The 56,909-nt window shown below is 73.2% G+C and carries 50 protein-coding genes and 1 pseudogene (2 of these 51 running past the window's edge); 27 read left to right on the plus strand and 24 right to left on the minus strand.

Features of this window, described 5'->3' with window-relative positions; genetic code table 11:
- Positions 1–361, plus strand: partial view of a 2'-5' RNA ligase family protein gene (locus EXE59_RS15985; RefSeq protein WP_135839788.1) — the 3' portion only. The gene continues 194 nt to the left of window position 1, outside the view; the window shows 361 of its 555 coding nt (coding positions 195–555); its start codon lies beyond the left edge, outside the window; the stop codon is at positions 359–361.
- Here the strand turns inward: EXE59_RS15985 and EXE59_RS15990 are convergent.
- On the minus strand, positions 337–1,281 hold the full coding sequence (locus EXE59_RS15990) for a glutaminase (RefSeq protein ID WP_210429035.1): 945 nt from the start codon (positions 1,279–1,281) through the stop codon (positions 337–339). The two genes, EXE59_RS15985 and EXE59_RS15990, sit on opposite strands and share 25 nt — an antisense overlap.
- Positions 1,282–1,325: 44 nt before the next feature.
- Between EXE59_RS15990 and EXE59_RS15995 the strand changes: the two genes are divergently transcribed.
- The 6 genes and pseudogenes from EXE59_RS15995 (at position 1,326) to EXE59_RS16020 (ending at position 4,995) form a co-directional block, all read left to right on the plus strand.
- Positions 1,326–1,529: a hypothetical protein gene (locus EXE59_RS15995; protein WP_129456469.1), complete on the plus strand. Its 204-nt coding sequence runs from the start codon at positions 1,326–1,328 to the stop codon at positions 1,527–1,529.
- Positions 1,530–1,542: 13 nt separating this feature from the next.
- Positions 1,543–1,938: pseudogene (locus EXE59_RS16000) on the plus strand (beta-eliminating lyase-related protein); the annotation flags it as partial.
- Entirely contained in the window at positions 1,935–2,966 is a 1,032-nt protein-coding gene (gene ctlX / locus EXE59_RS16005) for a citrulline utilization hydrolase CtlX (protein WP_135839790.1), read from the plus strand. The pseudogene EXE59_RS16000 and the gene ctlX, both read left to right, overlap by 4 nt.
- A gap of 85 nt (positions 2,967–3,051) precedes the next feature.
- Positions 3,052–3,627 carry an RNA polymerase sigma factor gene (locus EXE59_RS16010; RefSeq protein ID WP_246056827.1) on the plus strand — a complete coding sequence of 192 codons (576 nt, stop codon included), beginning with the start codon at positions 3,052–3,054 and terminating at the stop codon, positions 3,625–3,627.
- Positions 3,620–4,312, plus strand: coding sequence for a hypothetical protein (locus tag EXE59_RS16015; protein ID WP_135839791.1), 693 nt, complete (start codon positions 3,620–3,622; stop codon positions 4,310–4,312). Before EXE59_RS16010 ends, EXE59_RS16015 begins: the two co-directional genes overlap by 8 nt.
- A gap of 68 nt (positions 4,313–4,380) precedes the next feature.
- A complete protein-coding gene (locus EXE59_RS16020; RefSeq protein WP_135839792.1) occupies positions 4,381–4,995 on the plus strand; it encodes a hypothetical protein in 615 nt (204 codons plus the stop codon).
- Between the two features lie 102 nt (positions 4,996–5,097).
- On the opposite strand, the gene EXE59_RS16025 is transcribed toward EXE59_RS16020, so the two are convergent.
- Together EXE59_RS16025 and EXE59_RS16030 are read right to left on the minus strand one after the other, a co-directional pair.
- Positions 5,098–7,113: a PhoX family protein gene (locus EXE59_RS16025; protein WP_135839793.1), complete on the minus strand. Its 2,016-nt coding sequence runs from the start codon at positions 7,111–7,113 to the stop codon at positions 5,098–5,100.
- A gap of 127 nt (positions 7,114–7,240) precedes the next feature.
- Positions 7,241–8,530: an endonuclease/exonuclease/phosphatase family protein gene (locus tag EXE59_RS16030; protein ID WP_210429036.1), complete on the minus strand. Its 1,290-nt coding sequence runs from the start codon at positions 8,528–8,530 to the stop codon at positions 7,241–7,243.
- A gap of 197 nt (positions 8,531–8,727) precedes the next feature.
- Here EXE59_RS16030 and EXE59_RS16035 point away from each other — a divergent pair, with 197 nt between their 5' ends.
- Both EXE59_RS16035 and EXE59_RS16040 read left to right on the plus strand, forming a co-directional pair.
- Positions 8,728–9,135, plus strand: coding sequence for a hypothetical protein (locus tag EXE59_RS16035; protein ID WP_135839794.1), 408 nt, complete (start codon positions 8,728–8,730; stop codon positions 9,133–9,135).
- A gap of 106 nt (positions 9,136–9,241) precedes the next feature.
- Positions 9,242–9,856, plus strand: a complete 615-nt coding sequence (locus tag EXE59_RS16040) for a DUF6198 family protein (protein ID WP_135839795.1) — start codon at positions 9,242–9,244, stop codon at positions 9,854–9,856.
- Positions 9,857–9,921: 65 nt separating this feature from the next.
- On the opposite strand, the gene EXE59_RS16045 is transcribed toward EXE59_RS16040, so the two are convergent.
- Entirely contained in the window at positions 9,922–10,359 is a 438-nt protein-coding gene (locus EXE59_RS16045; RefSeq protein WP_135839796.1) for an Hsp20/alpha crystallin family protein, read from the minus strand.
- Positions 10,360–10,494: 135 nt separating this feature from the next.
- Between EXE59_RS16045 and EXE59_RS16050 the strand changes: the two genes are divergently transcribed.
- On the plus strand, positions 10,495–10,785 hold the full coding sequence (locus EXE59_RS16050) for a MerR family transcriptional regulator (protein WP_135839797.1): 291 nt from the start codon (positions 10,495–10,497) through the stop codon (positions 10,783–10,785).
- Here EXE59_RS16050 and EXE59_RS16055 read toward each other — a convergent pair.
- Positions 10,777–11,772, minus strand: coding sequence for a 5'-3' exonuclease (locus tag EXE59_RS16055; protein ID WP_135839798.1), 996 nt, complete (start codon positions 11,770–11,772; stop codon positions 10,777–10,779). The two genes, EXE59_RS16050 and EXE59_RS16055, sit on opposite strands and share 9 nt — an antisense overlap.
- Positions 11,773–11,847: 75 nt before the next feature.
- Here EXE59_RS16055 and EXE59_RS16060 point away from each other — a divergent pair, with 75 nt between their 5' ends.
- Positions 11,848–12,171 (plus strand): putative quinol monooxygenase, encoded by a 324-nt coding sequence (locus EXE59_RS16060; protein WP_135839799.1) that lies wholly within the window; start codon positions 11,848–11,850, stop codon positions 12,169–12,171.
- A 9-nt stretch (positions 12,172–12,180) separates the two neighbouring features.
- Here the strand turns inward: EXE59_RS16060 and EXE59_RS16065 are convergent, their stop codons facing one another.
- From EXE59_RS16065 to EXE59_RS16075, 3 genes are read right to left on the minus strand one after another with little or no spacing between them, the layout of a single operon-like run.
- Positions 12,181–12,945 (minus strand): MerR family transcriptional regulator, encoded by a 765-nt coding sequence (locus EXE59_RS16065; protein WP_135839800.1) that lies wholly within the window; start codon positions 12,943–12,945, stop codon positions 12,181–12,183.
- A 3-nt stretch (positions 12,946–12,948) separates the two neighbouring features.
- Positions 12,949–13,740 (minus strand): ABC transporter permease, encoded by a 792-nt coding sequence (locus EXE59_RS16070; protein ID WP_135839801.1) that lies wholly within the window; start codon positions 13,738–13,740, stop codon positions 12,949–12,951.
- Complete coding sequence (locus EXE59_RS16075; protein ID WP_135839802.1) at positions 13,737–14,510, minus strand: ABC transporter ATP-binding protein; 774 nt, start codon at positions 14,508–14,510, stop codon at positions 13,737–13,739. The genes EXE59_RS16070 and EXE59_RS16075 overlap by 4 nt, the downstream gene beginning before the upstream one ends.
- 182 nt (positions 14,511–14,692) lie before the next feature.
- Here EXE59_RS16075 and EXE59_RS23835 point away from each other — a divergent pair, with 182 nt between their 5' ends.
- On the plus strand, positions 14,693–16,204 hold the full coding sequence (locus EXE59_RS23835; protein WP_168218552.1) for an HNH endonuclease signature motif containing protein: 1,512 nt from the start codon (positions 14,693–14,695) through the stop codon (positions 16,202–16,204).
- Between the two features lie 313 nt (positions 16,205–16,517).
- On the opposite strand, the gene EXE59_RS16085 is transcribed toward EXE59_RS23835, so the two are convergent.
- The 5 genes from EXE59_RS16085 to EXE59_RS16105 form a co-directional block, all read right to left on the minus strand.
- Positions 16,518–17,186 (minus strand): AMIN-like domain-containing (lipo)protein, encoded by a 669-nt coding sequence (locus tag EXE59_RS16085; RefSeq protein ID WP_135839803.1) that lies wholly within the window; start codon positions 17,184–17,186, stop codon positions 16,518–16,520.
- Positions 17,187–17,257: 71 nt separating this feature from the next.
- The gene (locus EXE59_RS16090; protein ID WP_135839804.1) at positions 17,258–18,235 is read right to left on the minus strand and encodes a zinc-binding dehydrogenase; all 978 of its coding nucleotides are present in this window, start codon (positions 18,233–18,235) and stop codon (positions 17,258–17,260) included.
- Between the two features lie 297 nt (positions 18,236–18,532).
- Positions 18,533–19,993 carry a protein adenylyltransferase SelO gene (locus EXE59_RS16095; RefSeq protein ID WP_135839805.1) on the minus strand — a complete coding sequence of 487 codons (1,461 nt, stop codon included), beginning with the start codon at positions 19,991–19,993 and terminating at the stop codon, positions 18,533–18,535.
- A gap of 49 nt (positions 19,994–20,042) precedes the next feature.
- Complete coding sequence (locus EXE59_RS16100) at positions 20,043–21,608, minus strand: peptide chain release factor 3 (protein ID WP_135839806.1); 1,566 nt, start codon at positions 21,606–21,608, stop codon at positions 20,043–20,045.
- 9 nt (positions 21,609–21,617) lie between these two features.
- Positions 21,618–22,844 carry an ROK family transcriptional regulator gene (locus EXE59_RS16105; protein ID WP_135839807.1) on the minus strand — a complete coding sequence of 409 codons (1,227 nt, stop codon included), beginning with the start codon at positions 22,842–22,844 and terminating at the stop codon, positions 21,618–21,620.
- A gap of 89 nt (positions 22,845–22,933) precedes the next feature.
- Between EXE59_RS16105 and zwf the strand changes: the two genes are divergently transcribed.
- Genes zwf through EXE59_RS16125 form a run of 4 tightly spaced genes read left to right on the plus strand, consistent with a single transcriptional unit; the run spans position 22,934 to position 28,251 of the window.
- Positions 22,934–24,412 carry a glucose-6-phosphate dehydrogenase gene (gene zwf, locus EXE59_RS16110; protein ID WP_135839808.1) on the plus strand — a complete coding sequence of 493 codons (1,479 nt, stop codon included), beginning with the start codon at positions 22,934–22,936 and terminating at the stop codon, positions 24,410–24,412.
- Positions 24,409–26,304, plus strand: coding sequence for a phosphogluconate dehydratase (gene edd / locus EXE59_RS16115; RefSeq protein WP_135839809.1), 1,896 nt, complete (start codon positions 24,409–24,411; stop codon positions 26,302–26,304). Before zwf ends, edd begins: the two co-directional genes overlap by 4 nt.
- Positions 26,288–26,941, plus strand: coding sequence for a bifunctional 4-hydroxy-2-oxoglutarate aldolase/2-dehydro-3-deoxy-phosphogluconate aldolase (eda, locus tag EXE59_RS16120; protein ID WP_246056828.1), 654 nt, complete (start codon positions 26,288–26,290; stop codon positions 26,939–26,941). The genes edd and eda overlap by 17 nt, the downstream gene beginning before the upstream one ends.
- A 38-nt stretch (positions 26,942–26,979) precedes the next feature.
- A complete protein-coding gene (locus EXE59_RS16125) occupies positions 26,980–28,251 on the plus strand; it encodes a glycoside hydrolase family 16 protein (RefSeq protein WP_135839810.1) in 1,272 nt (423 codons plus the stop codon).
- Between the two features lie 52 nt (positions 28,252–28,303).
- Here EXE59_RS16125 and EXE59_RS16130 read toward each other — a convergent pair whose 3' ends face one another.
- Together EXE59_RS16130 and EXE59_RS16135 are read right to left on the minus strand one after the other, a co-directional pair.
- The gene (locus tag EXE59_RS16130; protein WP_135839811.1) at positions 28,304–28,567 is read right to left on the minus strand and encodes a hypothetical protein; all 264 of its coding nucleotides are present in this window, start codon (positions 28,565–28,567) and stop codon (positions 28,304–28,306) included.
- Between the two features lie 57 nt (positions 28,568–28,624).
- Positions 28,625–29,884 (minus strand): MFS transporter, encoded by a 1,260-nt coding sequence (locus EXE59_RS16135; RefSeq protein WP_135839812.1) that lies wholly within the window; start codon positions 29,882–29,884, stop codon positions 28,625–28,627.
- 146 nt (positions 29,885–30,030) lie between these two features.
- Here EXE59_RS16135 and EXE59_RS16140 point away from each other — a divergent pair, with 146 nt between their 5' ends.
- The 5 genes from EXE59_RS16140 to EXE59_RS16160 all read left to right on the plus strand — a co-directional run bounded on the left by EXE59_RS16140 (position 30,031) and on the right by EXE59_RS16160 (position 34,534).
- Positions 30,031–30,471 (plus strand): fluoride efflux transporter FluC, encoded by a 441-nt coding sequence (locus EXE59_RS16140; protein ID WP_135839813.1) that lies wholly within the window; start codon positions 30,031–30,033, stop codon positions 30,469–30,471.
- Entirely contained in the window at positions 30,468–30,839 is a 372-nt protein-coding gene (crcB, locus tag EXE59_RS16145) for a fluoride efflux transporter CrcB (RefSeq protein ID WP_135839814.1), read from the plus strand. The genes EXE59_RS16140 and crcB overlap by 4 nt, the downstream gene beginning before the upstream one ends.
- A 47-nt stretch (positions 30,840–30,886) precedes the next feature.
- Positions 30,887–32,452, plus strand: coding sequence for a hypothetical protein (locus EXE59_RS16150; protein WP_135839815.1), 1,566 nt, complete (start codon positions 30,887–30,889; stop codon positions 32,450–32,452).
- Positions 32,449–33,687 (plus strand): polysaccharide biosynthesis protein, encoded by a 1,239-nt coding sequence (locus tag EXE59_RS16155; RefSeq protein ID WP_135839816.1) that lies wholly within the window; start codon positions 32,449–32,451, stop codon positions 33,685–33,687. Before EXE59_RS16150 ends, EXE59_RS16155 begins: the two co-directional genes overlap by 4 nt.
- A gap of 148 nt (positions 33,688–33,835) precedes the next feature.
- The gene (locus tag EXE59_RS16160; RefSeq protein ID WP_135839817.1) at positions 33,836–34,534 is read left to right on the plus strand and encodes a hypothetical protein; all 699 of its coding nucleotides are present in this window, start codon (positions 33,836–33,838) and stop codon (positions 34,532–34,534) included.
- Here EXE59_RS16160 and EXE59_RS16165 read toward each other — a convergent pair.
- Genes EXE59_RS16165 through EXE59_RS16195 form a run of 7 tightly spaced genes read right to left on the minus strand, consistent with a single transcriptional unit; the run spans position 34,500 to position 43,913 of the window.
- A complete protein-coding gene (locus EXE59_RS16165) occupies positions 34,500–35,252 on the minus strand; it encodes a class I SAM-dependent methyltransferase (RefSeq protein WP_246056830.1) in 753 nt (250 codons plus the stop codon). The two genes, EXE59_RS16160 and EXE59_RS16165, sit on opposite strands and share 35 nt — an antisense overlap.
- Positions 35,225–36,415, minus strand: coding sequence for a dTDP-4-amino-4,6-dideoxygalactose transaminase (rffA, locus tag EXE59_RS16170; RefSeq protein ID WP_135839818.1), 1,191 nt, complete (start codon positions 36,413–36,415; stop codon positions 35,225–35,227). The genes EXE59_RS16165 and rffA overlap by 28 nt, the downstream gene beginning before the upstream one ends.
- Before the next feature lie 36 nt (positions 36,416–36,451).
- Entirely contained in the window at positions 36,452–37,198 is a 747-nt protein-coding gene (locus tag EXE59_RS16175; RefSeq protein ID WP_135839819.1) for a sulfotransferase family protein, read from the minus strand.
- On the minus strand, positions 37,195–38,145 hold the full coding sequence (locus tag EXE59_RS16180) for a glycosyltransferase family 2 protein (RefSeq protein WP_135839820.1): 951 nt from the start codon (positions 38,143–38,145) through the stop codon (positions 37,195–37,197). Before EXE59_RS16180 ends, EXE59_RS16175 begins: the two co-directional genes overlap by 4 nt.
- Before the next feature lie 58 nt (positions 38,146–38,203).
- Entirely contained in the window at positions 38,204–41,614 is a 3,411-nt protein-coding gene (locus EXE59_RS16185; protein WP_135839821.1) for an error-prone DNA polymerase, read from the minus strand.
- 15 nt (positions 41,615–41,629) lie between these two features.
- On the minus strand, positions 41,630–43,222 hold the full coding sequence (locus tag EXE59_RS16190; protein WP_135839822.1) for a DNA polymerase Y family protein: 1,593 nt from the start codon (positions 43,220–43,222) through the stop codon (positions 41,630–41,632).
- A 7-nt stretch (positions 43,223–43,229) separates the two neighbouring features.
- Positions 43,230–43,913: a hypothetical protein gene (locus EXE59_RS16195; protein ID WP_135839823.1), complete on the minus strand. Its 684-nt coding sequence runs from the start codon at positions 43,911–43,913 to the stop codon at positions 43,230–43,232.
- 134 nt (positions 43,914–44,047) lie between these two features.
- Between EXE59_RS16195 and EXE59_RS16200 the strand changes: the two genes are divergently transcribed.
- Positions 44,048–45,505 (plus strand): phospholipase D-like domain-containing protein, encoded by a 1,458-nt coding sequence (locus EXE59_RS16200; protein WP_168218553.1) that lies wholly within the window; start codon positions 44,048–44,050, stop codon positions 45,503–45,505.
- On the opposite strand, the gene EXE59_RS16205 is transcribed toward EXE59_RS16200, so the two are convergent.
- Together EXE59_RS16205 and EXE59_RS16210 are read right to left on the minus strand one after the other, a co-directional pair.
- Positions 45,487–46,689 carry an endonuclease/exonuclease/phosphatase family protein gene (locus EXE59_RS16205; RefSeq protein ID WP_135839825.1) on the minus strand — a complete coding sequence of 401 codons (1,203 nt, stop codon included), beginning with the start codon at positions 46,687–46,689 and terminating at the stop codon, positions 45,487–45,489. The genes EXE59_RS16200 and EXE59_RS16205 overlap by 19 nt on opposite strands.
- 83 nt (positions 46,690–46,772) lie before the next feature.
- Entirely contained in the window at positions 46,773–47,570 is a 798-nt protein-coding gene (locus EXE59_RS16210) for a SigB/SigF/SigG family RNA polymerase sigma factor (RefSeq protein WP_246056833.1), read from the minus strand.
- A 244-nt stretch (positions 47,571–47,814) separates the two neighbouring features.
- Between EXE59_RS16210 and EXE59_RS16215 the strand changes: the two genes are divergently transcribed.
- The 5 genes from EXE59_RS16215 to EXE59_RS16235 form a co-directional block, all read left to right on the plus strand.
- The gene (locus tag EXE59_RS16215) at positions 47,815–48,015 is read left to right on the plus strand and encodes a hypothetical protein (RefSeq protein ID WP_135839826.1); all 201 of its coding nucleotides are present in this window, start codon (positions 47,815–47,817) and stop codon (positions 48,013–48,015) included.
- A 91-nt stretch (positions 48,016–48,106) separates the two neighbouring features.
- Entirely contained in the window at positions 48,107–49,606 is a 1,500-nt protein-coding gene (locus EXE59_RS16220) for a DUF3375 domain-containing protein (protein WP_135839827.1), read from the plus strand.
- Positions 49,603–50,406: a DUF4194 domain-containing protein gene (locus tag EXE59_RS16225; protein ID WP_135839828.1), complete on the plus strand. Its 804-nt coding sequence runs from the start codon at positions 49,603–49,605 to the stop codon at positions 50,404–50,406. Before EXE59_RS16220 ends, EXE59_RS16225 begins: the two co-directional genes overlap by 4 nt.
- 2 nt (positions 50,407–50,408) lie before the next feature.
- Positions 50,409–53,897: an ATP-binding protein gene (locus EXE59_RS16230; RefSeq protein ID WP_135839829.1), complete on the plus strand. Its 3,489-nt coding sequence runs from the start codon at positions 50,409–50,411 to the stop codon at positions 53,895–53,897.
- Positions 53,898–53,923: 26 nt separating this feature from the next.
- Positions 53,924–56,909: the 5' portion of an ATP-binding protein gene (locus tag EXE59_RS16235; protein ID WP_281280324.1), read on the plus strand. It continues 2,591 nt past the right edge of the window; 2,986 of the gene's 5,577 nt are visible here — the first part of the coding sequence; the start codon lies at positions 53,924–53,926; its stop codon lies off the right edge, out of view.

Genomic DNA, 56,909 nt, shown 5'->3' on the forward strand with positions numbered 1-56,909 from the left:
GACGGAACCTGTCGCCGTACGCCTCGAGCGGCTCGCCCAGTTCCCCGACGGGATCATCCACCTCGTCCCGGAGCCCGACGACGCCCTGCGCGAGGTCACCGCCAGGCTGGTGGCCGCCTTCCCCGAGTGGCCGCCGTACGACGGCCAGTTCGAGGACGTGCGCCCGCACCTCACCGTCGACGCCGCCTCGGACGTCGTCGACCTCGCCTCGACAGCGCGGCTGCTGAGCGACGTGGTGCCTGCCGATGTGGTCCTCGACCGGCTCCAGCTGGCGTGGTGGGAGTCGGGGAGCTGCCACGTGATGGCGGAGTGGGCGCTGGGGCGTCGACCGGCAGGTCAGAACACCGTCCAGTCGGAGTAGGTCGTGAACGCGTCGAGCGCCGCGAGACCGGCGGCGGAGCTGCCCGAGGGGCCGAGCGCGGGACTCCAGACGCACGCGACCCCGCGGTCGGGGATGACGGCGAGGATGCCGCCGCCGACCCCGCTCTTGGCGGGGAGCCCGACACGGTAGGCGAACTCGCCCGCCGAGTCGTACGTCCCGCAGGTGAGCATCACTGCGTTCACCCGCTTCGTCTCGCGGGGGCTGAGCAGCGGGGTGCCGTCGGAGAGGACCCCGTCGCGGGCGAGGAACAGGCCGGCAAGGGCCAGCTCGCGGCAGCTCATCGACAGGGCGCACTGGGCGACGTACTGGTCGATCACCTCGTCGACCGGGAGCTCGAGGTTGCCGTAGCTCGCCAGCAGGTGGGCGACCGCCAGGGTGCGGTGACCCGCCTCGAGCTCCGAGCGCGCCACGTCGGCGTCGCTGTCCACGTCCGACCGGCCGCTCTCACGACGCATCAGGTCGCGGAGGGCGCCGCTCGCGTCGCCGGTCAGCGACTGCAGCCGGTCGGTCACGACCAGGGCGCCTGCGTTGATGAACGGGTTGCGCGGACGCCCTGCCTCCTGGTCGAGCTGGAGGAGCGAGTTGAACGGGTTGCCCGACGGCTCGCGCGAGACGCGCCGCCAGATCTGCTCGCCCTCGGCCGCGATGACCAGCGCGAGCGTGAAGACCTTGCTGATGCTCTGCACCGAGAACCGGACATCGGCGTCGCCGGTGACGTGGACGGTGCCGTCGCACGAGGCGACCGCCATGCCGAACTGGTGCGGATCCACGGACGCCAGGCCGGGGATGTACTCCGCCGGCCGGCCGCGGCCAACCTCCGGCGCGGCGGCCTCGTGCGCGCGCTGCAGCGCGTCCTCGATCCTCATCCGTGCCCCGTCCGCCTCGTCGACCTCGCTCATCACCGGTCCAGTCTCCCGGTTGACCGCCGTGGCAGGATCGGCGCATGGCTTCATGGGCGCACCTCGAGATCACCGTCGACGACCAGGGCAACGTGGAGGTCGGCGGCTACAACGCCGACCCGGAGGCGCTGGTCGAGGGCACCGAGTCGTGGGAGGACCTGCTGTCCACCCTCGGCGTCAACGGCTGGGAGCTCGTGCAGGTCATCCCCGGCCCCGAGACCACCTACTGGTTCAAGCGCCACGCCTGACGCTCGCGGAAGCGGCGTGCCGCTGCACGCCGACGGGGCCCGGATCTGGGAGTCGGTGCCGCACTGGGGCCGGTCCCTGGCCGAGGCGGCCGACCTGTTCGACTCGATGTACGTCTCCCTCTACAAGGGCCTCGGCGCGTCCAGCGGTGCGCTCGTGGTGTGCCCCGAGGACCTGGCCGGTGAGCTGCGCTCGTGGCGCCAGCGGATGGGCCTGCGCGAGGTCAACGAGCGGGTCGTCGCCCTCGTCGAGGAGCGCGGCGTCATCCCCTGCGGGCTCTGGAGCGAGGCCGACGTGCCGGGCTGGGTGCAGACCGAGCTGACCTGCTACGAGGCGGCGATCACACGCGATCCGGGAGAGGTCGCAGCGTTGGTGGCCGAGGCCGTCGGGGCCGCTACATTCCTCCCGTGAGTGCCCAGGCCCCTTCCGCAGTCATCCTCATCCGCGCGACCAGCTTCGTCCCCAACCCGGCGACCGCGGCCGACAACGCCTTCCAGGCCGACGTCCCCGCCGGGCAGTCGCAGGAGTCGACGGCGGCCCACGCGCTGGCCGAGATGGACGCGCTGGCCGAGGCGCTGCGCGCGGTCGGCGTACGGGTCCACGTCTTCGACGACGACGACCACACCCGCCCCGACAGCGTGTTCCCCAACAACTGGGTCTCCACCCACGCGGGCGGCACCGTCGCCGTCTACCCGATGTACGCCTCCAACCGTCGCCACGAGCGTCGTGCCGACGTCCTGGAGATGCTCAAGTCGGAGTACCGCGTGCAGGCGATCGTCGACTACTCGGGCCTCGAGCCGGACGGCATCTTCCTCGAGGGCACCGGCGCGATGGTGCTCGACCACGTGTCGCGGGTGGCCTACACCGCCCGCAGCCACCGCGCGGACATCGCCGTGCTCGAGCGCTTCTGCACCGACTTCAACTACGAGCCGATGGCCTTCGACGCGGTCGACTCCGACGGCGTGCCGGTCTACCACACCAACGTCATCGCCTGCATCGGCACCGACGTCGCGATGATCGCGCTCGAGATGATCCCCGACGAGCACCGGCGCCAGCAGGTCCGCGAGCGGCTCGCGGTCACCGGCCGCACGATCATCGAGCTCACCGAGGAGCAGATCCGCGAGTTCGCGGGCAACGCGGTCGAGCTGTGCGGACGCACGTCCGACGGTCGGCGCCGTTACGTCATGGCGATGTCCGCCCGCGCGAAGCGCTCCCTGCGGCCCGAGCAGCTGGCCGTCATCGAGGAGTCGTGCGAGGTCGTCGCGGTGGACATCCCGACGATCGAGCTGGCGGGCGGCTCGGTGCGCTGCATGATCGCGGGCGTCCACCTCGACCACCGCCGTCCGCTCGCCGAGGCCGAGCTCTCCGAGGCCGTCGCCGCCATCAACGAGGACAACCCCGTCACGCCCGACGGCCGCTTCGTCGACGGCAACGCCTGACCGTCCCGGCCGGCCCTCGTTCCCGTCGGTGGGAACCTCCCGGGTCGCGGCGGTGTAGACACTCTGCTGGGACCCTCTGGACGGAGTGACGATCAGCACCGACGACGCCAGTGACGACGCCGACCTGGTCGGCCGGGTGCGCGCCGGGGACACCGACGCGTACGCCGTCCTCGTGCGCCGTCACGCCCGGGCGGCGATGCGCACGGCCACCCTCCTGGGTGCGGGGAGCGACGCCGAGGACGTGGTGCAGGAGGCGCTGGTGAAGGCGTACCGATCGCTGGGGTCGTTCCGTGCCGACCGGCCGTTCCGGCCGTGGCTGCTGCGGATCGTCGCCAACGAGGCCCGCAACGCCCACCGCTCGGCCGTACGCCGGACCGGCCGCGAGGAGCGCCAGGCCCGGGACCTGTGGGCCGAGCTGCTCGACCCGGCGGCCGCGGTGGTCGACCGGGAGGACAAGGCCCGGCTGCTGGCCGCCGTCGCAGGGCTGCCCGACAAGCTCCGCCTCGTGGTGGCCTGCCGCTACCTGCTGGAGCTCGACGAGGCGGACACGGCCGTCGTCCTCGGCGTGCCACGCGGGACCGTCAAGTCGCGGCTGAGCCGTGGCCTGGCGCGGCTGCGCGAGGACCTCGCCGCGACGATCGAGGAGGTCGACCATGCCTGACGCGCTGGAGGAGCGGCTGGCCGCGCTCGCCGCCGACCTGTGGGTGCCGGTGCCGGACGGGCTCGAGGGTGCCGTCATGCGTCGGGTCGCGACGGCTCGCCCGCGCCGACGATGGCGCCGCTGGCTCGCCGGACTGGTCGCCGGTCTGCTCGGGGCCGGGGTCGTGGCGTCCCCCGTGGGTGCCGAGATCCGCGAGTGGCTCGGCCTCCCGGGGGTCTCGGTGACGACCGGGGACGACCCCGTCACGGAGACGCCCACCGTGCCGCCCGCCACGGGCAGCACCGACCTCGGGCGAGCCGCAGACCTCGCCGGCTTCACCCCGGTCGTCCCCGACGCGCTGGGTGCGCCGGAGCACGTCGACGTGTCCCGCGACGCCCTCGTGGTGTCGCTCAGCTGGACGACGGAGGAGGGGACGGTGCGGCTCGACCAGTTCCGCGGCGACGTCGACCCGCTGTTCTGGAAGACGACCGTCGAGGCCGACCGGGTCGCCGTCGGGCTGCACGAGGCCCTGTGGCTGCCGACCGCCCATCGGGTCGAGGTGGTCGCCGCGGACGGGACGGAGCGCACGCTGCCGTCGCGGCTCGCCGCACCGACCCTGCTCTGGGTCGACGACGACCTGACGCTGCGCCTCGAGGGCGACCTCGACCTCGACGAGGCGACGCGGATCGCGGAGTCCGTCGGCTAGCGCGTCCAGCGAGGGAACCCCCGTGGGCGTGACGGTGTATCCACTGCATCCGAACCGAGGAGGACCTCATGCGCAGGATCCTGGCCGTCGTCGTGCTCGCTCTCGCCTCCGCCGTCGGCCTGCCGGCCGCGGCGACGGCGGGTGGACCCACGAGCGTGCTCGTCACGCAGCCCGGGCAGTCGGCCGGCGCGCTGTACTACGACGACGCGGCGTACGACGCCCTGCTGGAGCTGCTGCCGGCGGGGGAGACGCGCGGGAGGGAGCTGCCGCCGGGCGGGGGCGTCTCCTACCACCTGACCTGGATGGTCCATGACGTGATGCCGTGGCGCTTCGACCGCGTCAGCGTCCACGGCGACGGCACCGCCTGGGTCGCGACGACGTTCGCCACGGACGCGACCGCCGGGTGGCAGCCGGTCGGTGAGGGGACGGAGCTGTTCGACCTCCTGACGGCGGTCCTGGCGGACGGCGAGGCCCCCGGCCTGGTCAGCGAGACGATGGCTGCGTCCGCGCTGGCAACGCCGCCCGCGGAAACCCGGACGGTGACCGAGACCGAGTGGTTCTCGCTGTCCGGGTGGCGCTGGGTCGTGCCGGGTGCGCTGCTCGGGCTGCTCGCCGGCGTCGGCGCGGCCCGCGCCCGGCGTACGCGCGCAGACGAGCCGCGTCGGATGCTGGTGGATGCCTAGCGGCTCTAGCGCTCGGAGGTGTGGAGGCGGTCGAGCCAGTACGCCTGAGATCGTGGAGGTCCTGAGCCACTGCGTGGCCCGGGACCTCCACGATCATGTGCCTCAGGCGCGCGTCACCTGCACGACGGACGGACGCGGGCCGGCGAGCTCACCGGTGCCGGCGACCCCGCCGGACGGCACGAAGTCGGGGAAGCGTGACTGCGGCGCGGCCCAGGATCCGTCCTCACCCGGGTGCTGGACGGCGACGAACACCGAGTCCTCGCGGTCGCGGATGACCGGGCCGCACGTCTCGGCGCCGGCGGGCACGGCCAGGAACTGCTGGACGTGGCCGCGCTCGGGACCCTCGACGGGCACCTTGAACAGCGCGTCGTCGAGCGCGATGGCCCCGGGCTGGCCGTCGGTGGAGACCCACAGGTTGCCGACGCTGTCGAAGGCGACGTTGTCGGGGCAGGAGATGGGCGAGACCGGACCGTCCCAGCCGCCGAAGTAGCGTCCGGCCGACGCCGCGTCGCCGCAGATCAGGAACAGGTTCCAGCCGAACGTGGCGGCGGTGTGGTCCCCGCCGGCCGGGATCATCTCGACGACGTGTCCGTCCTTGTTGGCCGGACGCGGGTTGGGCTCGTCGACCTGGGCCGCGGTACGGGCGGTGTTGTTGGTGCACGCGACGTAGATGCGGCCGTTGCGCAGGTTGGGCTCGACGTCCTCGGGGCGGTCCATCTTGGTCGGCTGGACGGCGTCGGCGGCCAGGCGGGTGTGGACGAGCACCTCCTCGACGGTGAATCCGGGAACCATCGAACGGCCGCCGCGCGTCAGCGGGAGCCACTCACCGCTGCCGTCGCTGACGCCGTCGCCGAGGCCGTCCCCGGTGAAGCGCGCCACCGACAGGTCGCCCTCGCTCAGCAGCCCCAGGTTGTGGCGGCGCGCCTTCGCGCTGCTGCCGGGACGCATCGTGTCGCGGGAGACGAAGCGGTAGACGTAGTCGAAGCGCTCGTCGTCGCCCATGTAGGCCACGACGTGGCCGTCGCGGTTGACCACGACGTTGGCCCCCTCGTGCTTGAAGCGTCCCATCGCCGTGTGCTTGACCGGGGTCGAGGTCGGGTCGCTGGGGTCGAGCTCCACGATCCAGCCGAACCTGTTCGGCTCGTTGCGGTAGTCGTCGGTGGTGGCGTCGAAGCGCGGGTCCAGGGAACGCCAGTTGCGCGCGTCCTGGGTGGCGGAGAGGCCGTACCGCTTCTCCTTCGGGTCCGTCCCCGTCGCCCGGAAGTACTGGTTGAAGTTCTCCTCGCCCGACAGCACCGTGCCCCACGGCGTGGTGCCGCCGGCGCAGTTGTTGAGGGTGCCGAGGACCGTACGGCCGGTGGGGTCGGCCGCGGTCTTCAGCAGGTCGGAGCCGGCTGCGGGGCCGTCGACGGCGAACGGGGTGTCGAGGGTGATGCGCCGGTTGAGGCGCGCGCCCGGGACGTACGTCCACACGTCCCCGCGCCTGCGGCGGGTCAGCTCGACCACGGACATGCCGTGCGCGGCCCACGCCGTACGGATGACGGTCTCGGGGTCGGTCCCCGGCGGGAACATGATGCCCTCGTTGGTGTACTCGTGGTTGCACACGAGCAGTGCGGTGGTGCCGGCACGATTGGTCTCGATGATGTCGAGGTAGTCGTTGTTGTAGCCGAACTGGCCGGCCTGCGCCTCGGGCGTCTGGGCAGAGGCGTCGAACGTCGGCGCACCCGCAAGGATCGGGTCGCCCCAGCGCAGGATCGTGTCCCAGCGGTAGCCGGCCGGCACGGTCACGTCGTCGACCGTGCTCCCGACGGGTGCGATGGGGCTGAACCGCAGCCCGCCCTGGCGGCCTCGCCGGCCGCCCGTGCGGCCCGGCGCGGCGGCCGCGCCGGTCGCGGGGAGCGCCGTCAACGCGGCGACGGTCAGGCCGGTGCCGACGACCGAGCGACGGCTCAGCACCGAGGAGGCGACGTCGCGGAAGTAGGAGGTCTCGGTGGTGTTGGGCACGGCCTGGAAGCACGCGTCGCCACAGCGGAGGTGGCAGGTCACGGGGCTGCGGCGGCCGTGCGTCCGGCCCGCCATCGGCAGCAGGGTGCGGGTGGGGCTCGGGCTGTGGGGCATGGGGGGCTCCGGAGATGGTGGGGTCGGACTGACGGTCCGACTCTTCTCACCCGGGTGGCCCCCCGAGGGACCGGCGGGTGGACGTCAGGTGAACGTCCGCCGGCCCCTCGGCGAAGCTGCAACCCGGTCAGCGGCCGTGCGCCCGCCCGGTGCGTACGTCGACCCACACGAGGCGGTGGTCGCTCGCCGGGAAGGGGAACGTGCCCACCAGCCGGGTGAACAGCGGGTCGGCCGACGTCAGCCAGTAGACGCCGGAGTTCCGCACCGTCAGGCGCTTGCTCGGCAGGACGTAGTCGGCGCGGAGGTTGCCCGGTGCGCCGTCGGCGAAGTCCGCGGTGTCCTCGGCGGCCGGGCCGGTGTGGGTGAGGTTGGCGCCCCCGTCGCGGGTGGCTGCCTCCACCGCGCCGGCCGACGTCGGGTGCGGGTCCCGGACCCGTGGGTGGTCGAGCAGCTGGAGGATCGCGTCGTCGTAGGAGTCGCCGTCGAACGGGTCGGCGTTCTGGTCGCCGGCGATGACGAAGTCCTGCCCGCGCCCCAGGCCACCTCTGCCGCCCTCGTCGTCGTAGATGTACGCGGCCGTGCGCCCGCCGGCGACGTAGTCGGCCCAGAAGCGGATCTCGTCGTGGTTGCGCGTGCCGTTGCGGTCCTCCGCGCCGTCGAAGGTGGGCGGCGTCGGGTGGGAGACGAGGAAGTGGACCGGCTTGCGGCCGGGCACCTCGATGGGCACGTCCCAGTGCGACTTCGACGACAGCCGGAAGACGCCGAGCTCCTCAGGTGAGTACCAGTCCGCCGGCTCGGGCGTGGCCGGGTCGTCGGGCAGCACCGCACCGGGCATGTCCTTCCAGAGGAAGTGCTGGAAGGTGCGGACGTCGTCGGTGGCGATGGGGTACTTCGAGTAGACGACCATGCCGAACTGGCCCGGGAAGAGGCCGAAGCCGAAGGCGTCGTCACCGCCGCCGACGACGCCGTTGTTGTTGAGGTCGAACTCGCTGGGGACGCCGGTGTTGCTGGGCGCGACGAAGTAGTAGGGGTAGTCGACGGGCGCGGCGCCGTTGTGGCCCACCTCGAGGTAGTTCTCCCGGAACAGCTCGGCTGCCAGCCCGCCCTCGACGTGGTCGAACTCGTTGACCAGCACGACGTCGGGGTTCGTACGCTGGATGGTCTCCGCGACAGCGGCGGCCTGCGCGTTGCCCGGGGTGGAGAGGTCGGTGACGAGCTGCCCCGGTGCGTTGCGGTTGAGGGAGGCGTTGAAGGTCGCGAACCGGGTCGCTGTGGGCTTGCCGGGCGTGTCGGCCTTGGCCGCGGGTGCGGTGGCGGCCGGGGTCGCGGCGCCGGTGACGGCGAATGCCGCGACGGCGAGTGCCGCGACGGCGGCAAGGGCGAGGCGGGCGGGCCGGATTCGCATGTGGGTACGCATGGGGGTGCCTTCCGGGAGGGGGTCTCGCCAACCTACGACGGACCTCGCCGGCCGTGGAAGGCAGGACGTGACGGTTTCGGCCGGGGGTCGCCGCGTGTTCGCCGGAGTGTCACGTGCGTAACAGTTGGGCCCGGTCTGGCGCTGTACTCGTGAAGAGGCGTGGCGAGTCAGGCCACGCCGCTACCAGGAGGAACTTCATGTCTGTCTCCACCCGCATCAGCGGAATCGCGGCCACCGCCGCGATCGCCTTCGCCGGCTTCGCGGTCGCTCCGTCGGCCACCGCCGACGAGACCCCCGAGACGGTGCCCTGCGCCTCGCAGCAGGCCAAGGTCGACAAGGCCGAGGAGGCCCTCGAGCGCGTCACCGCGGTCTTCGCGCGCCAGCAGGCCAAGGTCAAGAAGGCCAAGAAGGTCGTCGAGAAGGCCGAGGCCGGCCGCGAGAAGGCGGCCGCGCGCAAGGCGCTCGCGGAGGCCAGGGAGAAGAAGAACGACACCAAGGTGACCAAGCGTGCCCAGCAGCAGCGCCTGGCCAAGGCCGAGGAGCGCCTGGCCACGTGCGAGGCCGAGCAGGTGACCCCGACGGAGACGCCGACCACCACGGCCTGACGCGTCTGACGCACACGGACCTCCCACGGCTCGCCCGTGGGGGGTCCTGCCGTTCCCGGCCGCCGCGGACGCGGACGTGACGGGCGCGCCTGAGATGCTTGCGCCCGTGATCCCCAGCCCGCGGCGTACGGCCATGCTCCTCGTCGGATGCCTCGTGCTCGGCACGGGAGTCGCGCTGCTGCTCGCGGCGGACCTCGGTTCCGACGGCTACTCCACGTTCGTCAACGGACTGACCATCACGACGGGCGTCGACTTCTGGGTCGTGAACCTCGTGGTCGGCGTCGTGCTGGTGGCGCTGGCGGCCCTGCGGAGGGTCCGCCCGGGCGTCGGCACGGTGGTGCAGGTGGTGCTGGTCGGTGTGACGGTGTCCGTCGTGCTCGACCTGCTGGCCACCCCGGACTCCCTGGCGTGGCGGGTGGCACTGCTCGCGGCGGCGTTCCCGGTGCTGGCCGTCGGCATCGCGGTCTACCTCGGGAGCCACACCGGGGCGGGGCCCGCGGAAGCGGCAGCACTCGCGTGGGACCCACCGGTGCCGTTCAGGTGGAGCTACAGCCTGGTGCAGGGAGGGGGAGCGTTCGGTGGCTGGCTACTCGGTGCGACCGTCGGGGTCGGCACGGTCGCGGTGATCCTGCTCCTCGGGCCCGCTGTGGACCTGGCCGCCCGGATGCTGCGGGTGGACGTCCACCAGGTGACGGATCCCGTCTCCGAGGATGCTGCCTGACGTGCGGTCGCGCGACCGCGGCACACTGCGCAAGGGCTGCGGCCGCGCGACCCAGGGGTGAGGGATCAGGTGGTCAGCTCGGCGTGCTCACCGGCACGACCGGACGCGGACTGCGAGATCTCGATCTTGCGGGGCTTGGCCTTCTCGGCGACCGGCACGACCAGGCGCAGCACGCCGTCGGAGTAGGCCGCCTCGATCCGGTCGAGATCGAGGTTGTCGCCGAGCACAAGCTGGCGGCTGAAGGCACCGCGGGGCCGCTCGGCCGCCAGCGGCTCCCAGTCGCCGTTGCGGGCGACCCGCTCGGCGCGCACGGTCAGCACGTTGCGCTCGACGTCGAGGTCGATGCTCTCCGTGCTGACGCCCGGCAGGTCGAACTCGATGACGAAGCGGTCGCCCTCGCGCCACGCGTCCATCGGCATGGCGGCCGGGCGGTTGGTGGTGCCCATCAGCTGCTGGGTGAGCCGGTCGAGGTCACGGAACGGGTCGGTGTTTCGCAGCAGCATCGTGTCCTCCTGGATCTGACGGTGGACCTCGCGGTCCACGACCTGTACTTGTGGTTACAGGTTTTTTATAGTCATCCGATGAGGCAGGATCAAGGCCTGCACCCGAGAAATTTCCTGAGAACCCGAGGAGGGCGCATGGCAGCCAGCGACCACGGCGTCTACGCCATCTCCGTGGCGGCCGCGATGGTGTCCATGGAGATCCAGAACCTCCGCGTCTACGAGCGGCGCGGCCTGCTGACCCCGGACCGCACGGCCGGGGGGACGCGGCTCTACAGCGCCGACGACGTGGAGCGCCTCGAGCGGATCCGCGACCTGCTGGCGGACGGGTTGAACCTCGCCGGGATCGCCCGCGTGCTCGAGCTCGAGGACGAGGTGGTGCGCCTCCGCGCGCTGCTCGGCGAGGCTGCGGGGGAGCGGTCAGCCTGACGCCGGCCGGCTGGTCAGCACCCGCACCGCGAAGTCGGTGGTGAAGTCGTTGTCGAGGAAGCCGACGACCTGGGTGACCCGGTCGAGGTCGAGCGGCAGCAGCCCGCGCGAGCCCGGCACGTCGGGGGTCAGGCCGAGGTCGAGGTCGTCGCGGCCGGACATCAGCTGCACGTTGAACTCGTAGCGCTCCCGCGCGTCCGGCGCGGACAGCCGGCGTACGACCGTCGCGCCGACGCGGCGGCCGCCGGTCTCGGCCGACCAGTCGTCGAGGGCGGCGAGGAGGTTGCGGCCCTCCTCGTGGTCGATGTCGGCCCATACGGCGTCCATCGATCCCGCGACGTCGAGCAGGATCGCCGCGGTCTTCTCGCCGATGCCCTGCACGCCGGGGAGGTTGTCCGAGGAGTCGCCGCGCAGCGCCGCGAAGGCGAGGTAGTTGGCCGGGCGCACGCCGTACATGTTGAACAGGCGGGCCGGGTTGAGCATCGGCGAGCCGTGGATGCCGCCGTCGATGAGGCGCAGCACCTGGGTGTGGTGGCTGATGTGGGCGAAGGCGTCGCGGTCGGAGGTGATGATCACGCAGTCCCAGTCGTGGGCCGCCGCCCAGGTCGCTCCCGAGGCGTTGACGTCGTCGGCCTCGAGCCCGGGCGGAGTGAGGGTGGCGAGGCCGAGCGCGTCGAGCAGCGCACCCGCGCGGTCGAGCTGGTCGACGAGCTCGGGGTCCTTCTCGGCCCGCCCGGCCTTGTAGTCGGGGTAGCGGTCGCGCCGTACGGACCCGGAGCGGTCGTCGAGGCCGAACAGCACCGCGTCGGGGGCGAAGGAGTCGATGGACTCGAGGATCTGGCGCAGCATCCCGTGCAGTGCCCAGATCGGCCGGCCCTGCCGGTCGCGCAGGCCGGTGTGGGAGCGGGCGTGGTGGTTGCGGTGCAGCAGTGACGGGGCGTCGACGACGAGCAGCAGTCGGCGGGTGCGGGAGGGATTCTGGGGCATGGCGATCGGCGCCAGCCTAGGTGGTGTTCGTAGGGTCGGACCCGTCCGGCCGCCCGCCAACCAAGGAGAGAGACGTTGATCTTCATCACCGCCAAGTTCGAGATCAAGCCCGAGCACGCGGACGACTGGCCCCAGATCTCGCGGGCCTTCACCGAGGCCACCCGCGCGGAGGAGGGGTGCCTGTGGTTCGAGTGGTCGCGCAGCCTCGACGACCCTCACGTGTACGTCCTGGTCGAGGCCTTCCGCGACGGTGACGCCGGTGGCGCGCACGTGGGGTCGGAGCACTTCAGGGCCGCGCAGGCCGAGCTGCCGCCCTACCTCGCCCGGACGCCCGACATCGTCAGCACCGAGGTCGACCAGGACGGGTGGAACGAGCTGGGGGAGATGCGGGTCGGCTGAGCGGGTCCGTCAGGTGGGCGTCGTGATCCGCCGCGTGTTGGTCCATCCGGTCCAGCCGTTGTGCTCGAGGCGGCGAAGGATGCGGCGCGCGCCCGGCACCTTGTCGAGGAACACCGCGTCGAGCAGCTCGGCGAGCTCGTCGGGGAGCTGGTCGCCGTCCCAGGCCTCGTCCGGCGCCGACTCGAGCTCGGCGGTGACCCGGTCGGCCATCGCGTCGAGTCGGGGGTCCTCGGCGTCCCACGTCACCACCTCGGCGATGTCGCGGTACATCTGGAGCACGCCCGGGTCGTCGAGCTGGGTGTTCTTCGCCTCCATGTAGAGCGGCATCTGCTCCGGGAGCTGGGCTGCCACCAGGATCCACGCATCGCGCTCGGCCGCGACCATCTCCTCCGGCACGCCGACGTCGCGGAGCCGTTGGACGTAGGCGACGACCTCCGGGGGCAGCGCGAGGCTGTCGCCCGCGGCCAGCAGCGCGATCCGCTCCCGGTGCCGCTGGCGCTCGCGGATCTCGGCCCGCAGTCGGCGGTCGATGTCCTCGACCGCGGCCGCGAAGGCGTCCTCGTCGGCGTCGAGCAGCTCCTGCACCCGGGAGAGCGGCACGCCGGCCTCGGCGAGCGTACGGATCCGGATCAGCGCCACGACAGCGTCGGCGTCGTAGCGTCGGTAGCCGGAGTGGTCGCGCTCGGGCTCGGGGAGCAGGCCCTTCGCGTGGTAGTGCCGCACCGCGCGGACGGTCACCCCGGCGTACGCCGCGAGCTGGCTGATGGTGAGCACCGCTCACCCGCTCGTACGGCGACGGTAGGAGCGCATGGCCAGAGCGTAGGCCAGCACGAGCAGGCCGACGCACCACGCGAGCGCGGTCCGGACGTCGTCGCCGAGGGGCTGCTCGGCGTACAGGCGACGGATGGTGTCGACGATCGAGGTGACCGGCTGGTGCTCGGCGAACCAGCGCACCGGGCCGGGCATGCCGTCGGTGGGCACGAAGGCAGAGCTCAGGAACGGCAGGAACAGCAACGGGTAGGCGAAGCCGCCGGCGCCGTCGGGAGACTTCGCGGCGAGGCCGGCGACCACGGCCAGCCAGGTCAGCGCCAGCGTGAACAGGACCATGATCCCCAGCACGGCCAGCCACGCGGCAGGCCCGGCGCCGGACCGGAAGCCCATCGCGACGGCGACCAGCACGACCAGCGCGAGCGACACGAGGTTGGCGACCAGCGAGGTCAGGACGTGTGCCCACAGGACCGCGGAGCGGGCGATCGGCATCGAGCGGAGCCGGTCGAGGAAGCCGTTCTGCAGGTCGAGGAAGAGGCGGTAGGACGTGTACGCGACCCCGGACGCGACCGTGATGAGCAGGATGCCGGGCAGCAGGTACTCGACGTACGACACCTCGGGCCCGGTGCCGGTGTCGATGGCGCTGCCGAAGACGTAGACGAAGAGCAGCAGCATGGCGATCGGGGTGATCGCCGTCGTGATGATGGTGTCGGGGCTCCGCAGGACGTGGCGCAGGGAGCGGCGGGTCAGCACGACGGTGTCGGTCAGCAGGGTGGCGCTCCCCAGTGCGGCGGTGCTCATGACGCCCTCCCGACCACGGAGAGGAAGATCTCCTCGAGCGAGGGCTGCTTCTCGACGTACTCGACGGTCGCCGGGGGGAGCAGCGCCTTCAGCTCGGCGAGGGTGCCCTCCACGATGATGCGACCGCCGTGCAGGATCGAGATCCGGTCGGCGAGCTGCTCGGCCTCCTCGAGGTGCTGGGTGGTGAGGAGGATCGTGGTGCCCTGCGCGGCGAGCTCGCGCACGGTCCGCCAGACCTCGAGGCGGGCCTCGGGGTCGAGGCCGGTCGTGGGCTCGTCGAGGAAGAGCACCGACGGGTCGCCGACCAGGCTCATCGCGATGTCGAGCCGGCGCCGCATGCCGCCGCTGTAGGCCGCCGCCCGCCGGTCCCCGGCCTCGGTGAGGCCGAACCGCGCCAGCATGGAGTCGGCGGTGGCGCGCGGGTCAGCGACGTGGCGCAACTGCCCGACCAGCACGAGGTTCTCGTGCCCGGTGAGGACGTCGTCCACGGCGGTGAACTGCCCCGTCAGGCTGATCGCCTCCCGTACGCGTGCCGCCTCGGCCCCGACGTCGTGCCCGTCGACCGCAGCGCGACCTCCGTCGGCCCGCAGGAGGGTGGACAGGATCCGGATCGCCGTCGTCTTCCCGGCGCCGTTGGAGCCGAGGAGGGCGTGGACGGTGCCCGACGCGACGGTCAGGTCCAGGCCGCGCAGCACGGGGTGGTCGCCGAACGACTTGACGAGGCCGACGACCTCGATCGCCGGTGGCGGGAGTGCAGGTGGGGTGGTCATGGATCGAGCCTGCAGCCCTGACGCTGCGTCAAGGTCAAGCGCTGATCGCCGTTTCTCGTTGGTCGAGTAGCCCGCGAGGGACGAGCGGGCGTATCGAGACCCACCACGAACCCGTCCACAGCCGTCGCTAGAGCCGATGGGCGTTGTCGGCGTTGTCGGTGGGCTCCCCTAGGATCGAACACATGATCGACGGACTGGCAGCCGAGGCACGAGGGGTCGCAGACGACCTCTCACCCGCCGACCTGCTCGCCACGATCCGGTCTGCTCGTGAGGACGAGAACCGTGCCGCCGCCCAGCAACTCGCTCTCGCCGCCCGGTGGGCTGACCTGCACCCGCCCGAGTCGATCCACTCCGCGGCGTCGTTCACGGTTCCGGGGTCGCAGCACGAGGAGCCCATCGCGGGTGAGGGTGCTCCGCTGGTGGCGGAGTTCTGTTGCGCCGAGCTCGGCACCGTCCTCGGGATCACGTCGACGGCGGCGAAGAAGCTCATCGGTCACGCCCTCGAGCTGCGCCACCGCCTGCCGCGGTTGTGGGCACAGGTCCACGCCGGTGCGGTGCCGGCGTGGCGGGCCCGGGCGATCGCGGACACCACCATCCACTCCACCCCTCCCCTCACGGTCGAGGCGGCCGGGTTCGTCGACGCGCAGGTCGCCGCCGTCGCCGGACGTGTCGGGTCCGCGCAGCTCGACCGGCTCGTCGCCGAGACCATCAGGCGCTACGACCTCGCGACCGCCGACCCGGCCGCGGACCCGGAGGACGGCTACCTGCACGTCGACCCGCGTCACGTCACCGTGGACACCGACGACGTGCACTACGCCGGCACCCTGCGGATCGAGGCCGAGGTCGACATCGCCGACGCCCTCGACCTCGACCGCGCCCTCGCCCACCACGCCGCCACCCAGCAGGCCCTCGGATCCCTGCTGCCACTCGACGCCCGACGAGCCAAGGCCCTCGGGGACCTCGCCCGGACCCAGACCGCGCTCGAGCTCCTGACCGGGGGGCCGGGAACGGACCGCGCCAGCGGGCCGGACCCGGACACCCGGAGACAGGACCGGGTGAACCCCGACACCGACACCGACACCGACGCCGATGCCGATGTCGACGAGACGCACCTGCCCGCTGCCCGCGAGGTCGTGATCCACGCCCACTTCGACGCCTCCGTCTCCGGCGACACCACGGTCTTCGGTCCCACCGGGCGCATGGAGAACGGCCAACGCCTCGTCCTGCTCGACCAGATCCAGTCCTGGTGCGCCGACACCCGCACCGAGGTCACCATCAAGCCCGTCATCGACCTCAACACCACGCTCACCGCGCAGACGCGGAAGGTCCCGGCAACGATCCGCGAACACGTGATCCTGAGAGATCGCACCTGCGTGTTCCCGCGATGCACCCGCCCCGCACGGCGCTGCGACGTCGACCACGTCATCCCGTGGGACGACGACGCCGACGCCGAGGGCCGCCCGCAACCCGGCCCGACGACCACGAGCAACCTGGCCTGCCTGTGCCGGTTCCACCACCGCCTCAAGACCCACTCCCCCTGGCGCTACGAGATGACCGCACCCGGGATCTTCGAGTGGACCTCACCCCACGGCCACCGCTACCGCCGCGACCACACCGGCACCACCGACCTCGACCCACCGCATCCACCGCATCCGACGGCTCCGCCCGGCATCCCACGACCACGCCGACGATGACCCCGCCCCACACCCCGCCGACCTGACGTTCGCGGGGCTTCGGTGGCGCCCGCACGTCCGGATCCAGCGCGTGCTGGGGCCATGCACTCGGACGACCTCGTTGCTGCTGACCGGCTTGGCTGCGGCCGGCAAGACGACTCTCGGGCCGTGTCGACTCCGGCTGGGAGCCCACGTACCCGGCCCTCTTATCCGCGTCCTACGCGCCTCGCGCCGGTGGCTCCGTCGGCATGGAGGGGTCCGTCACGTGCAGCATCTTCCTGTGCCAGGCCCATGGTGGCGGAAGTGACTGCGCTGGCTGAGCAGGTGCGTCTCCTCAGTCGCGGACGTCGACCACCAGGCGAGGCGGTTCGGCGAGCGCGAACACCCTGAAGGGTCGCTCCTCGCCCGTGAAGCCGGCGAAGACCTGGGTGTAGCCCTCGAACCAGCCGGTGACCTGGACCTCGGCGACGTCGCCGGTCGGTCCGAGCCGCTGGGGCACCTCGAAGGACCCGGGCTCGGGCATGGCCGTGCCGGACGCGCTGATCGTGAGGACGCGGTCGCCGTCGAGCGGAACGACCTCGCCGCTGCCGTCGGCCACGGCCTCCTCGGTCCACTCCACGCCCCACCCCGGGCCGGCGGTGCCGCTGAACTCCAGCACCACGCGGTCGAAGCCGTCGTGCTCGCCCACCCGCACGTCCTGCAGCTGGAGGTCCCAGTCGCCGCTGGGCTCCGCGGTCTGCGGGTCGGTCGAGGCCGAGAACTCCGGTCCGCCGGGTGCGGGGGACGACGAGGGGGACCCCGGCGAGTCGGACGGCTCCGGCTCAGCCGGACGCTCGGAGTCCTTCGAGCGGGACGCGGCGCCCCCGCTGCCCCCGCCGCCGCCGACGTCGTCGGCCGAGGTACGGGAGACGTCGCTCCCGGTCCCGCACGCGCTCAGCAGCAGGCTCGCCGCGGCAACCGCCGCAGCAGTGGCCGCAGCTCGTCCGGTGGTCGTACGTCGCATGGTCCCCCTTCGGGTCGAAGGTCCCAACCTACGCGGCGGGACCTCCGAACCTGGGGAGGACAGGGCCCCGGTCAGGGACGCAGCAACACCTTGCCGCGGCGCCCGGGCTCGAAGCTGGCGCGGGCCGCGTCGGCGATCTCGTCGAGGCCGTAGACCTTCTCGACAGGGAGGGTGAGCGTCCCAGAGGCGATGCCCGTGACGAGCTCGCCCATGAGCGCCGCTCGCTTCTCGCGCGACATCGCGGCGAAGACCTTGCTGCCCCAGAAGCCCTTGATCGAGACCTGCTTGAAGATGACGTCGCCCGACGAGATCTCCAGCGTGGGCGAGGCCATCGCGCCGAACACGACCAGCACGCCGTCGCCGGCGAGCAGCGACACCACGTCACCCGCGGCGCGGCCGCCGACGGAGTCGACGCCCGCGACGACAGGGGCGTCGCCCACGATCTCGCGCACGCGGTCGCGCCAGCCGTCGTCGTCGGTCGCGACGACCCGCTCGATGCCCTGCTCGCGCAGCTCCTCGACGCCGTCCGCCCGGCGGACGAGGCCCAGGACGTGGACGCCACGGGCCGCGGCGAGCTGGGCCACGAGGCGGCCGACCGCGCCGTTGGCCGCGTTCTGCACGATCCAGTCGCCCTCGGACACGTCGAGGAAGTCGAGCAGGGCGATCGCGCTGAACGGCATCGACACCAGCTGCGAGGCGGCCTCGTCGCCGACCTGGTCGGGCACGGGCACGAGTCCCGCGGCCGGGGCCACGATGAGCTCGGCCCACGCGCCGAAGCTGCCACCGGTCGCGACCCGCTGGCCGACCGCCAGCCCGTCGACGCCCTCGCCGAGGGCCTCGACGACGCCGACGGCCTCGGTGCCTGCGCGCGCCGGCATCTCGGGCTTGAAGCCGTAGCTGCCGCGCACGGTCCAGAGGTCGTGGTTGTGGATGGGGGAGAGCAGCACCCGGACGAGCACCTCGCCCGGACCGGGCTGCGGGTCCGGGACCTCCTGGACCGAGAGGACCTCGGCCGGGTCGCCGAACCGGGGCTGGACGAGTGCGCGCATGACTGGACCTTCCGTCGGGGGACTGGCGTACGTCCGCCCCAACGAGGTGGAGCAGCCCGCTATGCCCGCCCGCCGCGAGATGAGGGCGAGGTCACGCCGGGCACACTGGGCGACCCCTCGACGGCGACGGGCCCCGATCCGCATCCGACGACGTTGAGCCTGCGGGGCAGATCAGTACTGCCCGAGGCCGGGCCGCTCCTCCTCGCTGCGCTCGCATCCCGCGCTGCCGTGCTCGGCGAGCTGCGCGGGGGAGCAGTCGGCGGGAAGTGCCAGCGGGCGCAACGACGACACACCCGCCTAGGTCCCGCAGAAGGTCTGGTAGCCGGCGAACGACTCGGGGGCGGGCTCGGCGTAGCGCTCCAGGCCGGGACGTACGTCGTAGGGCGCCGCCACGACCGCGAGCAGGCGCTCGAAGGGCTCCAGGTCGCCGGCGGTCGCGGCGTCGAGCGCCTCCTCCACCAGGTGGTTGCGGGGGACGTACGCCGGGTTGACGCGGTCCATCGCATCGGCGTCCGGGCCCACGGCGAGCCAGCGCTCGGCCCACGCGTCGAAGCCGGCGAGGTCGAGGAACATCCCGCGGGCGGGCTCGGTGTCGCCGCGCGCAGCCCGGCCGAGGCTGCGGAAGAACGAGGTGTGGTCGACGTGGTCGGCCTGCACCAGGGCCAGCAGGTCCGCGACGAGCGCGGACGCCACCGCGCCGTCGAGGCCGTCGGGGAGGCCGAGCTTGGCCCGCATCCCGGCCGACCACGCGGCGGAGTAGCGCTCGCGGAAGCCACCCAGCGACTCGACCGCCAGGGCCACGGCCGCGTCCTGCTCCTCGGCGAGCAGCGGGAGCAGCGCCTCGGCGAAGCGCGCCAGGTTCCACTCCGCGACCACCGGCTGGTTGCCGTACGCGTAGCGCCCGCCGGTGTCGATGGAGCTGTAGACGGTGGCGGGGTCGAAGGCGTCCATGAAGGCGCACGGGCCGTAGTCGATGGTCTCGCCGGAGATCGTCATGTTGTCGGTGTTCATCACGCCGTGGACGAAGCCGACGAGCATCCACTGCGCGACCAGGTCGGCCTGGGCGGCGACGACGGCCTCGAAGAGGGCGAGGGCGGAGTTGTCCGCGTCGGCCGCGTGCGGGTGGTGGCGCGCGATGGCATGGTCGGTGAGGCGGCGCAGCAGGTCGAGGTCGTCGGTCGCGCGGGCGTACTGGAAGCTGCCGACGCGCAGGTGGCTGCTCGCGACGCGCGCCAGCACGGCGCCCGGCAGGACGGTCTCGCGCTGCACGGCGCGACCGGTGGCGACGACGGCGAGGCTGCGGGTGGTCCGGACGCCGAGGGCGTGCATGGCCTCGCTGACGAGGTGCTCGCGCAGCATCGGGCCGACCACGGCGAGCCCGTCGCCGCCGCGCGAGAAGGGGGTGCGGCCGGAGCCCTTGAGGTGCAGGTCGCGCACTCGGCCGGAGGAGTCCACGAGCTCGCCGAGCAGCAGCGCGCGCCCGTCGCCGAGGCGCGGGGAGTAGCCGCCGAACTGGTGCCCGGCGTACGCCTGGGCGACCGGAGTCGCACCCGCCGGCGGCCGGGTGCCGGTCAGCAGCCCGAGGCCCTCGCCACGCAGCCAGGCGGGGTCGAGACCGAGCTCCTCGGCCAGCGGCTCGTTGAGGACGAGCAGCCGGGGCTTCGGGGTGTCCACGGCCCGCCACGGCAGGGCCAGCTCGGGGAGCTCGCGCGCGAAGCGGCTGTCCAGCGCGAGGGTCGGGGTGGGGGCTGACGTCACCCTCTCGACGATACGCGGCGGGCGGAGGTCAGGACGGAGGCCCGGGGTCTCAGCTCCCGCCGGCGGGCAGCGCCTCGAGCATGATGTCGGGGTTGTCACGAGCCGTGACCTGCGCGCGCCACTGGTCGACGAAGAGCGCCAGCCGGGTGCCGTCGCTGCGCTCGAGCACCTCGACGCCGCGCTTGCCGGCCAGGGCGGCGGCGCCGGCGGCGTCGGTGCGCCGGGCGACCTGGTAGTCGAGGCGCGAGAACCGGATCGGTGAGTTGAACTCGTTGGTCATCCGGTCCTCGACGACCTCGAACTGCATCGGCCCGACGGCCGCGAGGACGGGGTTCTGGTCGCCGCGCAGGTCGGAGCGCAGCACCTGCACCACGCCCTCCTGGTCGAGCTGCTCGATGCCGCGCCGGAACTGCTTGTAGCGGCCGATGTCGCCGGCACTGGCGGTGACGAAGTGCTCGGGCGCGAAGCTCGGGACGGGCGGGTACTCGATAGGGTCGCCGACGTAGACCGTGTCGCCGACCCGCAGGGACTGGGCGTTGACGAAGCCGATGATGTCGCCGGGCTCGGCGCTCTCGACGGCTGCGGTGTCGCGGCCGAACACCGACTGGGCGAACTTCGTCGCGAACGGTCGGCCGCTGCCGGCGTGGGTGACGACCATCCCGCGCTCGAAGGTCCCGGACACGACGCGGGCGTAGGCGAGCCGGTCGCGGTGCGCGTTGTTCATGCCCGACTGCACCTTGAAGACGAACGCGCTGAACTCGTCGCCGACCTTCCGCACGGAGCCGTCGACACCCTCGGTCGGGCTGGGGTCGGGCGCGATGTCCAGCAGCAGGTCGAGCAGCTGGGCGACGCCGAAGTTCTGCAGCGCCGAGGCGAACATGACCGGGGTGGTCTCGCCGGCGAGGAACCGCGCCTGGTCGTGGTCGGCCTCGTCGAGCTCGAGCAGCTCGTGCTCCTCGACGGCGGTGGCCCAGGGAAGCGCGTCGGCCTCCTCGACCTCCTCGGCAGCCATCCGACGCTCGGGTGCCCGGGTGGCGCCGCCGGCCGTGCGGGTGTACTTCACGAACTCGCCGGTGCGGCGGTCGATCACCCCGCGGAAGTCGCCGGCCTCGCCGACCGGCCAGGTCAGAGGAGTGGGCCGCAGCTTGATCTTCTCCTGGATGAGGTCCATCAGCTCGAGGGCCGACAGGCCGGGGCGGTCCCACTTGTTGATGACCGTCATGACCGGGATGCCGCGCAGCGCGCAGACCTTGAACAGCTTGAGGGTCTGCGGCTCCAGCCCCTTGCCGGCGTCGACCAGCATCACCGCGGAGTCCACCGCGGACAGTACGCGGTAGGTGTCCTCGGAGAAGTCGCTGTGGCCGGGGGTGTCGACGAGGTTGATCACGTGGTCGCGGTAGACGAACTGCAGTGCGGCCGACGTGATCGAGATGCCGCGGGCCTTCTCCATCGCCATCCAGTCCGAGACCGTGGCGCGGCGGTCGCCCTTGCCGTGGACGGCGCCGGCCTCGGTGATCACCCTGGCGTGGAGCGCGAGTGCCTCGGTGAGGGTCGACTTGCCCGCGTCGGGGTGGCTGATGACGGCGAACGTACGGCGGGGGCGGGTGTCGGGCACCGCGTGAACCTACCCGGCCTGGCGCGCCAGTGCGGAGTCGACGGCACGCGGTGAGAGCACGGAGTCGAGGGCCAGGCGCACGCAGCCGACCAGCCCGGCGCGGTCGCCGTACGCTGCGGGGACGATCTGGAGGTCCCGGCCGGCGAGTGCGGTGGTGGCGCTGAAGACGCCCTCGCGCAGTCCGGCCGAGAACGTGTCGAACGCGCCCGCCATGTCGCCGCCGACGACGACGGTGCGGGGGTTGAGGACGGTGACCGTCGCGGCGAGCGCCTCACCGATGTGGCGACCGGACTCGCGTACGACCGAGCGCGCGCGACCGCTGCCGCGGCCGGCGGCGGCGACCAGGTCGCGGACGTGGTGGACGTCCTCGCCCTCCGCCTGCAGTCGCTCCACCAGCGCCCAGCCGCTCGCCACGGTCTCCAAGCACCCGATCTCGCCGCACCGGCAGCGGAGCCTGGCGGCGGCAGGCACCTTCACGTGGCCGAGCTGTCCGGCGGCGTCGCGGTGCCCGCGGACCAGCTGGCCGTCGGCCACGATCGCGAGGCCGACGCCGGTCGAGGCCTTGAGGACGAGCGCCTCGTCGTGCGCGTGCACGGTGGGCTCGACGTCCGCGCCCGCGAGGGGCATCTGCGACAGCGCCATGACCCGCATGTCGTTGTCGAGCGTCAGCGGCGCGTCGGTGACCTGCCGGAGCCACGGGGCGAGCGGCACGCCGTCCCAGCCGGTCAGCGCCGGTGAGTCGACGCTCATCGCCCGGGCGGGGTCCACGGCGCCGGCCAGTGACATCCCGACCCCGCGGACGTCCCGGCCGCCGCGACCGAGGTCGCCGAGCAGCTGCTCGAGCCGGGCGACGACCAGGGGCATCAGGACGTCCGGCCCCTGGCCGGTCTCCTGGTCGAGGCTGGCCGAGGCGAGCTCGGTGCCGTCGAGCGCGCACACCGACAGCTGCGAACGGCTGCGGCCCACCGCGACGGCCAGGACGAGACCGGCGTCGCGGTTGAGGACGAGCGTGGTGGCGGGCCGTCCTCCCGTCGCGGACTCCTCCTCGCCCTCGAGCACGAGGCCGGCGTCGGCCAGGGCCGCGAGCCGCGCGTTGACGGCCGTTCGGGACAGGCCGGTGGCCCGCCCCAGCGCGCCCCGGGTCGCGGCCCGGCCGGAGCGGATGAGGGCGAGGACCTCGCCGGCGGTGGCGGCTGGACTGAGGGGGGCGGCAGCCGGCGCGGAAGTGGTCGTCATGGTGCCGCGATTGTGGCACTCCCAAATATGTCTTGAAAAGACGTAAGTTCCGTTGCATCGGGACGGAAGCATCCGTACGGTGGTGCGCCATGGACGTGCTCACCCCGGTCGACCCCTGCGACTTCACCGTCTTCGGCGGCACCGGCGACCTCGCACTGCGCAAGCTGCTGCCCGCGCTCTACCTGCGCGACCGCGACGGCCAGCTGCCCGACGGCTTCCGGGTGGTCGGCGTCTCGCGCGCCGAGGTGGACGACGCCGGCTACCGCGCCCTCGTGGCCGACGCGCTGCGCGTCCACGTCGCCGCAGCCGACCTGGACGCGCCCGTCGTGGAGCGGCTGCTCGCCCGGCTGCACCACGTCACGCTCGACATCGAGGACGTGGCCGCCTGGCACCAGCTCCACGACCGGCTCAAGGACGGTGCCGCCTCCGACGACGTCATCCGGGTCTTCTACCTCGCCGTCGCGCCCGGCCTCTTCGGCACCATCTGCGAGCACCTCGACGAGGCAGGGCTCGTCACCGCGCGCTCCCGCGTGGTGCTGGAGAAGCCGATGGGCAGCGACCTGGCGACCGCGCAGCAGGTCAACGCCGCGGTCGGTCGCGTCTTCGACGAGTCGAGCATCTTCCGCATCGATCACTACCTCGGCAAGGAGAGCGTGCAGAACCTGCTGGTCACCCGGTTCGCCAACACCTTCCTCGAGCCGCTGTGGAACAGCCGGTGGGTCGACCACGTGCAGATCACCGTCTCGGAGTCGCTCGGCGTCGGCGAGCGTGGCTCCTACTACGACCGCTCCGGCGCGCTGCGCGACATGGTGCAGAACCACCTCCTCCAGCTGCTGTGCCTGGTGGCGATGGAGCCCCCGACGTACGTCGACCGCGAGACGGTGCGCGACGAGAAGCTCAAGGTGCTCCAGGCGCTGCGGCCCATGACGCCGGAGCTCGTCGACCGCGACACCGTCGCCGGCCAGTACGCCGCCGGGCTCTGCGAGGGCCGCCCCGCGGCGTCGTACGCCGACGAGGTCGGGCACGCCAGCAGCACCGAGACGTTCGTGGCGATCAGGACCGAGGTGCAGAACTGGCGCTGGGCGGGCGTTCCGTTCTACCTGCGGACCGGCAAGCGGATGCCCGAGCGGGTCTCGGAGATCGTGGTGGTCTTCAAGGAGCCGCCGCACGCGATGTTCCCGCACAGCGAGGGCCCGACCGAGGCCAACCGCCTGCACATCCGCGTGCAGCCCGACGAGGGCATGCGCCTGCACATGACGGCCAAGGAGCCCGGCCCCGGCGGCATCCGGCTGCGGCCGGTGTCGCTCGACCTCAGCTATGCCGCCGCCTTCGGCACCCGCTCGCCCGACGCGTACGAGCGCCTGCTCATGGACGTCGTGCGCGGCAACACCACCCTGTTCATGCGCCGCGACGAGGTCGAGGCCGCGTGGACGTGGGTCGCCCCCATCCTCGAGCGCTGGTCCCAGCCCTCGCACCGCCCCCGGAAGTACCCGGCCGGCACGCACGGTCCCGTTGCCGCCGTCACGCTCCTCGAGCGCGACGGCCGATCCTGGCAGGAGACAGAATGAGCACCCCCAGCAAGCCCGGCATCCACCCGGTGGTCGCCGAGGTCACCGATCGCATCACGCGGCGCAGCGCCGCCACCCGCACGGCCTACCTCGCCCGCACCGACGCGGCGATCGACAAGGGCACCGCGCGCGGCAGGCTCGCCTGCGCCAACCTCGCCCACGGCTTCGCCGCCGCCGAGGAGCCGGTGAAGTCCGGCCTGCGGTCGGGTCGCAAGCCCAACGTGGCGATCGTCTCGGCGTACAACGACATGCTCTCCGCGCACCAGCCCTTCCGCGACGTGCCCGAGGTGCTGAAGAAGTCGATCATCCGCGCAGGCGGCCTCGCGCAGTTCGCCGGTGGCGTTCCGGCGATGTGCGATGGCATCACGCAAGGTCGCGCGGGCATGGAGCTCTCGCTCTTCAGTCGCGACCTCATCGCCATGTCGACCGCCGTCGCGCTCTCGCACGACATGTTCGACGCCGCGATGATGCTCGGCGTCTGCGACAAGATCGTCCCCGGCCTGCTGATCGGGGCCCTGTCCTTCGGCCACCTGCCGACCGTCTTCGTGCCGGCCGGCCCGATGCCCTCGGGCCTGCCCAACGCCGAGAAGGCGCGCGTCCGCCAGCTCTACGCCGAGGGCAAGGTCGGTCGCGAGGAGCTGCTCGAGGCCGAGTCGCAGTCCTACCACTCGGCCGGCACGTGCACGTTCTACGGCACGGCCAACAGCAACCAGATGCTGATGGAGGTCATGGGCCTGCACCTGCCCGACGCGACCTTCGCCAACCCGGGTACGCCGCTTCGCGCGGCGCTGACCCGCGCGGCGGGGGAGCGTACGGTCGCCATCACCGCCGCGGGCGGCGAGCCGACCCCGGTCGGCCACCTCGTCGACGAGAAGGCGATCGTCAACGCCTGCGTCGCGCTGCTCGCCACCGGTGGGTCGACCAACCACACGATGCACCTGGTCGCGATCGCCGCCGCGGCCGGCATCACGCTCACCTGGGACGACCTGTCCGACCTGTCGGCGGCCGTCCCGCTGCTGACCCGGATCTATCCCAACGGCTCGGCCGACATCAACCACTTCGTCGCCGCGGGCGGCACGCCGTTCCTGGTGCACACGCTGCTCAAGCACGGCTACCTCCACGACGACGTGCTCACGGTCTCCGGGCGTGGCCTCTGGCGGCACACCCGCGAGGCGCGCCTCGACGGCGCGGGGGAGCAGGCCGGGATCGTCTGGGAGGAGGGGCCGAAGTCCTCCCTCGACACCGACGTGCTCCGGCCGGCCGACGACCCCTTCGCCCCCGACGGGGGCCTGCGGATGCTGTCGGGCCGTCTCGGCCGCGCCGTGGTCAAGACCTCGGCGGTCAAGCCCGAGCACCGCGTGGTGACCGCGCCGGCGATGGTCTTCGACGACCAGGCCGACTTCCTGGCCGCCTTCGCCGAGGGCCGCCTCGACGGACGCGACCTCGTGGCCGTGGTGCGCTACCAGGGCCCCGCCGCCAACGGGATGCCCGAGCTGCACAAGCTGATGCCTGCCCTCGGCGTGCTCCAGGACCGCGGCCAGCGGGTGGCGGTGGTCACCGACGGCCGGATGTCCGGCGCGTCCGGCAAGGTGCCCGCCGCCATCCACGTCACGCCGGAGGCCGCGCTCGGCGGTCCGCTGGCCCGGGTGCGCGACGGCGACCTCGTCACCGTCGACGCCGGGACCGGGGTGCTCGAGGTCGAGCTGGCCGACGCCGAGTTCGAGCGTCGCGAGGCCACCGGCCGGGCGCCGCACGACGTCGAGTGGGCCGGCACCGGGCGCGAGCTGTTCTCCGGGTTCCGCGCCATCGTCGGCACCGCCGAGACCGGCGCCAGCGTCATCCGTCCCCTGCCCGCCCCCACCGAGGAGGCCCCCGTTGTCCAGCACGTCTGACGTCCAGGCACGCCCTGTGCCCGCATCGCTGCTGTCGCTGGTGCCCGTGGTGCCGGTGGTCGTGCTCGACGACCTCGCCCACGCCGTACCGGTGGCGCGCGCGCTCGTCGTCGGCGGCCTGCCGGTCATCGAGCTCACCCTGCGCACCCCGGTCGCGCTCGACGCCATCGCGGCGATCGCGGCCGACGTCCCCGAGATCCTCGTCGGCGCTGGCACCATCACCTCGCCCGAGCTCGTCGGACGGGCCGTCGACGCGGGCGCGCAGTTCCTGGTGTCGCCCGGCACGACCCCAGGGCTGCTGCGGGAGCTGGCCGGCTCGGGCGTCCCGTTCCTGCCCGGCACCGCCACGGTCTCCGAGGCGATGGCCGTGCTCGAGGCGGGCTTCTCGGAGATGAAGTTCTTCCCCGCCGAGGCCTCGGGCGGCGCGGCGTACCTGAAGTCGCTCGCCTCGCCGCTGCCGGCCGCCCGGTTCTGCCCGACCGGCGGCATCACCGCGACCTCCGCACCGGCGTACCTCTCACTGCCCAACGTCGGCTGCGTGGGCGGGTCCTGGCTCACCCCGGCCGACGCGCTCGCCGCCCGTGACTGGGACCGCGTCGCCACGCTGGCGCGGCAGGCCGCGGCGCTCGGGGCCTGACCCGACAACCAAACCGGGGACAGTGGCATCCCAGTGGCATGCCTCCCCGATCTCTGCTCCCTGCGCGACTCCTCCGTGCGGCGACCGCGCTCGTCCTCCCGGCCTCCCTGCTCGCCTGGTCGGGGACGGCCACGGGTGAGGTGACCGCCTCCGCCGCCGCGGCCGAGGAGGTGCCCGCGAGCGTCTCGGTGCGCGCCACCCGCCACCAGCGGATCCGCCTGGAGGCGCTGCCGCAGGTCGTGCAGCCGGGCGGTCGGGTCGCCAGCCCGGACGCGGCGCGTACGGCCGTGACGGCCTCCCTGCGACCGGTCCGCCCGGGTCGGCGCGTCCAGCTGCAGGTGCGCGAGGACCACGGCGCGGACCTGCCCGCGACGTGGCGCGCGGTCGCGGTCACCCGGCAGGACCGCTGGGGGAGGGCGCAGTTCGGGACCGCCGCGTCCGAGGGTGGCGAGGCACTGACCTACCGCGTCAAGGCGATGGCGTCGGGGCGGACCGGCCCGATGAAGAGCAACCCGGTCAGCACCGCGCGCTGGCTGCGAGCGACGTGGACCGACGAGTTCTCCGGCTCCCACCTCGACCCGGTGTGGAGCCACCGCGGACGCGAGTACGCACCCACGAGCCGGCGCTCCTGCGCGAAGGGCGACCCCCGCGCGGTCAGCGTCGGCGGTGGGACGGTGCGGCTCAGCGTCATCGCGGACCCCGACGCCACCGGCCGGTGCCGCATCCGCAGCCGCGACGCGCGACCCGGCCGCTTCGCGTACCGCCTCAACGGCCACATCGGCACGGAGGGTGCCTTCTCGTTCCGCTACGGCGTCGCCGCGGCGCGCGTGAGGTTCCACCGCCTCCGTGGGCAGCACGGCGCCTTCTGGATGCAGCCCGTCGACGGGATGTACCCCGGTGCGGCCGGCAACGAGATCGACGTCGTCGAGTACTTCGGCGACCGCCACCCCCAGGGCGGCCTCGCGTCCTTCATGCACCGCTACGAGGGCAAGCGCCGCGTCCCGTCGGGCGGGTGGATCCCGAACTCGCGCTCGTTCCTCAGCGGCCGTCACGACGGCTGGTCGAAGAACTACCACGTCTTCTCCGTGGAGTGGACGCCCCGGCAGCTCGTCTTCCGCATCGACGGCAAGGAGACCGGCCGGCTGCGCGGCAAGATCTCCGCGGTGCGCCAGTTCCCGATCCTCAGCCTGCTCGCGGCCGACTACGAGATCCCCAAGATCGGCGAGCGCCGCCTGCCCCAGCACCTGTACGTCGACTGGGTGCGGGTGTGGGAGACGGGAGACTCGCGGCCACCCGGGACGTCGAGGTGAAAGGCTTCGCATTCACACGTGTCGGGGCCGGCGCCCAGAGCCAGCCGAGGCGTCAGCCCCGGCCGCGCAACCCCCGGTAGAGGTCGATCTCGCTGCGCAGCCGGTGGGGGAGCGGCACCCCGGCCTCGGCGAGCGCAGCGGCGTACGCGTCGAGCGCGTCGAGCAGTGTCTGGCGCAGCTGCTGCTGCTCCGCGAGCCGCTTGTCGTGCCGTGCGGTCTCGAGACGAGCGCGCGCCGAGTGCACCTCGTCCAGCAGCACCGTCAGGTGCTCGTGCCGACCCGGGTCCGAACGTCGTCCTGCGTACAACCTGGCCATCCGACCTGCCCAGCGGGGCTGCCGCGGGGGTGCAGCAGCGTCGTGGACCCGTCCAACCTACCCGGTCCGGACGGCCTCGGTGCCCGAAACGACGGCGGGCGGGTCCGCGACGACGGGCGCCGCCGCCGCACGCAGGCGCCGCTGCTGGGTGGTCATCAGCGCCACGGCGAGGACCGTGGCGCCCACCGTCACCGCGAAGGCCGACGTCGAGCCGGACTCGTCGGCCAGGCGCCCGGCGAGGCTCGAGCCCAGCGCGTAGCCCAGCCCGGTCGCACTCGCGAGCGTCGTCATCGCGGCGCCCACGCGGGCCGGCGCCACCACGCGCTCAGCGAGGGAGAACACGGCGATCATGTAGGGCGCGACGGCGACACCGAGGACCAGCACGGTCATCGTCGTGGTGGCGAGCGAGTCCACCACGAGCAGCGGCAGCGACAGGGCGAGCAGTGCCCACGACGCCGCCAGCGCGCGCAGCTCGTGACCGATCCGCTCGGGCACGTACGCCGTGGCGAGGCCGGCGACAGCGCTGCCGACGCCGAGGGTGGCGTGCACGAGACCAGCGGTGCCCGGCGTACCGGCGTCGGTGGCGAGGACGGTCGCGCCGGTCTGGGTCGCGCCGAAGAGCATGCCGATCGAGACCTGGGCGCCGACCAGCACCAGGTATGCAGCGCCCAGCAGCCGGCCGGAGCCGACGGGCCGCTCGGCGGCATGGGTGAGACGGGCCGAGGGGTCGAGCGCGAAGGCGGACCCGAACACCGCGAGCAGCACGGCGGCGAGAAGCATCGCCCCGCCGGGGGAGAAGGCCGCGACGGACAGTCCGACGAGTGCGGGACCGATGGCGAAGGAGGCCTCGTCGGCAGCGCCCTCGTAGGAGAACGCCGCATCGACGAGACGACGTTGGTGCGCGCCGGTGGCCCGCGTCATCGGTCGCCACCTGACCCGGGCGAGCGGGCCGACCTGCGGGAGGACCAGGCCGGTGGCCGCGGCGGTGAGGACCAGGGTCGTCGGCGCGGCGTCGCCGCCCACGACGGCGACGAGCAAGGCGAGTCCGGTGGCGCCCAGCAGTGACTGGACGAGCACGACGGGGCGCTGGCCGACACGGTCGGCGAGCGCCCCGGCGACCGGTGCGCCGACGGCGTTGGCGACGGCGAGCGCACCGGCGCTCAGTCCGCCGAGGCCGTAGCTGCCGGACGCGGTCGAGACGAGGAGGAGGGTGCCGAGCTGGCTCATCGCCAGCGGGAGGCGGCCGACGAACGCCACCAGGACGTAGGTCGGGCCGGCGAGGCGGAGCAGTCGTCGGTAGGAGGCGAGAGGGGTCACGAGGGTCCTTCGGGGTGCGTCGATACGACGCGCCGAACCCACCTCCAAGACGCGTTGAACCCTCTGCTGCCACGATTCTACGGATCGTGGGTCCGGCCCGGGCAATCGCCGCGCGGCCGCGTCCAGCGGCTACAGTTCACGCCGCGATGGAGAACGACGAGAAGCGGCCCCGCGGACCGTTGCACGCCGACGTGCTGGCGGTGATCAGCGCCGGAGGCTCGCTCGGGAGCCTCGGTCGCTGGGGTGTCGGTGAGCTGCTGCCGTGGTCGGGCACGACCTTCCCCTGGGCGACCTTCGTGGTCAACGTCTCCGGCGCCCTCGCCCTCGGCGTGCTGATGGTCTTCGTGCTCGAGGTGTGGCGCCCGCACCGCTACGTCAGGCCGTTCGTCGGGATCGGCGTCCTCGGCGGCTGGACGACGTTCTCCACGTACGCCCTCGAGGCGCGCGACCTGCTCGCCGCCGGGCGGCCGGCCACGGCCTTCGCCTACGTGGGCGGGTCGCTGGTGGCCGGGCTCGTCGCGGTGTGGCTCGGCATCCTCGCGGCGCGCCTGCTGGTGCCCTCGTCGCACCAGGAGGTGCCCTGGTGACGGTCCTGGTGGTCGTGCTCGGCGGGGCGATCGGCGCTCCGCTGCGCTACCTCGCGGACGTGTTCGTGCAGTCCCGGCACGACAGCGACTTCCCGTGGGGCACCTTCACCGTCAACATCGTCGGCTCCCTGGTCCTCGGTGTCACCGCCGCCGCGGTCGTCGAGCTCGGCTCCCCGCCGTGGGTGCTGGCGTTCGTCGGCACCGGGATCTGCGGTGCCCTGACGACCTTCTCCACGTTCGGCTACGAGACCGTCCGCCTGCTCGACGAGGGATCGGTCCTTGCGGCCGCGGCGAACAGCGTCGCGAGCATCGTGGTCGGGCTCGGAGCGTGCGCGGGCGGCTTCGCGGTCGCGTCGACGCTCCTGTGACACCCGTCGTTCACGAGTCGAGCACCCGCCTTCCGTAGGGTGTGCGCGTGTCCCCACGACCCGACCGGCCCGACACCGACCGGCGCGGCGGGGACCGGACGTACGGCCTGCGCGACCCGCTCGTCCTCGTGGTGGGCCTGGTGTCGGCGGCTGTCTACGTGCTGCACGGCTTCCACGGCGTCCTGACGCGCGACCTCGGGATCTACAGCTATGCCGGCCAGCGGGTCGCCGACGGCGTACCTCCTTATCTAGGGGTCCTCAACCGCGCCGGGCCGCTCGCCCACGTGCTGCCCGGGGTCGGCGCGCTCGTCGCCCGCGCCGGCGGGCTGGACGACGTGGTCACCATGCGCGTGCTCTTCATGCTGATGGCCACGGCGGCCGTGTGCCTGGCCTACCTCCTCGGCCGAGACCTCTTCCGCTCCCGGGCCGCCGGCCTGGTGACCGCGAGCGCGATGCTCGCCTTCCACGGGTTCATCAACTACGCCTCCAACGGCCCGCGCGAGAAGACGCCGATGGCGCTGTTCGTGCTCGGTGCGATGTGGGCGGTGACCCATCGCCGCTGGTTCACCGCGGGCGTCCTGACCAGCCTCGCCACGCTCTGCCTCCAGACGGCCTTCTTCAGCACCTTCGCCGCCGTGGTGGTCGCGGTGCTGCTGCTCGCGCACGGCGAGCGGCTGCGGTCGCTCGCGAAGGTCGCGGCCGGCGGACTGGTGCCCGTCGTCGTCCTGGGCGTGTGGTTCGCGCTCGCCGGCTCGCTGCGCGCGACGTACGACGGCTTCTACGGCATCAACCGTCGCTACACGGTGCCCAACCCGCTCTCCGCCGATCGCGAGCTGGTCTGGGAGGACCTGCAGGCCGCCTACGGCGTGTCGGTCTGGCTGCTGCTGGCCGGACCGGTGCTCCTCGCGCTGGTCTCCCTGGCCGCGGTGTCGCGTCGCGCCCGGACCGCCCAGCCGGGGCTGGTGGCGCTGCCCGCCATGACCGCCGGCCTCGCCGCCGGGCTGTGGTGGATCCTGCAGGAGTACGACGCCTGGGCCGACCTCTTCCCCATCCTGCCGTTCGCCGCGCTCGGCCTCGGGGCGGCGTACGCCGTGGCGGCCCAGCGGCTGGCGCCGAGGTGGCAGGTGGCCACGGCGGGCGTGCTCGCCGGAGCGGCGGTGGTGGTCGCGCTGACCTACGCCCTGACCAGTCGCGAGGACTCGCTGGACGACCAGCGCGAGGCGACGGATGCGGTGCTCGCGACCCTCCCGGAGGGGGCGACGATCACGTCGATCGAGGCGCCGCAGCCGCTGGTGCTGACCGGCCGCACCAACCCCACGCGCTACCAGATGTTCCGCAGCGGGCTCCAGGACTACATGGAGGACACCTGGCCGGGCGGGCTCGTCGGGTTCCAGGCCGACCTGGTCGCCGAGGAGCCCGACCTCGTCGCCGTGGGCGAGACGGTCTCGCAGCGCTGGCGGGCGTCGCTGCAGCCCGAGTACGTGTACGTCGGCAGCGCACCGCTCTGGGACTGGTACGCCCGGGACTCCCTCGGCGAGGACGCGATCGCGGACCTGCGGGACGCCGCCGGCTTCGACCCCGACGACCCCCTCGCCGAGCCGCTGGCGCCATGAGCGACCCCCGCCGGACCTCGATGCTGCTCGCCGCCGGCTCGGTGGTGAGCGGTGTCCTGGCCTACGTGCTCTTCGCGCTCGTCACCCGCGGCCTGGGCGCGGTCGCCGCCGCGCCGGTCGCGGTGCTCTGGACGGTGTGGGCCCTCGCCGGTGCGGCCTTCACGTTCCCGTTGCAGCACTGGATCACCCGGTGCCTGACGGCCGGTCGCGAGGACGAGGTCCGGAGCTCGGCCTCCCGGGTGGGGGCCGTGGTCGCAGGCGCGGCCCTGGCGGCCGGCGGCCTGTCGTGGATCGCGGGTGCACGGCTCTTCCAGCGCGAGGACGCGGCCTTCCCGGTGCTGGTCGTGCTCGTGCTGGTCGGCTCGGCCGCCGTCGGGGTGCTGCGGGGCGGCCTGGCCGGTCGCGGCCGGATGGCGGCGGTCGCGTGGAGCCTCGTCGCGGAGAACGCGCTGCGCTGCGTGCTGGTCGGCGTCCTGCTCCTGGCCGGCGTGCACGACCCGGTCGCGCACGGGCTGTGCCTGGTCGCCGGGTCGCTGGTCGCGCTGTGGCCGGGCGCCTGGCGGTTCGAGGCGGCAGCCGGGGGACGGGCCGGCTCCCTGGCGTTCCTGGGCGGAGCGGCCACTGCCCAGCTGCTGGCGCAGGGCGTGCTGACCGGTGGCGCGGTCGTGCTGGCGCTGGTCGGCGGCTCGCCCGCGGAGGTCACGGCGATGTTCGCGACCCTGGCCCTGTTCCGCGCCCCCTACATGGTCGTGCTCGGCACGCTGCCCCAGGTCACCCACCACGTCACCGGGCTCGTCGTCGCCGGCGAGCACCGTACGCTCCGCTCCCTCGCGCGGCGCCTGGCGGTGCTCGGCACCGGGACCGTGGCGGTGGGCACGGTCCTCGGCCTGGCCGTCGGACCGCTGCTCGTGCGCGGTGTCTTCGGCTCCACCGTCGACATCGGCACGGGCGTCGCCGGGGTGGTCGCCGCAGGCTGCGCGCTCGCGCTGGTCAGCGTCGTCCTCATGGTGGGCGCCCTCGCGCTGGACCGCCCGGGCCGGGTCGCCGGAGCGTGGGGCCTCGCCGTCGTCGCCGGCGCGACCGTGCTGCTGGTGACCGCGGTCGGGCCGGTCGAGCGCGTCGCCTACGCGTTCCTCACGGCCGAGGTCGTCGCGACCGTGCTCCTCGCAGCGGCGGCCTCCTCGGTGCTCAGGGACGGGCGGGCCGGCCGCGCGCGCCGGGTCGAGCCGCGCTGATCGGGCTCGTCGCCGAGCGGAGGGACCGCGATCCGCGGGTGCATCGACCGAAAGTACGAGAGACACCGACTCCGAAGCCGATTCGCCCGGGGGCGGTGTCGGCGATCGTGCTGTGACCGGTCATCCGAGGGCGACGAAGGAGCATGAGATGAGATCAGAGCAGGTGGTCGGCGCGACGTCGATCGCGTTGGCGGCGTCGTTGCTGACCCAGAACGCGGTCCTGATCTGTGCCGGGGCGCCCGGCTTCGGGGACCCGATCGAGGACGTGCTCGCCTTCCACGCCGACAACCGGGGCGCGGTCGCGATCGCGGTCGGCTCAGAGGCGCTGAACCTGCCGCTGCTGCTCGGGCTCGTGACCGGCCTGCACGGGCTCGTCGGGCGCCGCGGGGGGCTGGGCGCGGACTGGTCGCGCCTGGCGGTGGCCGCGGGCGCGGCACTCTCGGCGATCTTCGCGCTCTACAGCGTCCTGTGGATCGGAGTCGTGCTGTCGGCCGGAGACCTCGCCGGGCCGAGCCCGGTGCTCGAGCTCGCCTGGCAGCTCCACGCAGCAGCGTTCGCGCTCGCGCTGCCTGCGCTCGGCACCACCTTCGTCGGCGCTGCGCTGGCGGCGCACGCGAGCGGGCTGACTGCGGGGTGGCAGCGTGTGCTCGGCCTGGCCGGGGGAGGCCTGCTGCTCGCCGCCGGGGTCGCCGGCCTGGCGATCGCCGACGGCTCGGCGCTCCTGTTCGTGGGGATGCCCGGCTACGCCGCCTGGCTCGTGTGGCTGCTCGCGACCGGCGTACGGCTGCTGCGCGCCCGGTCCGCCCAGGCAGTCACCCAGCGCCGGGTCGCGACGCCTGCGGCTTGACGGCCGCGACCAGCACCGACGAGCCGAAGGGCAGGTCGCGGCGGCGCAGGACGCGCGCCTCGGCGCGGCACATGCCCATGAGCGCCCGGTCCACGCCCGGGGAGACCTCGGGCAGGCGCGCGTCGCCCGGACGTGCCGGACGCACCCGCCGGGCCAGTCGCTCGGCGGCGAAGAGCGGGAACACGCCCGCGAAGGCGTACGTCGCCCGCAGCACGCGCATCCCGGAGCCCTCGACCAGGTCGACGAACGCCGGTCGCGTGTAGCGGCGGTGGTGGCCCGCGCGTACGTCGTGGTCCGACCAGGCCCACTGGTAGGCGGGGACCGAGAGCAGCATCCGGCCGCCCGGCGCCAGCACACGCGCGAGCTCGGCGACGGCGCGGGCGTCGTCGGCACAGTGCTCGACGACGTCGAAGGCCGAGACCACGTCGAAGGTCGCGTCGGCGAAGGGCAGCTCGGTCGCCGAGCCGACGACGCCCTCGCCCGGCCGCAGGCCCTCGGGGAACAGGTCGAGGCTGACGTGCTGCTGCTCACCGCGCATCCAGCCGACGCTGGGCGCGTCTGCACTGCCCACGTCGAGGGTGCGAGCAGGCGCGGCGAGGTGCGGCGACATCACGGCGTCCAGCAGACCGGTCCGGGCGCGGTGCCACCAGTAGCCGTCGCAGCGCAGCGACGACGAGCCGGGCTGGGCGCTCACCTGGTCGGCAGGGTCGAGGTGCACGCATCGACGAACGTGGCCACCACCCGGTCGACGTCGGGCTCGGACAGGTCGTTGTAGAACGGCAGGCGCAGCAGCCGGTCGCTGATGTCCTGGGAGACCGGGCACTCGGTCGGTCGTACGGCGAACCCGCGGCCCGCGTCGGAGGAGTGGAGCGGCTGGTAGTGGAACGTCGCCTGCACGCCGGCCTTGCGCATCAGCTCCAGGACGTCGTTGCGCCGGTCGCGGTGCGGCAGGAGCACGTAGTACATGTGGTGGGCGGGCTGCCGGTCCTCCGGCACCCGCATCACCTCGAAGTCCAGCTCCCCGGTCAGCGGCGTGAGCGCCGCCTCGTAGCGCTCGTGCAGGTGGCGGCGCCGCCCCTGCACCAGCTCGCGCTGCTCGAGCTGGCCGAGAAGGAAGGCGGCCAGGACGTCGGAGAGCCCGAACGACGAGCCGGTGTCCTTCCACGTGTACTTGTCGACCTGGCCGAGCATGAACGCGTGGCGGTTCGTGCCCTTGTCGTAGAGCACCCGGGCGCGGTCGACGTCCTCCTCGTCGTTGAGGACGAGCGCGCCGCCCTCCCCGCAGACGAAGTTCTTGGTCTCGTGGAAGCTCAGGGTGGCGTACCTCCCGAGGCTGCCGAGCGGCTCGCCGCGCCAGGACCCGAACAGTCCGTGCGCGTTGTCCTCGACCAGGCGTACGTCTGGCCACGCGGCCAGGACCTCGCGGATCCCCTCGACGTCGCAGGCGACCCCCGCGTAGTGGACGATCACGACAGCGCGCACGTGCTCGTCGAGCAGCGTGGCGAGGTGCGCGGGGTCGAGGCCGAGCGTGCGGGGCTCGATGTCGCAGAAGAGCAGGCCGGCCCCCTGCCGCGCGAAGGCCAGCCCCGTGCTGGTGAAGGTGAAGGACGGCACGATCACCGTGTCGCCCTCCTGCAGGTCCATGAGCATCGCCGAGAGCTCGAGGGCGGAGGTGCAGGAGGTGGTCATCAGCACCTCAGGGGAGCCCGTGGCGGCGGCCAGGATCTCCGCGGTGCGGCGCGCGAAGGACCCTCCCGAGGAGAGGTGGCCGCTCCTGACGGCCTCCTGCACGTGGTCGAGCTCGCGACCCACCACCGACGCGAGGTTGAACGGTACGTCCCGGGGCTCGCCCTGCTGGTCGTCGATCTCGTGCTGTGCCATCGCCGGCACCTCCTTCTCGTCACTGCTCGCCACGACTCACCATGGCAACGGCCTGCCCAGCAGGGTGGCCAGCTGTGCGTTGCTCTCCTCGAAGTACCCCGTGAGCGTCCTCCTCACGCCTGGATCCAGCGTCGGCGCGTCGCCTGCGCTCGCGTTGACCGCGTCGGGCGGCGCCGGCGTACGTCCCGGGTCGAGGCCGAGGGCCCCGACGAGCGCGGGCAGCGCGCCGCGGTCTCCCAGCAGCTCCTCGAGGAGGACGACCCGCGTGGTCGTGGGGAACGTGGCGACCCACGGCGCGAGCTGCTCGGCGTAGCGACCCCGCCGCACGTAGGCGTAGGGGGACACCGACGACAGCTGCGGGTCCCAGGGCTGGTCGTCGCGGAGGTCGGCGAGCAGGGCCTCCTCGAGGTCCCGGGTCTCGAGACCGTTGGCGGTGCTGAACCGCCAGTGCGACACCGCCCGGCGCACCGGGTCACGGAGCAGCGCCACCACCTCGGCCCCGCCCAGCACCTCCGCGGCCCGTGACGGGGCGTCGGGGTCCTCGAGGTAGCTGGTGCTCTTGTCGCCGAGCAGCTCCTCGTCGCGGACATGCGCGAACCACGTGCGGTGGTACCAGTCCGAGCCCTTCGCGGTGAGCGCGGCGTCGCAGAAGACCTTGGGCTCCGGGGGTGACGGCCGGGCCATCGCGACGTCCGGGTGGTCGTCCAGGACCCGGCTGAGGAACGTCGTGCCGCAGCGCTGGGCGCCGACGAGCAGGAGGTGGCGATGGTCGCACCCGCTCACGAGGAGACCCTCCGCGCGACGTGGTAGGAGCTCACGGTGCTGACCGCGTCGAGGGTGCGTACGACGTACTCGCCCAGCATCGACAGCAGCATGATGACGAAGCCGTTGAGGACGGCCAGCAGCACCGCGATCGTCGTCCATCCCGGCACCTCCGAGTCCACGAAGAGCGAGCGGACGAGGTAGAAGAGGCCGAGGAGGAAGCTGCCGCCGGCCACCGCGAAGCCGACACCCGCGGCGGCCCGAAGGGGGAAGACCGAGTAGCTGAAGAGGATGGTCAGCACGAGGGAGGCGATGCGCCGCAGGCCGTAGTTGCTGGTGCCGACGGGGCGCGCGTCGTGCCGCACCAGCACGTCGGCGGGATCGCTGGAGAACATCAGCGCCTGACCGGTGATGTAGGGGTGGGCGGTGCGGGCGCTGCAGATCCGCTCCACGACGTCACGGCTCAGGATGCGAAAGTTGGACACCGCGAGACCGGGCGGCTGGTTGAAGACGCGGCGGTTGATCATGCTGATCACCCGGCTCCCCAGCCGTCGGTGGCCGCGGGCCTGCTTCTGCTCGAAGCGACCGAAGACGACGTCGTGGCCATCCATCGCCTTCTCGATCAGCAGAAGTGCCTGGTCGGGCGGATTCTGCAGGTCGTCGTCGAGGGTGATGACGTAGTCACCGGTCGCCTCACGCATGCCGGCGAGGTTGGCGTGGTGCTGGCCGTAGTTGCGCAGCAGGTCGAGCGCGACGACGTGGGGCGAGCTCCGGGCGCGCTCCGAGATGACGTCCCAGCTCGCGTCGCGGCTGCCGTCGTTGACCAGGACGACCTGGTGGCGCAGCCCCGCGCGCTCAAACACGTCGAGTACGGCGTCGATGGTCCGACCGACGACGTCCTGGCTGTTGTAGACCGGGATGACGAGGGAGTAGGAGTAGTCGGAGGCTTGCATCGGGGTGTCGACCACGCTTCGAGCATAGGGTCACGCGGTGACGCGCGCCCCACCCCTCGGCACAGGCACGGGGTCAGCGGAAGTCACGCGACGACGCCCGCGCCTGGAGCACCGCCCCGGCGCCCGGCACGACCACGTCGATGCCCTCCACCCGGTCGGCGACCAGGTTGGTGACGCCCTCGTTGCGCTCGAGCCGTCCGCGCACGACCACGGCGACCCGGTTGCGGGCGGCCCGTCGGTGCGCCTTCATCACCCCGATCGAGCAGACGACGTTGAGCATGCCCGTCTCGTCCTCGAGGTTGAGGAAGGTGACGCCCATCGCGGTGCCGGGGCGTTGCCGGTGGGTGACCAGGCCGCCGACGTGCACCCGGCGGCCGGCCTCCGCCGTGGCGAGCTCGGCGACCGAGCGGATCCCGGCACGGCGGAGTTCGTCGCGCAGGTGCTCGAGGGGGTGCCGCTCCGGCGAGACGCCGGTGGCCCAGAGGTCGGCCAGGGTGACCTCCGGCTCGCTCATCGCGGGCAGGGTCGGGGGTGGCGTCGTCGGGGTGGTGCCAGCCAGGTGCCCGGGACCCTCGGCGAAGCCGGCCGCCCACAGCGCCTCGCGCCGGCCGAGGCCCCACGCGTCGAAGGCGCCCGCGGTGGCCAGCGCCTCCAGCTGCGCCGACGTCAGTCCCGCGCGACGGGACAGGTCGGTGATGTCGGAGAACGGCGCCTCCTCGCGTGCGGCGACGATGCGGCGCGCCACGTCGAGCCCGATGCCGCGCACCGAGTCCAGCCCGAGGCGTACGGCGAGGTGGGCGTCGCGGCGGTGGGCGGGCACCGGGTCGGGGGTCCCGGGGACCCATTCGACCCTCTCGAAGCGCGGGCGGCAGCACGCCTCGAGCCCGGTCGCGGCGACCGGGCCCGGCACCACCCCTTCGAGGTCGGCCTGTGCGGCGGACCGGGTGACGTCGGGGCGGCGTACGTCGACACCGTGGCGGCGTGCGTCACCCACGAGCGACTGCGGGGAGTAGAACCCCATCGGCTGGTTGCGCAGCAGCCCGGCCAGGAACGCCGCGGGGTAGTGCAGCTTGAACCAGGACGAGGCGTAGACCAGCAGGGCGAACGACAGCGCGTGGGACTCGGCGAAGCCGAAGTTGGCGAAGGACAGGATCTTGACGTAGATCGAGTCGGCCAGCTCGCCGGTGATGCCGCGCCGCGACATGCCGTCGTAGAGCTTGGCCTTGACCGACTCGATGCGCTCGACGCCGCGCTTGGAGCCCATCGCGCGCCGCAGGAGGTCGGCGTCGTCCCGCGTGCAGTCGCCGAGGGTGACCGCCATCGCCATCAGCTGCTCCTGGAACAGGGGCACGCCCTTGGTGCGCTCGAGCACGGGGACGAGCTCGGGGTGGTCGTAGGTCACCGGCTCCTGCCCGGTGGCGCGGCGGACGTAGGGGTGGACGGCCCCGCCCTGGATCGGACCCGGACGGATGAGCGCGATCTCGATCGCGAGGTCGTAGAACTCGCGCGGCCGCAGCCGCGGGAGCGTGCCGATCTGGGCCCGGCTCTCGACCTGGAAGACCCCGATCGAGTCGGCGCGACAGAGCATGTCGTAGACCGCGGGCTCCTCCTTGGGCATGGTCGCGAGGTCCCACTCCTCACCGAGGTGCTCGGCGACCAGCCGCATCATGTGGTCGAGGGCGCCCAGCATCCCGAGGCCGAGCAGGTCGAACTTCACCAGCCCCATCGACTCGCAGGCGTCCTTGTCCCACTGGAGGACGGTGCGCCTGTCCATGCGGGCGCGCTCGATGGGGCAGACCTCGCCGATCGGCCGCTCGGTGAGCACCATCCCGCCCGAGTGGATGCCGAGGTGGCGCGGCGCCCCCATCAGCTCCTCGGCGAGCGCGACCACCGGCGCCGGCACGTCGTGGGCGTCGGGGTCGCCCTGGTCGCCGGCCACGACGGACCTCCACCCGTCGATCTGCTTGGACCAGGCGTCCTGCTGCCCGGGGGAGAAGCCGAGCGCCTTGGCGGCGTCGCGCACCGCCATCCGGGGGCGGTAGGCGATGACGTTGGCGACCTGGGCGGCGTTGCGGCGGCCGTAGGTGTCGTAGACCCACTGGATGACCTCCTCGCGCCGGTCGGAGTCGAAGTCGACGTCGATGTCGGGCTCCTCGTCGCGGTGCGCGGAGATGAACCGCTCGAACGGGAGCCGGTAGAAGACTGCGTCGACCGCGGTGATCCCGAGGGCGTAGCAGACCGCGGAGCTCGCGGCCGACCCGCGGCCCTGGCAGAGGATCTTCCGCCCACGGGCGAAGGCGACGATGTCGTGGACGATCACGAAGTAGCCGGCGAAGTCCTTCTCGGCGATGATCCGCAGCTCGTGCTCGAGCCGCTCGCGGGCCTCGGCCTCGTGGGGGACGCCGGCGTACCTCTCGGCGAAGCCGCGCTCGGCCAGCACCCGCAGCCACGAGTCGGCGGTGTGGCCCTCGGGGATCTGGCGCTTGGGCAGGGCAGGGGAGGCCTTGTGCAGGTCGAAGGCGAGCTCGTCGGCGAGCGAGACGCTGCGGGCGACGGCCCGGCGCCCGACGTCGCCGGCGTGGGCCGCCAGCGCGGTGGCCGTCTCGGCGCCGCTGCGCAGGTGGGCGGAGCCCGACAGGTCGAGCCAGCCGTCGAGCTCGGCGAGGCTGCGGCGCGAGCGTACGGCGGCCATCGCGGAGGCCAGCCGGTGGCGCTGGGGGGTGGCGTGGTGGACGTTGCCGGCCGCGACGACGTCGAGGCCGTGGACGCCGGCGAGCCGGGCGAGCGAGGAGTTGGCAGTGTCGGCGCCGGGGCGCGGGGACAGCTCGACGAGGACGTGCTCGAGGCCGAAGAGCGACGTCAGCCGGTCGAGGGCCTCGGCGGCCGCGGACTCGCCCTCCGACGCCAACGCCTGTGGGACGGTGCCCTTGCGACAGCCGGTGAGCACCACCCAGTGCCCCCGCCCCTGCTCGCCGAGCTCGTCGAGGTCGTAGACGGGACGGCCCTTCTCGTCGCCGCGCAGGTGGGCCTCGGTCATCGCGGCGGCGAGCCGGTGGTAGCCCTCGACCCCGCGCGCGAGCACCAGCAGGTGGCTGCCCTCGGGGTCGGGCACGCCGGCCTGCGGTGCGGTGAGGCCGAGGGACAGCTCCGCGCCGAACACCGTGGGCAGGCCGTGGGCCGCGGCGGCCTCAGCCAGCATCGGGGCGCCGTAGAACCCGTCGTGGTCGGTGATCGCCAGCGCGTGCAGGCCGAGGCGTACGGACTCCTCGACGAGCTCGGCCGGGGAGCTGGCGCCGTCGAGGAAGCTGAAGTGGCTGTGGCAGTGCAGCTCGGCGTAGGGGGTCACCACGGCGGGACGCTCGATGGCACGCTGCTCCACGGCGGCGCGCTTGCGCCGCGACACGGGCGCGTCGTCCGCGCCCGGGAGCCCGCTGAGCCGGCGCTCGAGCTCCTTCCAGCTCATGGCGGGGTTGTTCCAGCCCATCAGCCCCTCCGCCCATCAGTCATAGCCCGCCTCCAGCGCCCAGCCGCCGGGTGCGCGAACGAGCAGCCAGGCGCGCCCGTCGGCACCGACGACCTGGAAGCGGGCCGTGGGCCCGGACCCGCCGGACCACCACCCCTCGTCGACCGGCCACGGCCCGGCCCACGCGGTGACGGGTTGCCAGGGCAGTCCCTGGCCGTCGCGATCGCCGCCGACGCGGAAGCGGCGCGGCTCGCCCGTGACCACGCCGCGATCGGTGACCCGCACGTCACGGCCCGACTCGTCCACGACCTCGGCGGCCGGCGGGGTGGCGAAGACCCGCACCGGCGCCGGTCCCGGCACCCGTCCGGGCCACGGCCGGTCGACCGGGCGCAGGTCGACGGCGCGCTCGCCCCACGGCACCAGGACCTGCCGGGCTGCCGGGCTGCGACCGCCCTGGAGCACCGGCCGCTGGACGGCGTCGAAGCCGACCATTCCCTGCACCCGCGCGACGCCGCGCTCGACGAGGTCGTCGGACGCCGATCCCCACAGGGCCTCGCCGTGCGCGGCGGCAGGCTCGACCACCTCGGGCACGAACCGCACCCGGTCGATCGGGGCGCGCACGGTGCCGGTGTCCTTGCGGGCGCGCAGCGAGCTGCCGCCCCGGCTCGTGGAGCCGGCGGACTGCAGCTGCCAGTGCACCCGGTCGACCAGGTCGCGGGCGCCGAAGTGGCGCGGGTGCAGCCAGGTGCGCGAGGAGCACACGACGCCGTCGGTCTCCGCCTCGACGCGCACCCCGGTCGCGACGAGCTGGTGGTGCGCCAGCTGCGTCACGAACCGCTCGGCGGTCGTGCGCACGCTGAAGGTGATCGCCTCGACGGAGTCGAGGGGCGGCTCGAACGCGACGTCGGCCTCCAGCTCGGGAGGAGGCGTACGGGCGGCGAAGAGCTCCCGGTCGTCGCCCCGCGCCCGTCGGTGCACGGCCGCTCCGTGGGCCCCCAGCCGCTGCGCCACCGCCTCGGCGGGCAGGTCGGCCAGGTCGCCCAGCGTGCGGAGCCCGAGTCGCTGCAGCAGCCCGACCAGGTCTCGACCGCGAGGTCCGTCGTCGGCGAGCACGTGGACCGGCAGCCCCCGCAGGAAGGAGGGGGATCCGCCCTCGGGCACGACGACCCACTGCTGCACCTCGGCGGTGCGGGCCGCCTGCTCGGCGGTGAAGAGGTCGTCGGCGATGCCGATGCGGACGTCCCAGACCTCGGCCTCGACCAGGGCCTGGCAGACGGTCGCCGCGGCGTCGGCCTCGGTGCCGTACCAGCTGCCCGGGGCGCGGACGGCGAGCAGGCCGGGGCGCAGCGCTGCCACTCCCGGGCGGAGGTCCTCCACGGTCGCCAGGACCGGCTCGAAGGCGCGCGCGTCGCGGTCGGGGTTGGCGGGCAGCAGCAGGAGCTCGGGACACCGGGCCTGGGCGTCGCGACGGCGCTGCCCCCGGCGTACGCCCTCGGCGCGGGCCGGACCGTTGCACACCTCCACGACGTTGGCCGCGAGCACGGCGGCGGGGGAGCGCGACGACCTCGCGGCATCCTCGAGCGCGGCGACCACCGACCAGTCGGGGCACCACACGACCATGACCCTCATGGCGCGCTCATCCCGACGCCCGTCGGAGCTCGCGCACCTCTGCCCCCTGCACCTCGGGCCAGGTCAGGTCCGCGCGCCGCGGCGGGCGCGCGCCGCGGCGCACGACCACGCGGGCGCGACGCTCCAGCAGCTGGCCGCTGCCGGCCAGCGGACCGGTCCAGCTCGACTCCTCGACGCTCAGGCGGGCCTCGGCCCGCGGCCAGGCGCCGTGGACGACGAGCACCGCGGACCGGGTGCGCAGGCGCGAGTCGAGGATGCCCGCCGTGCGCTCGTCGACGGAGGCGGGTGGCCGCAGGACCACCACGCGCAGCACGTCGACCAGCGCGGCCGTGACCTCCAGCCAGTGCTCACCGGGGTCGGGCACCAGCACCGTGCGGGCGAGGTCGATCCCGAGCTCGGCAGCGGCCTCGGCGCCGAAGTCGGTGCAGCCTGCGAAGCCGACCCACTCCCCTGCCCGGGACGCCCCGGCAGCCAGTGCGAGGGCCAGCGACGCCGTGTCGACGGAGTAGGTCGAGCCCGCGTGCATCGGGACCAGGTCGGCGATGCCGGGCAGGGTCGGGACCGGCTCGAGCGCAGGCCTGCGCTCCATCGCCGCGACCCGTTCGCGGAGCTGCTCGACCACCGATCGTCCCGGGTCGAGCCCCGGCGCCAGGCCCGACACGAGGTCGGTGACGGGGCGGGCGGAGGACATGTCCCCATGATCGAACATGCGTTCGAACGAGTCAAGCGAGAGGTGCGCTTGAGGCCCCTCCCGGGCGCGGCGTCGGTCGAGCCGCCCAGGGGATGCCTATGCTGACACGGCTCATCTCGCAAGGGGGACTGGTCGTGACGAAGTTGTCGGTGCTCGTGGGGAGCATCTGCCTGGTGCTGTCGACGCTGGGCGGTGCCGCGCCCGGAGCGGTCGCGGCGCAGCCCGGCACCGCCGCCGCGAAGCCCGGCATCGCCGGCGAGAAGCCGGGGACGTCGAAGAAGTGGAAGGCGCCCAGCGGACCGTTCTTCAACGACCCGCACCGCGCGAAGGGCCACTTCCGCATCGAGCGCAAGGTCATCGACACCATCGATCGCACCCGCAAGGGCTCCACCATCCGGATCGCGATCTACTCCCTGGACCGCCTCAACGTGGCGCGGGCCCTCGTGGCCGCCCACCGTCGTGGCGTCAGGGTGCAGATGCTCCTCAACGACCACTGGGAGAACGCGGCCGTGCGGACCCTCCGCGCCGAGGTCGGCAAGAACCCGCGGCGCAACAGCTTCGTCTACAAGTGCCGCCAGAGCTGTCGCGGCGCGGCCAACGAGTTCAACAACCTGCACTCGAAGTTCTACCTCTTCAGCCAGGCAGGGCGGTCGAAGGACGTGGTGGCGGTCGGCTCGGCCAACATGACGCGCAACGCCGCGATCCACCAGTGGAACGACCTCTACTTCACCGACGGTGACCACGAGCTGTTCCGCCAGTTCGTCGGGCTGTTCAACGACATGCGCAAGGACCACGACACCCGCCAGGAACCGATCGCGTTCTGCGGCGTCGCGCTCACCGGCGTCTGCGACGACTCGGTCGACAAGCACACGGCGGTCGCGTTCCCGCGGGTCTCGAGGCCGAAGGACGACCTGGTGGTCCACCTGCTCGACCGAGTCCGGTGCCTGACTCCCGACCCCGGGACCGGCAAGGTGAAGCGCACCCGCCTGGCCCTGTCGATGCACACCATGCGCGGCGCCCGCGGCGACTACCTCGCCGAGGCCATCCGGCAGAAATGGGTTCAGGGCTGCGACGTGCGGGTGACCTACGGCCTCATCGGCTACCACACGAAGGGCGTCATCGCCGCTCCGACCAAGCGCGGTCGCATCCCGCTCCGCTCGACAGGCATGGACTACAACCTCGACGACAACTTCGACCTCAACAACGACGGCGTCGACGACCTCATCCTCGACTACTACAGCCACCAGAAGTACCTGGTCGTCCAAGGCACCTACAACGGCGTGCCGGACTCGTCGATGGTGCTCACCGGCTCGGTCAACTGGTCGAGCCTCAGCACGGCCAACGACGAGGTGTGGTTCACCGTGCGCGGGGCCGTCGTGGCGAAGAAGTACCTGACGAACTTCAACTACCAGTGGGACCACGCCCGCAACTCGCGCAACGCCTACACCACGTCGTACGCCAACTTCCGGGTCCGCCGCACGGTGACCGACCCGGACGGGACGACCCGTACGGTCTGGCGGACCGTGCGGCGTCCCGTCACCACCGTCGAGCGCGACCCCTACCTGAAGGGCCCCTACTGGGAGGACGACTGAGGTCCACCCGCGTCCGCTCCGCGTCGAGCGGGGAACACCAGGCGCGCCACCACGCCGGCGTGGTCCGAGGGCCACAGTCCCGACGCGGTCATGTCGGCCGGCTCGTCGCCGACGATGTGGGCGCGGGCGGCCTTGACGTCCCGGCTGTGCAGGACCAGGTCGATCCGTGAGGTGAGTGGGTTGTCCGGGTCGGTGAGGGTCGCGCCGAGGCAGCAGGTGAACCCGGGGTCGCCGGGGTGGGTCCGCGGCCACGCGTCGGCGCCCACGCCGGCCAGCAGCTGCGAGTACGCCGGGGCGTCGGGGGCACGTGAGTTGTAGTCGCCGACGTAGACCATCGGCAGCTCGCCGATCCGGGACGCCAGGTCCGCCTGCGCGGCGAGGAGCTCGCGCGCCTGGGCGACCCGGAGCTGCTCGGCATCGAGGCCGGGGAGGCCGAAGGCCTCGAGGTGGGAGTTGACGAACCGGAACGACGCCTTGCCGACGCCGACGTCCGCCGAGCCCCAGCCGCGGGCGACCGGCAGCAGCGCCCCGCCGACGGGGAAGCGGATGATCACCTGGAACGTCCCGGTGCGGGCGTTCGTGGTGCGCACGTCGTCGCGGGCGATGATCACGTCACGGTCGGCCAGTCGCACCGCACGGGTCGGGAATGTGGCCGAGGGGCTGGCCAGGACCGGGATGGGCGGCGAGGAGAAGTTGTGTGCGGTGGCGCCGGCGACCTCGCGGTAGTCGGCACCACGCTCGGCCAGTGCGTCGAGCAGCAGGTCGAGGAAGTCGTACGCCACGGTCGGGTCGCTCGCCACGCCGGTCGCGGGGTCGTAGGCGAACGTGGTCCAGGTCGTGACCTCCTGGAGGCCGACCACGGCCGGGGCGGCCGCGACGATCTCGTCGGCCATCGCGGCCATCCGCTCGGCCGGACGCGTCGCCTGGACCGCTGCCCAGGTCTGGGTGGCGGCGCCCACGATCGCAGCGCTGTTGCCGGAGCCGAGCGCCGCCAGGACCGGTCCGAGCTCGGCGCCGAGGTAGAGGTTGCGCGTCATCACCGTGGCCGTACGCGCCGGGGTGCCGGCCGCCCCGGCGCCGGGAGGCCCCGCATGGACGCTGGTGCCGGACGCCAGGGCGGTGCCCAGGGCGAGGGCGGAGGCGAGGAGGCCGATCAGGACGTGGTGGCGGCGCGGTCCGGTCATCCTCGGACCGTGGCACCACGGTGGGCGGCGGACAAGCCCCATTTCGGGGGCAACGGTGAGACGTTCCCGCCCGGGTGCGAGGGTCAGGCGGCGGGGACCGGCTCGGACAGGCCCGCCCGCAGTCGGGCGAGGACGCGCGTCAGGATGCGGGAGACCTGCGCCTGCGTGAGCCCGACGAGCTCGGCGATCTCCTGCTGCGTGTGCTCGTCGACGAAGCGCCACTGGAGGATGCGCTGCTCGCGCTCGGAGAGAGTGCTGACGGCGGTGCCCAGCACCAGCCTGGCCTCCACGGAGGCCAGGGCGGTGTCGTCCCAGCCCAGCAGGTCGGCGATCGTGTCCGTGCCGTTGCCCGTGGGGCTGTCGATGGAGGTCGGCCGGAAGCAACCCGAGGCGGCGAGCGCCTCGATGACGTCGTCGAGGTCGGCCTCGAGGTGGGCGGCGACCTCGGTGGCGCGTGGCGAGCGTCCCAGGTGCGCCTCGAGGACGGGCTGGGCGCGCTGGATGCGCGCCTGCAGGTCCTGCACCCGGCGGGGCACGCGGATCATCCAGCCCGCGTCGCGGAAGTGGCGGCGCAGCTCGCCGCGGATGGTCGGGACGGCGTAGGACAGGAAGTCGTGCCCGGCGGAGGCGTCGAAGCGCTGGGCCGCCTTGGTGAGGCCGACGAGGGCGACCTGCTGGAGGTCCTCGAGGTCGATGCCGCGGTTGCGGTAGCGGGCGGCCATGGAGCGGGCCATCGCGAGGTTGGCCTCGATCAGCTCGTCGACCGGCCGCTGTCGCTCGCCCGCGGAGCTCGTGTCGCGCAACCCGGCGACGACGCTGGTCGTACGCGTGGCGCGTGCCTGGCTGCGGAGGGGAGTCGGGGGCATCGCGAGCGTTGTCACGAGGTCTCCTTCGGGGGGTGTGGGTCGATGGTCGCTGCGCCGTTGGGTGCGCACGACGATCCTGACCGGGGGCCGACCGTCCCGACAGCCGAAAAGCGAAGACCTTGGACAAACCATGGACAGACGGTCCGTCGGGTAAAGGTTGACGAAAGGTTGACGACAACCTCCGTGGTCTCGTCCGGTGCTGGGGCATCCTTGTCCGCAGCGAGGGGCGTGGGGCCCCTGGCGACACAGGGGAGACATCATGAACGACGAGGTACGGGACCACCTGACAGCAGCGGGGCAGCGCATCGTGCTCGCGGACGTGCTGCGACAGGACGCGCTCACCGACGTACGTGCACTGCTGAACGGGGGCGGCGCGGACATGTCGATCGCCGACGCCGCCCGGTGGACGGCGCTCCCGGAGCCGGAGCTGCGGCGGCTGCTCGACGAGACGCCGGGCTGAACCGGCTGGGCCACCCGGCTCCACGTGCTGTCCGAGCCCTTTGCCATGCTTGCGCACCGACCACAGGCAGGCAGGAAGCGGGGACCGGACGTTGAGCGGGATCGCAGGCGAGCTCGCGCGCGTCAAGGGAGCCTTCGCGCAACCCACGCTGACCCTCCTGCACCAGCGCCAGGCGCCCGTGGTGATCACGATCTTCCGCACCGCGTTCGGTCGCAGCAACAACCCGATCCCCACCGCCCGGCTGCACACGCAGGTCGAGGAGCACCTCGCCGCGATGCGGGTGGCGGGGGAGCAGGACGTCCCGACCGGCAGCGGCCGGGAGATCTGCCAGCGCTGGATGCGCGGGCAGTGGTTGGTGCGCTCGCTCGACGATGCGGGCCACGAGGTCTACGCGCTGACCTCGCACGCCCAGCAGGCACTCGAGCTGGTGAAGAACCTGGCGCGTGACCGGGCCACGCTCAGCGAGCACCGGGTCGCGACCATCCTCGGCACGGTCCGGCGCTTCAACTCCGAGGCGAACCCGGACCGTACGGCGCGCGTCTCGATCCTCAACGCGGAGATCGCGCGACTCCGAGCTGAGCGCGACCGCCTGGTCGACGGCGGGGACCTGGCCGGGGCCACCGAGGACTACATGCTCGAGGGGTTCACCGAGCTGCTCTCCCTGATCTCCGCGCTGCCGAGCGACTTCGCCCGGGTCGAGGAGCGCTTCGCGACGATCCGCTCGGAGATCTTGTCGGCGTTCCGGGCCGAGGACCGGCCGGCCGGCGAGGTGATCGACGACTACCTCGCCCGCGCCGACGCCCTGATGACCGCGACCCACGAGGGTCGTGCCTTCGAGGGGGCGTTCGCGCTGCTGCGCGACGACGCCCTGGTGACGCAGCTGCGGGAGGACCTGACCGCCCTGCTCGAGCACCCGCTGTCCGACCGGATCCTCAGCGACGCCGACCGCGCCGAGCTGCGCGGCACGGTGCGGCTGGTGCGCGACGGCCTCGACCGGGTCCTCGCGCAGCGCTCCCGGGTGACCGCCACCCTCAAGGAGTACATCGTCTCCCACGACGCGGCCCGCGACCGCGAGCTCGAGCAGACCCTGCGCCAGGTGGAGGCCGAGCTGATGACCTGGATGGCGACCACCGGCCCGCGCGCCACCCACGACGTCGCGCTCCTGCCCGCACGAGCTGGCGTCGAGCACCTCCGCGAGCGCTTCCACGACCCCGCGGACGACGTCCTCCCCGACCGCATCAGCACGCCGGACCCGGCTCTCGCGCCCCCGGTCTCGCTCGAGGAGCTCGTGGCGCAGGGCGGACCCCGGCTGGCGACGCTGCGCGAGCGCCTCGACGCCGCGACCACCTCGCTGCTCCCGGTGGCCTCCCTCGGCGCCCTGTTCGACGACCTGGAGCCGTCCCTGCGTCGTCCGGTCGAGATCTTCGGCCTCCTGCACCTCGCCGCCGACCGGGCCTGGCCCTCCGAGGAGGCCGTGGAGCCCTTCGCGGCCGTACGCCCCGACGGCAGCCAGCGGACCTTCGCCGTGCCCCGCACCCCCCTGCCCGACCCCGACCGGCCGACCCCGCACGAGACGGAGGAGCGCGCATGAGCGTCCACACCCACCCGGAGACGGAGACCGGGACGGGGATCGACCCGGAGACCGACCGGGAGCTCGCGCCGGAGGTCGACACGGAGGTCGACGACGAGGTGCTCCACGACTCGGTGTCCCTCTTCGAGGGCGACGAGGGCGGCCTCGAGTACGCCCAGCGGCGCGCCCTCGTGACGCTGCTCAAGCAGCGCTTCATCAGCGCACGCACCCACCCGCGGGACTGGACCGTGCTCGTCGAGCACGAGCGCTTGCTCCGCTCGCGGCTCAACGACCTCTTCCTCGACCTGCAGGTGGACCGCGCCCGTGAGGTCGCGTGGAAGCGGCAGGCGACCTCCGAGACGGGGAGCCGCTTCCCCACCATGCTCTACGACGCCGCGTGGTCGCGCGAGGAGACGCTGGTGCTGGTCCACCTGCGCGACCGGCTCCGCGCCGGCCTCGCGAGCGGCGACCTGCGCGTGTTCGTCGACCGCGAGGACGTCGTCGGCTACGTCGCGAGCTTCCGCCCCGCGCACGCCACGGATGTCGCCGGCGACGACAAGCGGGCACGCAACGCGGTCGCCAGCGTCGTGAAGTCCGGGCTGCTGATCCCGACCGCCACCGATGAGCGGTTCGAGATCAGCGAGGCGGTGGAGCCGTTGATCCCGCTGGAGCTCCTGCAGGACCTCCTGGCGGCGCTGGTCGCGGCCAACAGCAACGAGGTCCCTGCGGCCGACGACCCGGACGACCTGTTCGACGACGTCCCGGACGCGGCCGGAAGCACAACCGGAACCACAGCGGGCACGACAGCAGGGGAGCAGTGAGCATGTCCATCGACGAGATCGAGCAGCCGGTGGTCGACGGGCTCTTCGACCGCAAGGACGTCGCCACGCCCGCCGACGACACCATGCAGTGGCGGGCAGCCCTGCTCCAGATGGTCAACTGGGGAGGCTTCGACGGGCTCACCGTCGTGCCGCTGCGCGGCGACGCGACGATGATCTCCGGCGCGTCCGGCGTCGGCAAGAGCACCATCCTCGACGCCTACACGGCGCTGATGATGCCGTCCGACACGAAGTTCAACGGCGCGTCCAACGACGCCGTCGCGGGCCGCGCCCGTGGCGTCGGCCAGCGCAACCTCCTGTCCTACCTGCGCGGCGCGGTCGACGTGGTCGACGACCCCCGCACGGGTCGGCCGGTCGAGAAGCTGCTCCGCGGCAAGGGCGGCGACACCTGGGGCGCCATCGCGATGACGTTCGTCAACGACCAGGGCGGTCGCTTCACGGCGCTGCGCACCTACTACGTCCCCCGGCGCGCGACCCGGTCCGGCGACGTCCAGATGCAGCTGGCCACCCAGGACGGCGCGCTGCCGCTCGACTCGCTCGAGGTCGCCGTGCCCGAGCGCTTCCACGCCACCACCCTGAAGAAGCTCTTCCCCGGCATCCGGGTGCACCGCACGTACGCCGAGCTCGCCGCCGTCCTGCACGCGCGGCTCGGCATCGGCGCCAACGGCGACGGCGCGAAGGCCCTGCGGCTGCTCGCCCGGATCCAGGCGGGCAACCAGGTCCGCAGCGTGGACGAGCTCTACAAGGACATGGTCCTCGAGCGGCCCTCCACCTTCGCGGCCGCGGACCGGGCCATCGAGCACTTCGACGACCTCGACACGGCCCACTCCGCCATGCGCACCGAGGAGCAGAAGCTCGAGCTGCTGGCGCCGATCGCCGACCTCCACGACCGCAAGGTCGAGGCCACTCGGCGGCTCGCGGAGCTCGACTCCTACGGGGTGACCGCGTCCGGCGACACCCCGCTCCGGCTGTGGCTGCTGCGCACGCACCTCCGGTTGATCGAGGCCGCGGTCGTCACCAACCGGGCCGCGCGCGCCGCGACCGCCGACGAGCTCGGCGCGACGACCTCGGCGGAGCAGACCCACCTGTCCGACCTCGAGGGCACCAAGGAGTCGCACCGCGCGGCCGGAGGGTCCACGCTCCAGTCGCTCGCCCTGTCGCTCGAGCAGGAGCAGGTCGTCCGCGAGGACCGGCTCGCCCGACGCTCGGTCCTGCAGGAGCGCCTGCTGCCGCTCATCGACGCCACGGACGCCCAGGCGCCGGACGTCGAGTCGGCATTGCTGTCGAGCGAGGCGTACGCCGTGCTGCAGCTGCACGCGCAGCAGTGGCTCGCCGGCTGGCAGCGCGAGCAGGAGCGGAACCGCCGCGAGCGCGACGCGGTGCTGCGCAGCCAGTTCCCGCTCAGCGAGCGGCAGGCCGAGCTGCGCCGCGAGCGTGCGTCGCTCGAGCACCGGGCCGGGCGGATGCCGGCGCGCATGCACGAGCTGCGCGCCGAGGTCGCCCGGGCGAGCGGGATCGGCGAGGACGAGCTGCCCTTCGTCGCCGAGCTCATCGACGTGGCACCCGAGGAGGCGCGGTGGCGCACCGCGATCGAGACGGTCCTCGGCGCCAGCGCCAGGATGCTGCTCGTGCCCCTCGACCGGCTGGAGGCCTTCTCGTCGGCGATCGACGGGCTCCGGCTGCGCGGCCGCCTCGTGTTCGAGGGGGTCGAGCTCGACCTGCCCGATCTCGGCCCGGCCGACCCCGAGCGGGTCGCCGGCAAGCTGGTCTTCCAGGACTCGCCGTTCTCCGGCTGGGTCCAGGCCCATGTCGGGGAGCCCTCGCGCAACGCCCTCTGCGTCGAGGACGCGGACGGCCTCGCCGGCCCGGGGTTCCGGGTCACCCTCGCGGGCCAGACCCGCAACGGGCGTCGTGGCACCCACGGGCGCAACGACGCCCGCAGCATCATCGGCTTCTCCAGCACGGACGCGATCGCCGACGTCGACGCCGAGCTGGCCGACCTCGAGGAGCGACTGGACCGGGTCGGGGCCGAGCTCGTGCAGCTCGACCAGCGGTCGCGGGTGCTGGAGCAGCAGCGCGCGTCCTACGACGCCGTCGCCACCGCGCGGTTCGACGACCTCGACGTCGACGGCAGCGACCGCCGGATCGCCGACCTCGAGCGCCGCCGGGCCGAGATCCTCGGGTCCGACGACGGCCTGCAGGCGCTGGACGCACAGATCGCCGAGCTCTCCGCGCGGCTGGAGGAGACGCGGCGCACCCGCTACGCCCTCGAGCAGCGGCAACGCGAGCTCAACGCGGAGCACGCCGAGCTCGTCGACGCCGAGGACGACGTCAAGGACCGGCTGCAGGCGATCGAGGAGGCCGGCACGGTCGTGCTGGAGCCCGAGCAGGACGACGCACTGGCCGCCGACTTCGCGGCCGCTGCGGCGCCGGCGGACCCCGACGACCTCGCACGGTTCGCCGAGACGTCCCACCGCCTCGCCCAGCGGCTCCGCGACGCGGTCGCCGACGCCGAGGCGGAGGTCCGACGCGTCGACGACGACCTGGTGCAGGTGTTCCGGGTCTACAAGCTGCAGTGGGACTCCCCGAACCTCGGCACCACCGCGGAGTCCTACCCGGACTACGCCCGCATCCTCGACGACATCCGCGGGGAGGGCCTCGCGGCGCGACGCTCCGAGTGGCGGCGCCGGCTCACGGAGTGGAGCGGCCAGGACCTGGTACCCCTCGTCGGCGCCATGGCCGCCTCCGTCGAGGAGATCGAGGACCGGCTCGAGCCGATCAACGCCATCCTGCGTCGTCTCGAGTTCGGCGCGTCGGGGGACCGGCTCCGGATCCGGCTCCGCCGCCTGGCGCCGGCCCAGGTCCAGACCTTCATGAAGGACCTCCGCGCGGTCTCGTCGGGCTCCACGAACGACCTGGGCGAGGAGGCCCTCGAGCAGCGCTTCGCCGACCTGAGCAGGTTCATGCAGCAGCTGCGCAGGCCCAGCCAGGTCGGTGAGGCCACCGCGTCGCTCACCGACCGCGAACGGCTGCTCGACGTACGCCGCCACGTCGAGATCAGCGCCGAGCGCTACGACCACACCACCGGCGAGCTGCGCGCCACCTACCGCACGCTCGGGGAGAAGAGCGGTGGCGAGAGCCAGGAGCTGGTGGCGTTCATCGTCGGCTCCGCGCTGCGCTTCCGCCTCGGCGACGAGATGCGGTCGCGTCCCCGGTTCGCCCCGGTGTTCCTCGACGAGGGGTTCGTCAAGGCCGACTCCGAGTTCGCCGGTCGTGCCGTCCAGGCGTGGCGCGGCCTCGGCTTCCAGCTCATCGTGGGCGTCCCGCTCGACAAGGTCACCGGCCTCGAGCCGCACATGGACGAGCTGCTCGCCATCACCAAGAACAGCACGACCCACCAGTCGTGGATCACGCCGATCACCGACGCCGGTGCGTCGTCGACACGCGTCCGTGGTGATGTGACTTCACGGTAGGGGTGTCCGCCTGACAGTCTCGGCTCGTGTCCTCTGAGTCGCGGTCCTCCAGTCGTGTCCGGTTCTCCCGCATCGCGGTCGTCAACCGGGGGGAGGCAGCCATGCGCCTCATCCATGCGGTCAGGGACCACAACGCCGAGCAGGCCGGTGCCCCGATCGAGGTCGTGGCGCTCCACACCGACGCGGAGCACGCCGCGATGTTCGTGCGCGAGGCCGACGTGGCGTACTCCCTGGGTCCTGCCGCGGCCCGTCCCTACCTCGACCTGGCCGTGCTGGAGCGGGCGCTCGTGGAGACCGGTGCCGACGCGGCGTGGGTGGGCTGGGGCTTCGTGGCCGAGGACCCCGCCTTCGTCGACCTCTGCGACCGCCTCGGCGTCACGTTCATCGGCCCGAGCTCGGAGGCCATGCGCACCCTGGGCGACAAGATCGGCTCGAAGCTGATCGCCGAGGAGGTCGGCGTCCCCGTCGCGCCCTGGAGCCGTGGCGGCGTCGACACCCTCGAGGACGCGTTGGCGGCCGCCGAGCGGGTGGGCTATCCCTTGATGCTCAAGGCGACCGCGGGCGGAGGCGGTCGGGGCATCCGGATGGTGGCCGCGCCGGCCGACCTCGAGGACGCCTACCAGCGCACCCGCGACGAGGCCGAGCGGGCCTTCGGCAGCGGCGTGGTCTTCCTCGAGAAGCTCGTGACCGGGGCCCGGCACGTCGAGGTGCAGGTGATCGCCGACAGCCACGGCCACGCCTGGGCGCTCGGGGTGCGCGACTGCTCGGTCCAGCGTCGCAACCAGAAGGTCATCGAGGAGTCCGCGTCCCCGCTGCTCGACCGCGAGCAGACCGAGGAGCTGAAGGCCTCCGCCGAGCGGCTCGCGCTCGCCGTGGGCTACGTCGGCGCCGCCACGGTCGAGTTCCTCTACCACCCCGGCGAGCGGACCTTCGCCTTCCTCGAGGTCAACACGCGCCTGCAGGTCGAGCACCCCATCACCGAGGCCACCACCGGGATCGACCTGGTCCGGGCCCAGCTGCTCGTCGCGTCCGGGGGAGTGCTCGAGGGGGACAAGCCGGGCGAGGTCGGGCACGCGGTCGAGGCGCGGCTCAACGCCGAGGACCCCGACCGCGACTTCGCCCCCTCCCCGGGCCGCATCGCGCTGCTCGACCTGCCCGCCGGCCCCGGCGTGCGGGTCGACACCGGGGTCGGCACCGGCGACTCGATCCCCGCCGACTTCGACTCGATGATCGCCAAGATCATCGCCGTCGGCTCGACCCGGCAGGAGGCGCTCGCACGGCTGCGCAGGGCCGTCGCGGAGACGACGGTCGTGATCGAGGGCGGCGCCACGAACAAGAGCTTCATCCTCGACCTGCTCGCCCAGCCCGAGGTGACCGACGGCGGCGGGACCGGCTGGGCGGACACCGGCTGGATCGACCGGGTACGCGGCGAGGGCCGCCTCCACTCCCACCGGCACTCCGGGGTCGCCCTGGTCGCCGCCGCGATCCACGCGTACGAGGACGAGGAGCGCCTCGAGATCGAGCACCTCCTCGAGACGTCCCGAGGGGGCCGGCCCAACGTCCAGCACGAGGTGGGCCGCGGCGTCGACCTCAAGCTGCGCGGGACCACCTACAAGGTGACGGCGCTGCGCACCGGGCCGCACCGCTTCCGCGTGGCCGTCGCCGCCGGCGAGGGTGCCGACGCGACTGTGGTCGACGCCCAGGTCGCGCGGATCGACGAGTTCCACAGCACGCTCACCGTCAACGGCCAGCGGTTCCGGCTGGTCACCGCCACCCACGGACCCGTCCAGCTGGTCGAGGTGGACGGGGTCACCCACCGGGTGACCCGCGACGAGGGCGGCATGCTCAGGTCGCCGGCGCCCGCACTGGTCGTCGCCACACCGGTCGCCGAGGGCGACCTGGTCGAGGCGGGGACCTCGGTCCTCGTCCTCGAGAGCATGAAGATGGAGACGGTGCTCCACGCGCCGTTCGCGGGACGGGTACGCGAGATCCTGGTCAAGACAGGCAGCCAGGTCGAGAACGGCGCTCCGCTGCTGCGCATCGAGCCCGTCGCCGACGCCGCCGAGACCGCCGCCGACGATGCGGCGGGCTCCGGACCGGACCTCGAGCTGCCCGAGGCGGCGACCGAGGTCGCCCCGGACGCGCGGGCGGCCCGAGGACTCGCCGACCTGCGCGCCATCATGCTCGGCTACGACACCGACCCGGCCACCGAGCGACGCACCCTCACGCGCTACCTCGGCGACCGCGAGGAGGCCCTGGCCGCGGGCCACGACGTGCTGGCCGGGGAGCTCGAGCTGCTGCGGATGTTCGCCGAGCTCGCGGAGCTGAGTCGCAACCGGCCGGGCGGCGAGGAGGAGCACACGGAGCTGCGCGTGCACAGCTCGCGCGAGCACTTCCACACCTACCTGCAGAGCCTCGACCTCGAGCGCCACGGCCTCGGCCCGCACTTCGGCGTACGCCTGGGCGCCGTGCTGGCGCGCTACGGCGTCACCGACCTGGACCGGACCCCGGAGCTCGAGGAGGCGGTCTTCCGCATCTACCTGGCCCAGCGGCGCTCGGCTGCCGACGTCCAGCTCGTCACCAGCCTCCTGCAGGGCTGGATCGCCGGTCCGCCACCGGCCGGGGTCGACGCCGACGTCGTGCGCTCGCTCCTCGAGCGCCTGGTGCGCGCCACCCAGCTGCGGTTCCCGATCGTCGGCGACCTGGCGCGCAGCCTCCGCTTCCGCTGGTTCGACCAGCCCGCTGTCGACGAGGAGCGCTCCAGCGTCCTGGCCGGCGTGCGGGGTGAGCTCGTCGAGCTGTCCGACGACGATGCCCCGGACCGGGCCCGGCGGATCGAGGCGCTGGCGGCGATCCCCGAGCAGATCGTCCGGTTCCTCGCCGAGCGCCTGGCCGGCGGGATCCCGTCCCGGGAGCCGATGCTCGAGGTGCTCGTGCGTCGCCACTACCGCGAGCACGAGCTGCACGACCTCCGGGTCCTCGACGTCGACGGCCGTCCGTTCGCCGTGGCCG

It is taken from the genome of Nocardioides eburneiflavus (assembly GCF_004785795.1).
Lineage (GTDB): Bacteria > Actinomycetota > Actinomycetes > Propionibacteriales > Nocardioidaceae > Nocardioides > Nocardioides eburneiflavus.

What these genes read in the sequence shown, in the direction of transcription:
- EXE59_RS16230 (WP_135839829.1), top strand. Translation starts at nt 50,409, where the DNA reads ATGTCCATCGACGAGATCGAGCAGCCGGTGGTCGACGGGCTCTTCGAC.
- EXE59_RS16140 (WP_135839813.1), top strand. Translation starts at nt 30,031, where the DNA reads ATGGAGAACGACGAGAAGCGGCCCCGCGGACCGTTGCACGCCGACGTG.
- EXE59_RS16030 (WP_210429036.1), bottom strand. Translation starts at nt 8,530, where the DNA reads ATGCGTACCCACATGCGAATCCGGCCCGCCCGCCTCGCCCTTGCCGCC.
- edd (WP_135839809.1), top strand. Translation starts at nt 24,409, where the DNA reads ATGAGCACCCCCAGCAAGCCCGGCATCCACCCGGTGGTCGCCGAGGTC.
- EXE59_RS16045 (WP_135839796.1), bottom strand. Translation starts at nt 10,359, where the DNA reads ATGCTGCTGCGAAACACCGACCCGTTCCGTGACCTCGACCGGCTCACC.
- rffA (WP_135839818.1), bottom strand. Translation starts at nt 36,415, where the DNA reads ATGGCACAGCACGAGATCGACGACCAGCAGGGCGAGCCCCGGGACGTA.
- EXE59_RS16035 (WP_135839794.1), top strand. Translation starts at nt 8,728, where the DNA reads ATGTCTGTCTCCACCCGCATCAGCGGAATCGCGGCCACCGCCGCGATC.
- EXE59_RS16025 (WP_135839793.1), bottom strand. Translation starts at nt 7,113, where the DNA reads ATGCCCCACAGCCCGAGCCCCACCCGCACCCTGCTGCCGATGGCGGGC.
- EXE59_RS16130 (WP_135839811.1), bottom strand. Translation starts at nt 28,567, where the DNA reads ATGGCCAGGTTGTACGCAGGACGACGTTCGGACCCGGGTCGGCACGAG.
- EXE59_RS16205 (WP_135839825.1), bottom strand. Translation starts at nt 46,689, where the DNA reads ATGACCGGACCGCGCCGCCACCACGTCCTGATCGGCCTCCTCGCCTCC.
- EXE59_RS16195 (WP_135839823.1), bottom strand. Translation starts at nt 43,913, where the DNA reads ATGTCCTCCGCCCGCCCCGTCACCGACCTCGTGTCGGGCCTGGCGCCG.
- EXE59_RS16050 (WP_135839797.1), top strand. Translation starts at nt 10,495, where the DNA reads ATGGCAGCCAGCGACCACGGCGTCTACGCCATCTCCGTGGCGGCCGCG.
- zwf (WP_135839808.1), top strand. Translation starts at nt 22,934, where the DNA reads ATGGACGTGCTCACCCCGGTCGACCCCTGCGACTTCACCGTCTTCGGC.
- EXE59_RS15995 (WP_129456469.1), top strand. Translation starts at nt 1,326, where the DNA reads ATGGCTTCATGGGCGCACCTCGAGATCACCGTCGACGACCAGGGCAAC.
- EXE59_RS16070 (WP_135839801.1), bottom strand. Translation starts at nt 13,740, where the DNA reads ATGAGCACCGCCGCACTGGGGAGCGCCACCCTGCTGACCGACACCGTC.
- EXE59_RS16215 (WP_135839826.1), top strand. Translation starts at nt 47,815, where the DNA reads ATGAACGACGAGGTACGGGACCACCTGACAGCAGCGGGGCAGCGCATC.
- EXE59_RS16225 (WP_135839828.1), top strand. Translation starts at nt 49,603, where the DNA reads ATGAGCGTCCACACCCACCCGGAGACGGAGACCGGGACGGGGATCGAC.
- EXE59_RS16105 (WP_135839807.1), bottom strand. Translation starts at nt 22,844, where the DNA reads ATGACGACCACTTCCGCGCCGGCTGCCGCCCCCCTCAGTCCAGCCGCC.
- EXE59_RS23835 (WP_168218552.1), top strand. Translation starts at nt 14,693, where the DNA reads ATGATCGACGGACTGGCAGCCGAGGCACGAGGGGTCGCAGACGACCTC.
- EXE59_RS16160 (WP_135839817.1), top strand. Translation starts at nt 33,836, where the DNA reads ATGAGATCAGAGCAGGTGGTCGGCGCGACGTCGATCGCGTTGGCGGCG.
- EXE59_RS16185 (WP_135839821.1), bottom strand. Translation starts at nt 41,614, where the DNA reads ATGGGCTGGAACAACCCCGCCATGAGCTGGAAGGAGCTCGAGCGCCGG.
- EXE59_RS16090 (WP_135839804.1), bottom strand. Translation starts at nt 18,235, where the DNA reads ATGCGCGCACTCGTCCAGCCCCGGTTCGGCGACCCGGCCGAGGTCCTC.
- EXE59_RS16075 (WP_135839802.1), bottom strand. Translation starts at nt 14,510, where the DNA reads ATGACCACCCCACCTGCACTCCCGCCACCGGCGATCGAGGTCGTCGGC.
- EXE59_RS16055 (WP_135839798.1), bottom strand. Translation starts at nt 11,772, where the DNA reads ATGCCCCAGAATCCCTCCCGCACCCGCCGACTGCTGCTCGTCGTCGAC.
- EXE59_RS16020 (WP_135839792.1), top strand. Translation starts at nt 4,381, where the DNA reads ATGCGCAGGATCCTGGCCGTCGTCGTGCTCGCTCTCGCCTCCGCCGTC.
- EXE59_RS16125 (WP_135839810.1), top strand. Translation starts at nt 26,980, where the DNA reads ATGCCTCCCCGATCTCTGCTCCCTGCGCGACTCCTCCGTGCGGCGACC.
- EXE59_RS16155 (WP_135839816.1), top strand. Translation starts at nt 32,449, where the DNA reads ATGAGCGACCCCCGCCGGACCTCGATGCTGCTCGCCGCCGGCTCGGTG.
- EXE59_RS16190 (WP_135839822.1), bottom strand. Translation starts at nt 43,222, where the DNA reads ATGAGGGTCATGGTCGTGTGGTGCCCCGACTGGTCGGTGGTCGCCGCG.
- EXE59_RS16085 (WP_135839803.1), bottom strand. Translation starts at nt 17,186, where the DNA reads ATGCGACGTACGACCACCGGACGAGCTGCGGCCACTGCTGCGGCGGTT.
- EXE59_RS16015 (WP_135839791.1), top strand. Translation starts at nt 3,620, where the DNA reads ATGCCTGACGCGCTGGAGGAGCGGCTGGCCGCGCTCGCCGCCGACCTG.
- EXE59_RS15990 (WP_210429035.1), bottom strand. Translation starts at nt 1,281, where the DNA reads ATGAGCGAGGTCGACGAGGCGGACGGGGCACGGATGAGGATCGAGGAC.